The organism is Streptomyces sp. NPDC031479, assembly GCF_055581065.1.
Map to the genome: position 1 here is coordinate 1 of NZ_JBVIKC010000040.1, position 57,671 is coordinate 57,671.

Below are 57,671 nucleotides of genomic sequence, written 5' to 3' on the forward strand. Positions count from 1 at the left end.
CCAACCACCCCATCAACTGGAACAACCTCTACAACCCCAACACCCCCACCACACCCCTCCCCACCTACCCCTTCCAACGCCAACGCCACTGGATCAACACCCCGGTGACGGTGGGGGACGCCACCGATTTCGGTCTCGGTGCCGCCGATCACCCGCTGCTCGGTGCGGATCTCCAGCTCGGGGACGGACAGGGGCACCTCTTCACCGGGCTGCTGTCGTTGCGCAGTCACCCCTGGCTGGCCGACCACGCGGTGCACGGCACGGCCGTACTGCCCGGCACCGCCTACGTCGATCTGGCGCTGTGCGCGGGTGCCCGTACCGGGCACACCCTCGTGGAGGAACTGACCCTGGAAGCACCACTCGTGGTAGCCGAAGACTCCTCCGTCCAGCTGCAGTTGCTGCTCGGCGAGCCCGACGACACCGGGCGGTGCCGGCTGACCGTCCACTCCCGGACCTCCGTGGCGGCCGGACCCGACGGAACCGACGGGTCCCCCTGGACCCGGCACGCGGTCGGTGTCCTGCTCCGGCCGGAGGAGGTGGAGCAGGACGCGTCCACCGCCCCCACCCCCTGGCCCCCGGCCGGGGCGACGCGGGTGCGCGCCGAGGAGGTGTACGAGCTGCTGGACGCCCGCGGCCAGGACTACGGGCCCGGTTTCCGTGGCCTGAAGGACGTGTGGCGGGCCGGAGGGGAGCTGTTCGCCACGGTGGAGCTGCCCGAGGCGCTGCGCGGTGACGACGCCCTGTTCGCCGTGCACCCGGCACTCCTGGACGCCGCCCTGCACCCCCTGGGCCTGCGGGCCGCGGACGGCCGTGCCGGCGACGGCGAGGGCGAAGGCGAGGACGAGGACGGTGGCGTGCTGCGGCTGCCGTTCGCGTGGAACGGGATACGGCTGCACGCCGCGGGCGCCGCGTCCGTCCGGGTGCGGATCTCTCCGTTGCCGGCGGGGTCCGTCGCCCTGGAGCTCACGGACACCTCGGGCGCGCCGGTCGTCACGGTGGGCTCGTTGACCCTGCGCCCTTTCGACGCACGGCAGTTGCGCTCGTCCGCGGACTCACACCGGGATTCCCTGTTCGACGTGGAGTGGGTGTCCGTCGACCCGGACGGGCGGCAGTCGCAGGACGTTCCCGAGGCCGTCGTCGTGTCCTTCGGCTGCTCGGCGGAGCCCGGTGAGGACGCGGTCGCCCTGGCGCACCGCAACGCTCAGGACGCGCTGTCCGCCGTCCAGCGGTGGATCGCGGAGGACCGGACCGATGGCGCGCGGCTCGTGTGCGTGACCCGACGGGCCGTGGCGGCGCGTCCGGGTGACGGTGTCGACGGGCTCGGTGCCTCGACGGTGTGGGGTCTGGTGCGTTCGGCCCAGGCCGAACACCCCGGCCGGTTCGTCCTCCTCGACATCGACGGTGACAGCGACGTCGCCACCGGCACCGACGGGCCGACGCCCGAGGTCCTTCATGCCGCCCTCGCCACCGGGGAGCCGCAACTCGCCCTGCGCGACGGGATGTTCCTCACGCCGCGACTGGTCCGTGCCGCTCCGGCGGACACGGCCTCGGACGCCCCCCGCTTCGATCCCGAGGGGACCGTGCTGGTCACCGGTGGCACCGGCACGCTCGGCGCCCTCCTGGCCCGCCACCTCGTCACCGAACACGGCGTACGCCACCTCCTCCTCACCAGCCGCCGCGGCCCCGCCGCCCAAGGCGCCACCGAACTCACCAACGAACTCACCGCACTCGGCGCCCACGTCGCCCTCACCGCCTGCGACGTCTCCGACCGCCGGGCACTCACCACCCTCCTCGACGCCATTCCCCCCACCCACCCCCTCACCGCCGTCATCCACACCGCGGGCACCACCCACGACACCACCGTCCAATCCCTCACCCCCCACCACCTCCACACCGTCCTCCAGCCCAAAACCGACGCCGCCCACCACCTCCACGAACTCACCCAGGACAAGAACCTCACCGCGTTCGTCCTCTACTCCTCCATCGCCGGCACCCTCGGCACCCCCGGACAGGCCAACTACGCCGCCGCCAACACCTACCTCGACGCCCTCGCCACCCACCGACACACCCAAGGCCTCCCCGCCACCTCCCTCGCCTGGGGACTCTGGGCGGAGGAGAGCGACCTCACCCGCTCGCTCGGAACGAGCGAGCGCGCCCGGCTGGGCCGGATGGCCATCGCGGCGATCCCCTCGGCCGAGGGGCTGACGCTGTTCGATGCCTGTCTCGCACGCGGCGCCGCGCTGTCGGCTCCCGTACGGCTCGACATGAGGGAGCTGCGCGACCGCTCGGCGGCGGGCGAACTCCCCGGCCTGTACCGGGGTCTGGTGCGGGCGTCGGCCGCCGGTACACCCGCGGCCACCCGGACCTCCGGCGCCGCGGCCACCGGGGTGCGGGAGCAGCTCATGGGCATGGACGCGGACGAACGCGCCCGGTTCCTGGCCGAGCTGGTGCACCGTCAGGTCGCGCAGGTCCTGGGGCACGCCTCGCCGGCCGCGGTGGAGGCCGGGCGCGGTCTGCTGGACATGGGAATCGACTCGCTGTCCGCCGTCGAGCTGCGCAACCGCCTGAACGGGGCGACCGGGTTGCGGCTGCCGACGACGCTGGCCTTCGACTACCCGACGCCCGCCGCGATCGCCGAGCACCTGCGGGAGAGGCTCGCCGAGGAGGTGCCGAGCGCGGCCCTGTCATCGCTCGACGCCCTGGAGGCGGGCTTCGAGGAGATCTCCGGCGACGCGGACCAGCGGTCCCGCGTGCGGGCCCGGTTGGAGGCGTTCCTGACCAGGCTCGCCACCGCCTCGGAGGGGCCGGACGGCACGCCCGCCCCGGACGGACGGGCGGCCTTCCCCGACGGGCTGGATGCCGCCGCCGACGAGGACCTCTTCGAATTCATCGACAGCGACCTCGACTGACCGGTCCGGTTCACCATGGGGGCGGATCGGCGGCACCGGCCGCCGGTCCGCCCTCCGGCATTTCCTCCCGCACCTCCATTCGCCACCCGGTCCGCTGCCGCAATCCACGGAAATGGCGTACCGGAAAGGAGCGGGTAAGCCGGTGGTTAGCGCGGGCTGTGACGCTGGAAACACCCACGCGCCTCACCATGGTGATGCGGGTCCCTACCGCAAAGGAAGAATCCCGATGACCGCACGGATTCCCGTCCCGTTCACCTTCACCGAGATCAGAGGCCTCGACCTCGACCACAGTTACCGGGAACTCCTGGAGCACGGGCGTCCCGTATGGGTCACCCCTCCGTACGGGGAGAACGCGTGGCTGGTGAGCCGGTACGAGGACATCAAGTCGGTCCTCGGGGACCAGCGGTTCAGCCGGGCCGCCGCCCAGGGCCGTGACGAGGCGCGCGTGGCGCCCGTGCCCATCGGGGGCAGCATCATGGGGGCGGACGGGGCGGAGCACAGCCGGCTGCGCCGTCTGGTTTCCAAGCCGTTCTCCAACCGCGGAATCGAGCAGCTGCGGCCGCGGATCTCGCAGGTGGCGGAGGAGCTGATCGACGACATGGCCAAGGAGGGTTCGTCGGCCGATCTCGTGACCGCGTTCACGAATCCGTTCGCCGCCCTGAACATCTGTGAGCTCCTGGGCGTGCCGTACGCGGAGCGGGACCGGTTCCAGAGCCGCATGCAGTGCTTCTTCGGCCGGACGGAGCTGTCGAACGACGAGATCGCGGTCGAACTGGGAGAGCTGCGCGCCTACGTCCACGAGCTGATCGAACGCCGTCGTGCCGAGCCCGGCGACGACCTGATCAGCGGCATGCTGGAGGTCGCCGCCGACGGCGCCTACACCGACGAGGAGCTCCTCGACCTGGTGTACATGCTGCTGATCGGCGGCTACGACACTCCGGCGTCCCAGCTGGCGTCCATCATGTACACGCTGCTGTCGCACCCCGGTCAGGCGCGGCTGCTCCGGGAGAACCCGGAGATCGTGGCGCAGGCCGTGGACGAGTTGCTGCGCTTCGTCCCGCTCGTCTCGCACACGGTGTTCGCCCGGTACGCGACGGAGGACGTGGAGATCGGCGGGCAGCTGATCAGGGCCGGTGAGCCGGTGCTGTGCGCCACGCCGGCGGGGAACAAGGACCCGCGGGCGTTCGAGAACCCGGACGAGCTGGATCTGCGGCGGGAGGGGAGGACCCACCTGTCCCTGGGGCACGGGGTGCACCACTGCACGGGTGCGGCCATGGCGCGGCTGGAGCTCCAGGTGGCGGTCCTCGCCCTGCTGAACCGTTTCCCCGACCTGCGGCTCGACGTGGCTCCCGAGGACGTGGCGTGGCTGAAGGGCATGCAGATCAGGACCCTCGGTTCGCTTCCGGTGGCGTGGGGCGCCGGCGGCAGCGGGTCCTGAGTGCCCGTACCGACAGCGAAGCCCCGGAGGCCTGGGCCTCCGGGGCTTCGCTGTCGGTACGGGTGGGGGCGGGGGCGGTACGGGTCGGAGCGGGTCGGGGCGGGGGTCGCTACCGGCCGGGGCCGGCGCCGAACGTGATGGCCCGGGCGGGACAGAGGTCCACGGCTTCGCGGACCGCTTCGTGTTCCCCGGGGGCGGGGCGGGGATCCACCACGACGACGTACCCCTCGTCGTCCTGGTCGAAGACGGCGGGGGCGTTGTAGGCGCACTGGGCCGCCCCGATGCAGGTCTCCCGGTCGGCCGTGACCCGGGGGCCGCCGCGCTCCTCGTCGTTCACCACGTCACCGGCATCTCGTTGACGCCCTGGACCGTGCCGCTGCCGGGCGGCCGGGTGGGCAGCCGGTCGGCGGGGACGGCCAGGCGGAGGGTGGGGATCCTCTCGAAGAGGGTGGCGAAGGCGACTTCCAGCTCCATCCGGGCCAGGCTCTGTCCCAGGCACTGGTGGATGCCGTAGCCGAAGGAGAGGTGCCGGCGGCCGGTGCGGCCGGTGTCGAAGACGGCGGGCTCCTCATGGACGCGGGGGTCCCGGTTGGCCATCGTCGCCGACAGCAGGACCCCTTCGCCCGCGCGGATCACCTCGCCGGCGACGGGGACGTCCTCGGTCGCGACCCGTACGCCGGCCAGGTCGGTCACGGCCACGCAGCGCAGGATCTCCTCCACCGCGGCCGGGACGCCGGCCGGGTCCGTCCGCATCCGGGCGAGCAGTTCGGGGTGATCGAGGAGGGTGATGGTGCCCAGGGCGATGGTGGAGGCCGAGGTCTCGTGGCCCGCGACCAGGATGACGAGGGCCATCTGGACGAGGTCGGCGTGGCTGAGCCGGCCGGCCTCGACCTCTTCGCGGGCGAGCAGGCCGATGAGTCCCGGGCCGGGTTCGGTGCGCCGCAGGGCCGCCAGGCGGTCCAGGTAGCCGACGAGTTCACCGCCCGCCTTCTGGGACTCCTCCCGGGTGGTGGCCTGCAGGAGGCACCGGGAGGCTTCCTGGAAGAACTCCAGGTCCTCGGCGGGCAGGCCCAGGATCTCGGAGATCACCCGTGAGGGCACGGGCAGCGCGAAATCGCGTACGAGGTCGGCGGGCGGACCCGTCTCCAGCATCCGGTCGACGTAGTGGTCCACGATGCCCTGGACGACCGGTCGCAGTTCCTCGACCCGCTTCCGGCTGAAGTACGGGTTCAGCAGCTGCCGGTGTTCGTCGTGGGCGGGCGGGTCCATGCCGATGAGCACCAGCCGCTTGGCCACCTCGGCCTGGAAGCGCGGCGCCACGGCCGGGTAGTCGGGGCGCTGCCGGTCGGCGGAGATCCGCCGGTCCGCGAGCAGTTGCCGGGCTTCGGGGTAGCCCGTGACCAGCCATACGACGCGGCCGTCGAAGAGGGTGACCCGCGACAGCGGCCCCTGCCCGCTAAGGCGCTCGTATTCCGGCGGCGGCTGATAGGGGCAGACCCGCGGCTGCGGAAAGGGCGGTGCGTCGGACGGGCTCCGCGTGGTGGTGAATTCCATCGCGTTCCTCTTTCCTCTCGTGTGCGCGGGATTCCTCCCACGGCCGGAAGAAGTCAAGGAGCACCCGGGAGGGAGCCGCAAGCCCGTCCGACCCGGGCGTTAGCGCCGGGTAATGCGGGAGTTCGCGAAAGCTCCGCGTTAGCTGCACGGAAGCGCCCTTTCGGATGATGGCCGCAGAAAAGCCAGGGAAAGGAGCAGACCGTGGACACTCCACACATCCGGATCCTCTCGGTGGGAACGGCTTTGCCGGGCCCTCCCGTCGACAATGCCGCGCTGGCCCGGCGGTTCGGGATGGACGCCCTGTGGGAGCAGTGGGTGGACGCGTTCATCGGGACGCGCCACCGTCATCTGGCGGTCGACATCGAGACCGGTGAGATCGGGGCTTCGCTCTCGGAGCTCGGTGTGGAGGCGGGACGCAGGGCGCTGGAGTCCGCGGGGGTCCGGCCGGAGGAGATCGACCTCGTCGTGATGGCGACGGCCACGCCGGAGCAGCTCATGCCGGCCACGGTGAACGTCATCTGCGACGTGCTGGGCATCGACGACGTGGCCACCTACCAGCTGCAGTCGGGGTGTTCGGGCGCGGTCCAGGCCCTCGACGTGGCGCACCAGCTGCTCCAGACGGGCCGGCACCGTACCGCTCTGGTCATCGGCGGCGACGTGCTCGCCCGGTTCTACGACTGCGACGCGCGGCTGGACCGGCTGCCGCCCGACCAGCTGGTGAACTACGTGCTGTTCGGGGACGGCGCCGGTGCGGCGGTGCTCACCACCGACACCACGGCGGGCCGCTGCGAGCTGGTGTCCGTGCGGACCCGGCTGACCGGGCTGAACCGGCCGGCGGGGGCGACGATGGAATGGTTCGGGCCCGTGGACCGCGACTCGGACCGGCCGGCCGCCACCGAGGACTACAAGGCGATCGAGACGCGCGTCCCGGAGATGTCCGAGGAGACCCTCCAGGAACTGCTGGACGACCTGGACTGGCGTCGGGAGGACGTCACGTACCTGCTGCCGCCGCAGCTGTCCGGCCGGATGACCCGGCGGATCGTGGAGCGGCTGGGGGCTGCCGGCGCCCAGGAGGTCTCCTGCGTCAACGAGACGGGCAACAACGCCAACGCGCTGGTCTTCTTCCAGTTGGAGCGGGCCCTCGACCGGCTGGCGCCGGGCGAGCGGGCGATCGGCATCGCCATCGAGTCGAGCAAGTGGATCAAGGCCGGTTTCGCGCTGGAAGGGGTCTGACGTCCGTCATGTCCTCCGTTCCCGAGGTCCCCGTCCCAGCCCCCTCCTCCGCTTCCCCCAGCGCCCCCGGCACCCCCGGCACCGCCGCCGACGAGTTGCTCGCCCTGCACCGCGGCGGGCGCCTCGCCGCCGAGTTCCCCCGGCTGAGGGCGCTCCTGGCGCGGCTGCCGGAGGCCGACTCCGCACGGGCCGCCCAGTTGCTCTCCCGCGTCGATCCTGCCGACGTGCTGCGCGAACACCCCGCGCTGCCGTCCCTGACCGTCGCCGTCACCGGCCACGGAACGCTGTCGCCGCTCGTCCCGGCCCTCGCCCTGGAGGGTGCCCGGCACGGCATCGTGATCCGTACGCTGGTCTGCGACTTCGACTCGTACGTCTTCGACCTGACCGACCCCGACAGCCCCCTGCACGCCGCCCGGCCCGATCTGGCCCTGTGCCTGCTCGACCCCATGATCGTCGTGGACGAGCTGCCGACGCCGTGGCGTCCGGCCGACGTCGAGGCCGTCCTCGCGGAGAAGACGGCCCTGCTGGACGGGCTCACGATCCGGTTCGCCGCCGCGGGCACCGGCACGCTCGTGCTGAACACCATGCCGCTGCCCCGCACGCTCGCCGCCCAGCTCGTCGACCACCGCTCCCGCGCCCGGCTGGGCGCCCTGTGGCGCGAGGCCAACACCCGGCTGCTGCGCCTGACCGAGACCCACCCGGAGCTGGTCGTCCTCGATCTGGACCCGATCGCCGCCGAGGGCGTGGCGGTCACGGACCCGAGGCTGAGCGTCTACGCCAAGGCCCACCTCTCCCCCGCGATGCTCTCCCGCTACGCCCGGGAGGCCGGACACCTGGCCCGGCTCGTGGCCGGCCGGACCAGGAAGTGCCTGGCGGTCGACCTGGACCAGACCCTGTGGGGCGGTGTCCTCGGTGACGACGGCGCGGAGGGCATCGAGGTCGCCGACAGCCCGCGCGGCGAGGCGTTCCGGGCCTTCCAGAAGGTGGTCAAGCAGCTCTCCTCGCAGGGGGTCCTGGTGGCCGCGGTGAGCAAGAACGACCTGGAACCGGTCCGCGAGGTCGTCGCGGGGCACCCGGAGATGGTCCTGCGGGAGGAGGACTTCGTCCGCTTCGCCGTGAACTGGAAGCCCAAGCACGAGAACCTGAGGGAGCTCGCCGAGGACCTCAACCTGGGCGTCGAGAGCATGGTGTTCGTCGACGACAGCCCCTACGAGTGCGGTCTCGTGCGGCACGAGCTGCCGGACGTGGCCGTCGTCCCCCTGGACGAGGAGCCGGCCGGGCACGTCGGGAAGCTGCTGCGGGACGGCTGGTTCGACACCCGTGAGCTGACGACGGAGGACCGGGCGCGCCCCGCGCTGTACCGCAGCGAGGCCGAACGCAAGGACTTCCTGCACACCTTCGACTCCCTCCAGGACTACCTGCGCGAGCTCGGCGTACGGGTGCGGATCGGCCCGGTCGAGCAGCGGGACGTACCGCGCGTCGCCCAGTTGACCCTGCGCACCAACCAGTTCAACCTGACCACGCGCCGGCTCCAGCCCGCCGCCGTGCAGGAGCTGGCCGCGGCCCCGGACACCGAGGTGCTGGCCGTGCACGCCGCGGACCGGTTCGGCGGCAACGGTCTGATCGGGGCCGTGTTCACCCGGCGCGAGGGCGCCACCGTGCACATCGACAACTTCCTGCTCAGCTGCCGGGTGTTCGCCCGGGGAGTCGAGCAGACCGCCCTGGCGTCGGTGCTGCGGCGGGCGCGGGCCGCCGGGGCGCGGGAGGTGGTCGCCGCCTTCCGCGAGAGCCCGAAGAACGCCAAGGTCCGCGGGTTCTACCCGCAGAACGGCTTCGGGCCGGCGGGCGAGGACGACGGCGAGCCCGACGGCGACCGCGACCGCGACGGCAGTCGCTTCTACCGGCACGACCTGGTCTCCGTACCGCCGACGCCCGGCCACGTGCTGTTGACCGAGACCTACGAAGAGACGCACACGGCGACGCCCGACGGGTCCCGCGTCGAGAGCTGCGTCGAGACATCCGAAGGGAAGACCCTGTGACATCCATCGACGGGTTCATCACCCTGGTCCGCGACGACCTGGGACTGGCCATCAGCGACGCGGACGTGGACCGGCCGCTCGACGAGATCGCGGGCTGGGACTCGATCCACCTCCTCACCCTGCTCGGCGCCCTGGAGCGCGCCGAGGGCCGCTCCCTGTCCCTGCCGGACGCCCTGGAGGCCACCACCCTGCGCGGGCTGTACGACGTGGCGGTGACCGGGTGAGCGGGGAGCGGTCCCCCGTCGCCCGGGAGCGGCGGCACACGCTGTACTTCCTGGAGGAGGCCAAGGCGTTCGCGCCGGTGTTCCTCGACACCGAGGTGGACATGGGGCGGGTGTGGCGCCACCGGGCGGCCTCCGTCGCGGCCGGCCGCCGGTACTCCGTGGTCAGCTACGTGCTGCACGCGGGTGCCCGGGTCATCGCCGCCCACCCCCAGGCCAACAGCGCCATCGGCGGCCGCCTGCTGCCCCGTACCGTCACCTACGCCGGCGCGAGCGCGAAGCTCGCCCTGGACCGGCGTCTCGACGGCCGGCGCGTCGTGCTCGGCGCGGTCCTGCCCGACCTCGACCGGGCGGACCTGGACGAGGTGCAGCGCCAGGTGGACCACTACCGCGACGGCGATCCGGGGGCCATGCCCGAGTTCGCGGGCCTGCGCGCGCTGCACCGGCTGCCCGTGCCCCTCGGCCGCGCGCTGTTCCGCAGGGCGACCCGGCCGCTCGGGGCGCGGGCGGCCAGGACCGGGACGTTCGCGGTCACCTCGCTCGGCCACCGCGCCGTCGACGGCTTCCACTCCGTGGGCGGCACCACGGTGACCCTCGGGGTCGGCCGGGTCGTGGACCGGCCGGTCGTACGGGACGGGCAGGTCACGGTGGCTCCGGTGATGCGCCTGAACCTGGCCTTCGACCACCGGGTCATCGACGGGGCCGAGGCCGCCGACGTCCTCACCGAGATCAAGGAACGCCTCGAAGGCTTCCCGGACACACCCGAGGGAGGGGAGGGGCTGCCCGCCGGCACCACGGCGGACGCCCTCACCGGCCGATGAACGACATCGAAGAGCTCAAGCAGTACGTGGGCGCGCACGCCCTCGCCCAGTCCCTGCCGCCGGACCACTTCGGGGAACTGCTCGGCCGCGTCCACACCGACGAGGACGGCGGCGAGGGATCCTGGGCCGGCGAGTGGTGCCGGGCCGGCGAACGGTTCGAGAGGGAGGGCCGGTACCTGGAGGCCTGCCGCCACTACAACATGGCCCGCTTCCCCTACGTGGACGGCCCCGCCCGCGGCGAGGCCCTGGAGCGCTGCGTGCGCGCCTTCGACCACTGGCGCAAGGAGGCCGGTGGTATCGAACGCATCGAGGTGGACACTCCGGAGGGCTCCGTCGGCTGCTGGACCAGCGGACTGTCGCGCGGTGACCGGCGTCCGCTGCTGGTCTTCATGGGCGGCATCGTCAGCATCAAGGAGCAGTGGGCGCCCCTGCTCACCCGCCTGTCCAGGCTGGGTTTCGCGGGGCTCGTCACGGAGCTGCCGGGCGTCGGCGAGAACACGCTGCGCTACGACGCCGACAGCTGGCGCCTGCTGCCCCGGCTGCTGGACGCCGTGAAGGACTCGGCGGACGTGTCGCAGACCTACTGCATCACGCTCAGCTTCAGCGGGCACATGGCCCTGCGGGCCTCTCTGGACGACCCCCGGATCAAGGGCATCATGACGGTCGGGGCCCCGGTCCACGACTTCTTCACGGACGCCTCCTGGCAGGCGCGGGTGCCCCGGATCACGGTCGACACCCTGGCCCACCTGACCGGCGTCCCCTCCCCCGCGGTGGGCGGACACATCCGGGACTGGGCCCTGAGTGACCGTCAGCTCGCCTCACTGGACGTGCCGTTGGCGTACGCGGCGAGCCTGCGCGACGAGATCATCCCGGCCGCCGACCCGCAGCGGCTGCGCCGGCACGTACGGGACCTGCGCCTCGTCGAGTACGACGACGTGCACGGAGCCCCGCACCACCTGCCCGAGATGCAGATGTGGGGCTTCCAGTCGGTCCTGCGCATGAAGGGCGGGCACTTCCTGCCGCGCGCCGCCCTCGGGTACGCGCTGTTCGCCCGGCGCACGAGCCGCAGGCTCGCCGCGCTCCGCTCCTGAGGCACCCCGCCCGGCCACCCTTCCCGCGCCCGGCCCGCGCCCCGCCCCCCGATGGACCGTTCCCCGAAAGGCTGACACCGCAATGGCAAGCGAGGAAGAGCTTCGCGAATATCTCAAGCGCGCCACGGGCAATCTCGCCCGGGTCAGGCAGCGCCTGCGCGAAGTCGAGACCGACCGGCACGAGCCGGTCGCCGTTGTGGCGATGAGCTGCCGCTACCCGGGCGGGGTCACCTCGCCCGAGGAGCTGTGGCGCCTGGTCGCGGACGGTACGGACGCCATCGACGGCTTCCCCACCGACCGAGGCTGGGACCTCGACGGGCTCTACGACCCGGACCGCGACCAGGTCGGCACGAGCTACACCCGCCACGGCGGCTTCCTCTACGACGCCCCGCGGTTCGACCCCGAGTTCTTCGGGCTGAGCCCGCGCGAGGCCCTGGCCACCGACCCCCAGCAGAGGCTGCTGCTGGAGACGGCCTGGGAGGCGGTGGAGCGGGCGGGCATCGTCCCGGAGAGCCTGCGCGGCAGCCGGACCGGGGTGTTCGCCGGTGTCATGTACAACGACTACGCCTCGCGGCTGACGCCTGCGCCCAAGACCTTCGAGGGATACATCGGGTACGGCAGCGCGGGCAGTGTGGCCTCGGGCCGGGTGGCGTACACCCTGGGTCTGGAGGGGCCCGCGGTGACCGTCGACACGGCGTGCTCCTCCTCCCTGGTCGCCATCCACCTGGCGATCCAGTCGCTGCGCAACGGCGAGTGCGGCCTCGCCCTGGCCGGCGGGGTGACCGTCATGGCCACGCCCAACACCTTCGTCGAGTTCAGCCGGCAGCGCGGGCTGTCCGAGGACGGCCGGTGCAAGGCCTTCTCCGCCGACGCCGACGGCACCGGCTGGAGCGAGGGCGCGGGCCTGCTCCTGCTGGAGCGGCTCTCCGACGCTCAGCGCAACGGCCACCGTGTCCTTGCGGTCATCCGGGGCAGCGCCGTCAACCAGGACGGTGCCAGCAGCCAGCTGACGGCGCCCAACGGCCCGGCCCAGCAGCGGCTGATCCGCGAGGCCCTGGCGAGCGCCCGCCTGGAACCGGCGGACGTCGACGCCGTGGAGGCGCACGGCACGGGCACCCGTCTCGGCGACCCCATCGAAGCCCAGGCCCTCCTCGCCACCTACGGCCAGAACCGCCCCACCGACCGACCCCTGCACCTCGGCTCCCTCAAATCCAACATCGGCCACACCCAGGCCGCCGCAGGCGTCGGCGGCGTCATCAAAATGGTCATGGCCATGCACCACGGCCTCCTCCCCAAAACCCTCCACGCCGACGAACCCAGCCCCCACATCGACTGGACCGAAGGCGCCGTCTCCCTCCTCACCGATGCGGCCCCCTGGCAGCCGGACGGGGAACGCCCCCGCCGGGCCGCCGTCTCCTCCTTCGGCATCAGCGGCACCAACGCCCACCTCATCCTCGAACAGGCACCCCCCACCGAGTCCGGAGCCGAAGCCGGGGCCGAGCGGCCGGCGGGCGCCCCGGTGGTGCCGTGGGTGGTATCCGGCCGCAGCGAAGCGGCGCTGCGCGCTCAGGCGGCGCGGCTGCACGAGCGGCTGACGGAGCTCCCCGAGGCCTCGGCCCCGGCGGTCGGCCGGGCCCTGGCGGGGACCCGTACGCAGTTCCCGCACCGGGCGGCCGTGGTGGCGGGCGACCGCGAGGCGCTGATGACGGGGCTGGCGGCGCTGGCCTCGGGCGGTGGCGCGCTGGAGGGCGTCGCCTCCGCGCGGGGGCGGCTGGCGTTCCTCTTCACGGGGCAGGGCAGCCAGCGCGCGGGGATGGGGCGCGAACTGTACGCCGCGTTCCCGGTGTTCGCCGCGGCCTTCGACGAGGTCTGCGACGCCCTGGAGGCGCACGGGCAGCCGGTGCGCGAGGCGCTGGCCGACGCGGAGGCGGTCCACCGCACGCAGTACGCGCAGCCTGCACTGTTCGCGATCGAGTCGGCGCTGTTCCGGCTGTGGGAGTCCTGGGGCGTGCGGCCGGACGTGGTGGCCGGGCACTCGGTCGGTGAGCTGACGGCGGCCTACGTGGCCGGCGTGCTCTCCCTCGACGACGCGGCCCGGCTGGTGGTGGAGCGCGGGCGGCTGATGCAGGCGCTGCCGGCGGGCGGCGCGATGCTCGCGGTGCAGGCGTCGGAGGAGCGGGTGCTGCCGCTGCTGGCGGGCCTGGAGGATTCGGCGGTGCTGGCGGCGGTCAACGGCCCCGAGTCGACGGTCGTGTCCGGTGACGAGGACGCGGTCGCCGCGGTCGCCGCGCGCCTGGAGGAGCTGGGCGTCCGGACGCGCCGCCTCACGGTCAGCCACGCCTTCCACTCGCCGCACATGGACGCGATGCTGGAGGAGTTCCGGGCCGTCGCGCGGGGCCTGGACTTCCGGGCCCCGACGATCCCGGTGGTCTCGACCCTGACGGGGCGGCGGGCCACGGCGCGCGAGCTGGGCTCGGCGGACTACTGGGCCGACCACGCGCGCCAGGCCGTACGGTTCCACGCGGCGGTGCGCACGCTGCGGGACGAGGGGGTGACCGCGTTCGTCGAGCTGGGCCCGGACGGACCGCTGACGGCGATGGCCCAGGCGGAAACCGAGGCGGAAGCCGGTGCGGGCGCCGGAGCGGGGACCGAGGCGGGCGCCGGGGTCCCGGCGGTGTGCGTGGCGTCGCTGCGCAAGGACCGCCCGGAGCCGCAGGCCGTGATGACGGCCCTCGCGCGGCTGCACGTGCGGGGCGCGGTGGAGGTGGACTGGCAGGGCGTGTTCGGCGGTGACGGGAACGACTCCGTGGACCTGCCCACGTACGCCTTCCAGCGCGAACGCCACTGGCTGGACGCGGCGGAGGCGCGCGGCGACCTGGGAGCGGCGGGGCTGGCCGCGGCCGAGCACCCGCTGCTGGGCGCTGCGGTGGAACTGGCCGGCGGGCAGGGCCACCTGTTCACGGGCCGGCTGTCGCTGACGGCCCTCCCCTGGCTCGCCGACCACGCGGTGCTGGGTTCGACCCTGCTGCCGGGGACGGCGATGGTGGAGCTCGCGCTGCTGGCCGGGTTCCGGCTGGGTACGCCCGTCGTCGAGGACCTGACGCTGGAGGCGCCGCTGCCGCTGGACGGGGTCGAGGTGGACGTGCAGCTGGTCGGCGGCCCGCAGGACGGTGCGGGGAGGCGGCAGGTCCGCCTGTACTCCCGCACGGCGCAGGGCGTCGAGTGGGTCCGGCACGCGACGGGCACCCTCGCCCCGGCGCCGCACGACACGGTCACGGTCGCCGACGCGCCGTCCGCCGGGGCCTGGCCTCCGGCGGGGGCGGTCGCGATCGACACGGACGGCCTCTACGAGCGGCTGGCCGGGCACGGTTACGCGTACGGGCCGGCGTTCCAGTGCCTGCGCGGTGCCTGGCGCGACGGGGACGACCTGTACGCGGAGGTCGTCCTGCCGCGAGGGGCGGCGGGAGCCGGTTCCGGTGAGGACGACGACGCGCTGTTCACCGTGCATCCGGCTCTGCTGGACGCGGCGTTGCACGTGCTGGCCCTGGAGTCGCTGCCGCGGGAGGGCGAGCCGGCGGTCTTCCGGCTGCCGTTCGCGTGGAGCGACGTGCGGCTGTTCGCCACGGGGGCCTCGGAGTTGCGGGTCCGGCTGTCGCGGAGCGGGCCCGACGAGGTGTCACTGGCGGTGTCGGACGGGGCCGGCAACCCGCTGTTGTCGGTGGGTTCCCTGTCGGTGCGGCCCGTGGCGGCGGCCGGGCTCTCGGCCGCGCGGGGCGTGCGCGACGGGCTCTTCGGGATCGACTGGACGCCGCTGTCCACCCGGGTCGAGGGGCCCGTGGTGGCGCCGGCGGTCCTGGGCGAGGACCCGTACGGGCCGGCCGGGGCGGACTCGTATCCGGACCTGTCCGCTCTTCCCGAGCCCGTTCCGCCGGTCGTGGCGCTCTTCGCCGGGGAGTCCGGCGAGGACGTGCCCGCGGCGGTCCACGCGTCGACCGCCGCCCTGCTGGCGACCGTGCGGGAGTGGCTGGCCGACGAGCGGTTCGCGTCCTCGCGGCTGGCCGTGGTGACCCGTGGTGCGGTGGCGGCCGGGGAGGACGACCACGTACGGGATCCGGCGGCGGCGGCGCTGTGGGGTCTGGTGCGTTCGGCCCAGACCGAGTACCCGGGGCGGCTGCAGGTCGTGGACCTCGACGGCACCGGGGCTTCCCGTGCGGCGCTGGCGACGGCGCTGGCCTGTGGTGAGCCGCAGTTCGCCGTCCGCGAGGGCGCGGTGTCGGTGCCGCGGCTGGTGCGGACGGGCGGCCCGGCGGCGGGGCTCGTGCCGCCCGAGGAGGGTGGCGACTGGCGGCTGGACGTGACCGCCAAGGGGACGTTGGAGAACCTGGCGCTGCTGCCCACCCCCCGCACACCCCTGGAACCCGGACAGATACGCATCGACGTCCGCGCCGCCGGCCTCAACTTCCGCGACGTCCTCATCGCCCTCGGCATGTACCCCGGAAACGAAGCCCTCATCGGCAGCGAAGCCGCGGGCATCATCACCGAAACCGGCCCCGGCGTCACCCGCTTCACCCCCGGCGACCGCGTCTTCGGACTCTTCCCCGCCTCCATCGCCAACACCGCCGTCACCGACCACCGCATGGCCACCCACACCCCCCACCACCTCACCCACACACAAGCAGCCACCCTCCCCGTTGTCTACCTCACCGCCTACTACGCCCTCCACGACCTCGCCCACATCCAACCCGGACAAAAACTCCTCATCCACGCCGCCACCGGAGGCGTCGGCATGGCCGCCCTCCAACTCGCCCGACACTGGAACATCGAAGTCTTCGCCACCGCCAGCCCCCACAAATGGCCCACCCTGCGCGCCATGGGACTCGACGACGACCACATCGCCTCCAGCCGCACCCTCGACTTCGAACAACACTTCCTCAACACCACCCACAACACCGGCGTCGACGTCATCCTCGACTCCCTCGCCGGCGACTTCGTCGACGCCTCACTCCGCCTCCTCCCCCACGGCGGACACTTCCTCGAAATGGGCAAAACCGACATCCGGGATCCCCAAACCATCGCCCGAACCCACCCCGGCACCACCTACCAAGCCTTCGACCTCCAAGCCGACACCACCCCCGACCACATCCAGCACATGCTCACCCACCTCACCCACCTCCTCACCCAACAAGCCATCACCCCCCTCCCCACCACCACCTGGAACACCCACCAAGCACCCCAAGCCCTCCGCCACCTCCGCCAAGCCCGCCACACCGGCAAAATCGCCCTCACCCACCCCACCCCCCTCAACCCCAACGGCACCATCCTCATCACCGGCGGCACCGGCACCCTCGGCGCCCACACCGCCCGACACCTCATCACCCACCACAACGCCAAACACATCCACCTCATCAGCCGCCAAGGCCCCCACACCCCCACCGCCCAACAACTCCACACCGAACTCACCAACCTCGGCGCACACACCACCATCACCGCCTGCGACACCACCGACCGGGACGCACTCGCCCGGCTCCTCGACGGCATCCCGGACGAACACCCGCTGACCGCCGTCGTCCACACCGCCGGCGTCCTCGACGACACGCTCCTCGACGGCCTCACCCCCGAGCGGCTGCACGACGTGCTGCGCCCCAAGGTGGACGCGGCCTGGAACCTGCACGAGCTGACCCGCCACGCGGACCTGAGCGCGTTCGTCCTCTTCTCCTCGATCGCCGGCACCCTCGGCAACGCCGGGCAGGCCAACTACGCGGCGGCCAACACCTTCCTCGACGCCCTCGCGGAGTACCGCCGCTCCCAGGGGCTGCCGGGTTCCTCCCTCGCCTGGGGCCTGTGGGACCAGAGCAGCGGCATGACGGGCGCGCTGGACGAGACGAGCCGCGCCAGGATCGGCCGGAGCGGGGTCGCCCCCATGCCGGTCGAGGAGGCGCTGGCGCTGCTCGACGCGGCGCTGGTCTCGGACCGTGCCGTGACCGTCCCGGCCCACCTGGACCTCGCCGCCCTGCGCCGGCGGGCCGACGAGGGCGACCTGCCCGTGCTGCTCGGCTCCCTGGTCAAGCCGCGGCTGCCCCGCGCCGGGGCGCGCCCCGGCGCGGCGGGCCCGGCGGGTGCCGGGAACCAGGCCCTCGCGAAGCTCGTGGAGCTGCCCGCCGCCGAGCGGACCAAGGCGCTGCTGGAGCTGGTCCGCACCCAGGCCGCCACGGTGCTCGGGCACTCCACGACGGAAGCCGTCGACCCCGAACGACCCTTCGGCGAGATCGGTTTCGACTCGCTGACCTCGGTCGAGCTGCGCAACCGGATGAACGCGGCGACGGGCCTGCGCCTGTCGGCGACCCTGGCGTTCGACCACCCCACCCCGACGGCACTGGCCCGCCACGTCAACGAACTGCTCGAAGGAGCCGCGCCCGTACCGGAGGCGGCGCCCACCGCCGCCGCGGCGGCCGGCGCGGCGGACGAGCCGATCGCCGTCGTGGCGATGAGCTGCCGCTACCCGGGCGGCGTCGCCTCGCCCGAGGACCTGTGGCGGCTGGTGGCCGAAGGCACCGACGCCATCGCGGAGTTCCCCACCGACCGCGGCTGGGACACCGCGGGCCTCTACCTGCCCAAGCCCGGGACGCCCGGCAGGACGTACACCCGGCACGGCGGCTTCCTCTACGACGCCCCGCTCTTCGACGCCGAGTTCTTCGGCATCAACCCGCGCGAGGCCACCGCGGCCGACCCGCAGCAGCGGCTCCTGCTGGAGACGGCCTGGGAGGCCTTCGAACGCGCGGGCATCGACCCGGCGACGCTGCGCGGCAGTGACACGGGGGTCTTCGCGGGCACCAGCTCGCAGGACTACACGGCGCTGCTGGACTCCGCTCCCGACAGTGCGGGCGGCTACCGGCTCACGGGCAGCTCGGCGAGCATCATCTCCGGCCGGGTCGCCTACACCTTCGGCCTGGAGGGTCCGGCGGTCAGCATCGACACGGCGTGCTCCTCGTCGCTGGTGGCCATCCACCTCGCGGCGCAGGCGCTGCGCCGGGGCGAGTGCTCGCTCGCCCTGGCCGGCGGGGCCTCCGTACTGGCCACGCCGACGCTGTTCGTGGAGTTCAGCCGGCAGCGGGGGCTGGCCCCCGACGGCCGCTGCAAGGCCTTCTCGGCCGACGCCGACGGCACGAGCTGGGGCGAGGGCGTGGGTCTGGTGCTGCTGGAGCGGCTCTCCGACGCCGAGCGCAACGGGCGCCGGATCCTCGGGGTGATCCGGGGCAGCGCCGTCAACCAGGACGGTGCCAGCAACGGTCTGACGGCGCCCAACGGTCCGTCCCAGGAGCGGGTGATCCGCCAGGCCCTCGCCAACTCCCGCCTGGAACCCACCGACGTCGACGCCGTGGAGGCGCACGGCACGGGCACCCGCCTCGGCGACCCCATCGAGGCCCAGGCCCTCCTCGCCACCTACGGGCAGAACCGGGCCGAGGGGCTGCCGGTGCACCTGGGCTCGGTGAAGTCGAACATCGGCCACACCCAGGCGGCCGCCGGTGTCGCGGGCGTGATCAAGATGGTCATGGCGATGCGCCACGGCGTCCTCCCGCCGACCCTGCACGCCGAGGAGGCCACCCCGCACGTCGACTGGAGCGCCGGCTCCGCCCGGCTGGCCACCGAGGCCGCGCCCTGGCCCGAGACGGGCCGGCCGCGCCGCGCCGCGGTCTCCTCGTTCGGCATGAGCGGCACCAACGCGCACCTGGTCCTGGAGGGCGCGCCGGCCGTGGAGCCGCACCCCGCGGCGGAGGCCGTGGCCGGTCCGGCCGCGACGGTCGCGGCAGCCGGCACCGCGGCACCCGGTGTGGTGCCGTGGCTGCTGAGCGGGCGTTCCGCCGACGCCCTGCGGGCGCGGGCCGGGCAGCTGCTGGACCACCTCGGCTCCGGCCCCGGGGCCGGAGCCGGTGTCGGTGTCGCGGACGTCGCGCACGCCCTGGCGACGACCCGGGCCGCCTTCGAGCACCGCGCGGTACTCGTGGGGGCGGACCGGGACGAGCTGCGCACGGGGCTCGCCGCACTGGCGCGGGGCGAAGCGGCGCCGGCGCTGACGCGGGGCCTCGCCCGGTCCGGGCACCGGGCGGTGTTCGTCTTCCCCGGCCAGGGCTCCCAGTGGCAGGGCATGGCGCTGGAGCTGCTCCGGGACTCCGAGGTGTTCCGGGAGCGGATGCGCGAGTGCGCCGAGGCGCTGGCCCCGCACACCGAGTGGGACCTCTTCGACCTCCTGCACGACAGGCCGGGGGCACCGGCGATGGACACCGCCGAGACGATCCAGTGCGCGCTGTTCGCGGTCATGGTGTCCCTGGCGGCGCTGTGGCGCTCGTACGGCGTCGAACCGGCCGCGGTCATCGGCCACTCCCAGGGCGAGATGGCGGCGGCGTGCGTCGCGGGCGCGCTCACCCTGGAGGACGCCGCCCGCGTCGTGGCCCTGCGCGCCCGGGCACTCGACACCCTGCACGGCAGCGGCGGCATGCTGTCGGTGCCCCTGCCGCACTCCGAGGTCGTGGAGCTGCTGCGGCGGTGGGACGAGCGGCTTTCGGTCGCGGCCGTCAACGGTCCGCGGTCCACCGTGGTCTCCGGTGACGTCGAGGCGCTGCGCGAGATGCACGAGCACTGCACCGCCGGGGGCGTGCGCAGCAAGGTCCTGCCCGTCGGCTACGCCTCGCACGGCCCGCACGTCGAGGCGGTCCGGGAGCGTCTCGCCGAGGTGCTGGCGCCGGTGGCCCCGCTCCCCTGCGCCATCCCCTTCTACTCGACCGTCACCGCGGGCCCCGTCGACACCACCGGCCTGGACGCCGGCTACTGGTACCGCAACCTGCGCGGCACCGTCCGCTTCGCGGAGACCGTCGCCGCCCTGGCGGCCGCGGGGCACCACACCTTCATCGAGGTCAGTCCCCACCCGGTGCTGACCCTCGGAGTCCAGGAGACGCTGGAGGAGCTGGACCCGCGCGCGGCCACCACCGTGATCGGTACGCTGCGCCGCGACGACGGCGGGCCCTCCCGGATGCTCGCCGCGCTCGCCGCCGCGCACGTCCAGGGCCTCGACGTGGACTGGTCACCGGCCCTGCCCGCGGCCACGGGACCGGCCGTCGACCTGCCGACGTACCCGTTCCAGCGGCGTCGGCACTGGCTGGACGCGGGACCCGCGCGGCCGGGTTCCGGGCGGCTGGGGCTGCGGCCGGCCGGTCACCCGCTGCTCGGCGCGGCCCTGCCGCTCGCGGGCAGCGATGGCCTCATCGTCACGGGCAGCCTGTCGCGCGCGGACCGGCCGTGGCTCGCGGACCACGCGGTGACCGGGACCGTCCTGCTGCCGGGCACCGCCTTCGTGGAACTCGCCCTGCACGCCGCCGGGGAGGTGGGCTGTGCGGGTGTCGAGGAGCTGACGCTGCTGGCGCCGCTGCCGCTGGCGGAGGAGGCCGTACACCTCCAGCTGACCGTCGGCGCGCCGGACGGGGCGGGGCTGCGGCCCCTGCAGATCCACTCCCGGCCCGGCGGCGCCGACGCGGACCTGCCCTGGACCCGGCACGTCACGGGGACGCTGGGCACGGCGGTCCGGCCGGAGGAGGACCACGCGCTCGTGTCCTGGCCGCCGGCCGGAGCGACACCGGTGGACGTGGGCGGGCACTACGCGTTCCTGCGGTCCCTCGGGTACGAGTACGGGCCGGCCTTCCGGGGGCTGACGGCCGCCTGGCGCTCCGGCGAGGACCTGTACGCCGAAGTGGCCCTGGACGCAGCCCTGTCGGAGGAGGCCGACACCTTCGGACTGCACCCGGCGCTGCTGGACGCGGCCCTGCACGCCCTAGGCCTGGACGGGCCCGGCGACGAGGACCGGCCGGTGCGGCTGCCGTTCGCCTGGAGCGGTGTGCGGCTGCACGCACGGGGTGCCCGGGAGCTGCGCGTACGGATCTCTCCGGCGGGCGCGGACGCGGTTCGCGTGCACGTCGCGGACTCCACCGGGCAGCCGGTGGCCTCGGTGGACTCCCTGGTCCTGCGGGCCGGGTCGCCGGGTCGGGCGCCCAGCGATGCGACCGGGGCGGACTGCCTGTTCCGGCCCGAGTGGGCGCCCGTGCCCGCGGCGGACGCGGACGCCGCCGCCTGGGCCGTGCTGGGATCGGCCGGCCTGGCCGAAGCCCTGGACGCCGCCCCGTACGCGGAGCTGCGGGCGCCGGCCGGCGAGGTGCCGGCGGCGGTGGTGGTCGAGTGCCGGGAGCCGTCCGGCGGTGACCTCGCCGGGCTCACGCGGGAGGCGACGTGCCGGGCCCTCGGCCTGGCGCAGGCCTGGCTCGCCGACGAACGGTTCGCCTCCTCACGGCTGGTGTTCCTCACCCGGGGCGCCGTGGCGGCCGGGGCCGCCGATCAGGTGCACGACCTCGCGCACGCCGCGGTGTGGGGTCTGCTGCGCACGGCCCAGTCGGAGAACCCGGGGCGCTTCGTCCTGCTGGACGTGGACGGCCGGGAGGAGTCCCGGGACGCGATCCGTGCCGCGGTGGCCACCGGTGAGCCCCAACTGGCACTCCGTGAGGGGGAGGTGCGTGCCGCGCGGCTCGTCCGTGCGACGCCGGGCGACCACGAGCTGGCGCCGCCGGACGCTGCGGACTGGCGTCTGGAGAGCGTGGCGAAGGGGACGTTGGAGAACCTGGCGCTGCTGCCCACCCCCCGCACACCCCTGGAACCCGGACAGATACGCATCGACGTCCGCGCCGCCGGCCTCAACTTCCGCGACGTCCTCATCGCCCTCGGCATGTACCCCGGAAACGAAGCCCTCATCGGCAGCGAAGCCGCGGGCATCATCACCGAAACCGGCCCCGGCGTCACCCGCTTCACCCCCGGCGACCGCGTCTTCGGACTCTTCCCCGCCTCCATCGCCAACACCGCCGTCACCGACCACCGCATGGCCACCCACACCCCCCACCACCTCACCCACACACAAGCAGCCACCCTCCCCGTCGTCTACCTCACCGCCTACTACGCCCTCCACGACCTCGCCCACATCCAACCCGGACAAAAACTCCTCATCCACGCCGCCACCGGAGGCGTCGGCATGGCCGCCCTCCAACTCGCCCGACACTGGAACATCGAAGTCTTCGCCACCGCCAGCCCCCACAAATGGCCCACCCTGCGCGCCATGGGACTCGACGACGACCACATCGCCTCCAGCCGCACCCTCGACTTCGAACAACACTTCCTCAACACCACCCACAACACCGGCGTCGACGTCATCCTCGACTCCCTCGCCGGCGACTTCGTCGACGCCTCACTCCGCCTCCTCCCCCACGGCGGACACTTCCTCGAAATGGGCAAAACCGACATCCGGGATCCCCAAACCATCGCCCGAACCCACCCCGGCACCACCTACCAAGCCTTCGACCTCCAAGCCGACACCACCCCCGACCACATCCAGCACATGCTCACCCACCTCACCCACCTCCTCACCCAACAAGCCATCACCCCCCTCCCCACCACCACCTGGAACACCCACCAAGCACCCCAAGCCCTCCGCCACCTCCGCCAAGCCCGCCACACCGGCAAAATCGCCCTCACCCACCCCACCCCCCTCAACCCCAACGGCACCATCCTCATCACCGGCGGCACCGGCACCCTCGGCGCCCACACCGCCCGACACCTCATCACCCACCACAACGCCAAACACATCCACCTCATCAGCCGCCAAGGCCCCCACACCCCCACCGCCCAACAACTCCACACCGAACTCACCAACCTCGGCGCACACACCACCATCACCGCCTGCGACACCACCGACCGACAGGCCGTGTCCGAACTGCTGGCATCGCTGCCGGTGCCGCTCACCGCCGTCATCCATGCGGCCGGCACCCTCGACGACGCGGTGCTCACCGAACTGACCCCGGACCGGGTGGAGGAGGTGCTGCGGCCCAAGGTGGACGCCGCCGTGATCCTGGACGAGCTGACCCGCGACATGGACCTCTCGGCATTCGTCCTGTTCTCCTCGGCCGCTGCCACCGTCGGCTCTCCCGGCCAGGCCAACTACGCGGCGGCCAACGCCTTCCTCGACGCCCTCGCGCAGCGGCGCCGCTCACAGGGACTGCCCGCGGTGTCGATGGCCTGGGGACTGTGGGCCGAACGCTCCGGGATGACCGCCCACCTGGGGCGGACGGACCTGGGCCGGATGTCCCGCACGGGCATGGTCCCGCTCACCACCGAGACCGGTCTGGCCCTGTTCGACCGGGCCCTGACGGCCGCCGAAGCGGTGGTCGTGCCCGCCCTGCTCGATCCGGCGGCCCTGCGGGAGCGGGCCGGGAACGGCACCCTGCCCCCCGTACTGGGGAACCTGTTCCGCGCCCCGCTGCGCCGTGCGGCCCGGTCCTCCGACGGCGCGGCGCCGGCCGGGTCCTGGGAGCGCAGGCTGCTCGCGCTGTCCGAGGAGGAACGGGACGAGGCCCTGCTCGGCCTGGTGCGTGGCGAGGCCGGCGCGGTCCTCGGACACTCCGCGGCGGACGGCATGGAGGCCGAACGCCCCTTCACGGCCATGGGGTTCGACTCCCTGACCGCCGTCGAACTGCGCAACCGGCTCGCCGGCGCGACCGGGCTGCGACTGCCCTCGACCCTGGTCTTCGACCACCCCACTCCGGGCGCCCTCGCCCGCCACCTGCGGGACGCCCTGCTCCCCGCGACCCCCGCGGCCCCTGATCCGGCCCTCGCCGAACTGGCGGGCGTGGAAGCCCTGTTGAACGGAACCGACCCGGCCGACGACTCCGTGCGCCAGGAGGTGGTCCAGCGACTGGAAGCGCTGGTGGCCACCTGGGGCCGGACGCGGCGCGGCGCCGCGGCGGGGGCCGCCGCCCGGGAGCTCGCACAGGCGTCGTCGGACGAGATCTTCGCCCTGATCGACCGGGACCTAGGCCGGGCGGCGGGCCGCTGATGCCTTCCCGACCGATCGAAGAGGAGGACTCCACGATGACCAACGAAGAGAAGCTGCTCGACTACCTCAAGTGGGTGACGGCCGACCTGCAGGAAACGCGGGAGCTGTTGCGCGAGGCCCGTGCCGCGGCCGGTGAACCGATCGCGATCGTCGCGATGAGCTGCCGCTTCCCCGGGGACGTCCGCACCCCCGAGGAGCTGTGGCGGCTCGTCGAGGCGGGCACCGACGCCGTCTCCGCCTTCCCCGGCGACCGGGGCTGGGACCTCGCTTCCCTATACGACGCCGACCCCGCGCGCAAGGGGACGACGTACGCCTCCGGCGGCGGTTTCCTGCACGACGCCGGCGAGTTCGGCGCCGAGTTCTTCGGCATCAGCCCGCGGGAGGCCACGGCGATGGATCCGCAGCAGCGACTGCTGCTGGAGACGGCGTGGGAGGCCTTCGAGGGCGCGGGGATCGTCCCGGAGACCCTGCGCGGCAGCAACACCGGCGTCTACGCGGGGGTGGTCGGCCAGCGCTACGCACCGCATCCCCAGGAGGCTCCCGAGGAGTTCGAGGGCCAGCTGATGACCGGGACGGCCACCAGCGTGGCCTCCGGGCGGATCTCCTTCACCTTCGGTCTGGAGGGGCCGGCCCTGACGGTGGACACCGCCTGTTCCTCGTCCCTGGTCGCCGTCCACCTGGCCGTGCAAGCGCTGCGACGGGGCGAGTGCGACCTGGCGCTGGCCGGCGGGGTGACCGTGATGGCCACCCCCGACACCTTCGTGGAGTTCAGCCGGCAGCGCGGGCTGTCCGAGGACGGCCGCTGCAGGGCCTTCTCCGCCGACGCCGACGGCACCGGGCTCGCCGAGGGCGCGGGCCTGCTCCTGCTGGAGAGGCTCTCCGACGCCGAGCGCAACGGGCGCCGGATCCTGGCGGTCATCCGAGGCAGCGCCGTCAACCAGGACGGGGTCAGCAACGGCCTCACCGCCCCGAACGGGCCCGCCCAGGAGCGGGTGATCCGCCGGGCCCTCGCGGACGCGGGCGTGGAGTCCGCCGGTATCGACGCCGTGGAGGCGCACGGTACGGGCACCCGTCTCGGCGACCCCATCGAAGCCCAGGCCCTCCTCGCCACCTACGGCCGGAACCGGCCCGCCGACCGGCCCCTGCGCCTGGGCTCCCTCAAGTCCAACATCGGCCACACCCAGGCGGCGGCCGGCGTCGGCGGGATCATCAAGATGGTCATGGCCCTGCGCCACGGCGTCCTCCCCAGGACCCTCCACGCCGACGAGCCCACCCCGCACGTCGACTGGACCGCCGGAGCCGTCTCCCTCCTCACCGAGGCCACCCCCTGGCAGCCGGACGGCGAACGCCCCCGCCGGGCCGCCGTCTCCTCCTTCGGCATCAGCGGCACCAACGCCCACCTCGTCCTGGAGGAGGCGCCTTCGGCCGCGGAGCCGACGGCCGGCGAGCCCGTGCAGGAGGTTCCCCTGCCGTGGGTGGTGTCGGGCCGCACCGCCACGGACGTACGGGCCCAGGCCCGGCGGCTGCACCGCCATCTGGTCGACCACCCGGACGCCGGGGCCGCGGACGTCGGCTGGTCCCTGGCCACCACGCGGACCCACTTCCCGCACCGGGCCGCCGTCATCGGACGCGACCGCGAGGAGCTGATGGGCTCGCTGCGGGAACTGGCGCGGGGCCGGGGCACCGCCGGAGCCGTCCGCGGCTCCGCGGCCCCGGGCGGCGGGACCGCGTTCCTCTTCACCGGGCAGGGAAGTCAGCGCCCGGGTATGGGCGCCGAGCTGGCCGAGGCCTTCCCGGTCTTCGCCAAGGCCCTCGGCGAGGTGTGCGACCACCTGGACGTGCACCTGGACCGGCCGCTGCGGGACGTCCTGTTCGCCGCGCCGGACAGCGCGGAGGCGGCCCTCCTGCAGCGCACCGCCTACACCCAGCCGGCGTTGTTCGCCCTGGAGACGGCCCTGTACCGGCTGTTGCGCCACTGGGGCCTCACCCCTTCCCACCTCATCGGGCACTCCATCGGCGAGCTGAGCGCCGCGCACGCCGCCGGGGTCCTGGACCTGCCCGACGCCGCGGCCCTGGTGGCCGCGCGGGCGCGGCTGATGGACGCGCTGCCCGCCGAGGGCGTGATGATCGCCGTGGAGGCCGAGGAGGCGGAGGTCCTTGCGCTCCTGGCCGGGCACGAGGACCGCGTCGGCCTGGCCGCCGTCAACGGCCCCCGCTCGGTGGTGCTGTCCGGGGAGCGTGAAACGGCCGAACGCATCGCCGGCCGTCTCGCCGAACGGGGTCGCCGGACCACCCGGCTCCAGGTCAGCCACGCGTTCCACTCGCCGCTCATGGAGCCCGCGCTGGAGGAGTTCCGGGCGTTCGCCGCGACGCTGGCCTTCCGCCCGCCGCGGATCCCGGTCGTCTCCAACGTCACCGGCCGCCCGGCCACCGACGCGGAGCTGTGCTCGCCCGCGTACTGGGCCCGGCAGATCCGCTCGGCCGTGCGCTTCCACGACGGCGTGCGCCACCTGTCGGACGCGGGCGTGTCCACGTACGTCGAGGTGGGGCCGGACGCGGTGCTGAGTTCCCTGGCGCAGCGGGGCCTGCCGCCCGGGGAGCACGTGTTCGCGCCGGTGCTGCTGAAGGGCCGGCCGGAGGCACCGCGTGCGGTGGACGCCCTCGCCCGGGCGTGGGCCAACGGGGCGGGGGTGGACTGGGACACCGTCTTCGCGGGCGCCGGCCCGGTGGAACTGCCGCCCTACGCCTTCCAGCGCCGGACCTACTGGCTGGAGTCGGCGGCGGCCCGCGGCGGCCGGCGCGCCGGCGGGGCGGACGCCGGGTTCTGGGACGAGGTCTCCCGCGCGGACCTGGACGGCCTGGCCGGCCGGCTCGGTCTGGACGACGGGCACCGGGCCGCGCTGGGCGAGCTGCTGCCGGCCCTGTCGGCCTGGTGGAGCCGTTCGGATCCGCACGGAGCCGGGGCCGGAGCCGGAGCCGGAGCCGCGTCGCCACCGCTGGTGGAGGACACCGAGCGGCAGGGCTTGCTGACCGAGAGCCTCGCGGGCGCCACCGTCGAGGAACAGGAGCGCGTGCTGCTGGACCTCGTACGCGTCCACGCCGCCGCCGTCCTCGGGCACGACGCCCCGGACGCCATCGACGCTGAGGTGCCGTTCCTGCGCCTGGGCTTCTCTTCCTTCACCGCGCTCGACCTGCGCAACCGGCTGTGCCTGGACACCGGTCTGCTGCTGGAACCGGTCGTCGTCTTCGACCACCCCTCGCCCCTCTCCCTCGCCCGATACCTGCGCACCGTGCTCGGTGCGCCGCACACCAAGGAGTCCGCATGACGACGAACCCGACGGGGCTGCCGGTGGTGGTCTGCGGCGCCGGCCCGACCGGGCTGATGCTGGCCGCCGAGCTGCGGCTCGCGGGCGTGGACGTGGTGGTCCTGGAGCAGCGTCCGGAACCCACCGACGAACGCGAGTCGAGGGCGCCGGGGGTGTACGCGCGGACCATCGAGATCTGGGACCAGCGCGGGATCCTCGACCGGTTCACCGGCAGCCGCACGGGCCGCTACAGCCACTTCGCGCTGCTGCCCGTGGGGATCGACCTCGGCAGGCTCGACAGCCCGCACGCGGTCCTGCTGCTGCCGCAGGCCCGCATCGAGCGGGTGCTCGCCGACTGGGCGCTGGAGCTGGGCGCCACCGTCCGGCGCGGCCACCGGGTGACGGGGCTGCGCCAGGACGCGGACGGGGTGGAGCTGGAGGTGACGGGCCCGGACGGCCCGTACCCGCTGCGGGCCTCGTACGCCGTCGGCTGCGACGGCGGGCGCAGCACCGTCCGGGCGCTCACCGGTGTGGACTTCCCCGGCACGGACGCCACGGCGGACGTGCTGCTGGCCGACGTCTCGGGCGTGAGCCGGGACCTTCCGCAGCTGCAGAGCCGTCCGTTCCCCTTCGTCCGCGGTGAGCGCGGCTGGCTGGCGGCGTCGGCGGTGACGGTGTCGGCGGCGGACGAGGGCGTGATGCGGTTCATCGTCAGCGACTTCTCCCGGCCCCCGGTCAGGCGCGCGGGGCCGCCGGAGTTCGAGGAGGTCTGCGAGGCGGCGGCAGCGGTGGCCGGCATCGACCTGTCGAAGGCGCGGCCGCAGTGGCTGAGCCGGTTCGGGAACACCACCCGGCAGGCTGCGCGCTACCGCATCGGCCGGGTGCTGCTGGCCGGCGACGCGGCGCACGTCCACCCGCCGTTCGGCGGCCAGGGGCTCAACCTGGGGCTCCAGGACGCGGTGAACCTCGGCTGGAAGCTGGCGGCCGAGGTGAACGGGCGGGCCCCCGCGGACCTGCTGGACAGCTACGAGCGCGAGCGCCATCCGGTGGCCGCGCGGGTCCTGCTCAACACCCGTGCGCAGAACGTGCTGATGACGCGGGGGGCGGACATCGACGCGCTGCGCACGGTCGTCACCGAGGCCCTGGAGGCGACGGAGGTGAACGACCGGATGGCCGGGGAGCTCAGCGCCGTCGACGTCCGCTACGACCTCGGCGACGAGCACCCGCTCGTGGGCATGCGCATGCCGCACCGGGAGCTGACCGCCCCCGACGGCTCCCGGATCGGCAGCCTGCGGCTGCTGGAGGGCGGCCGGGGGGTACTGCTGGACCTGGCCGGCGACCCGGAGCTGAAGGCGGTCGCCGACGGGTGGGCGGGCCGGGTGGACACGGTCACCGCGTCCGCCCCCGCCACCCCGGCGGACGGCACGGCGGACGGCCCGGCGGAGGGCCTGGCGGCGGTACTGCTCCGGCCCGACGGTCACGTCGCCTGGGTCGCGCCGCGGGGACGTCCCCTCGACCGGCCGGCGCTGGAGGCCTCCCTGGGCCGCTGGTTCGGGGCGGCCGACGCTTCCGGGCGCCGCTGACTCCCTCACCGAAGACTTCGGGACGGCGCGTCCCGGACACCCCGCTCCCCCTTCCTTCCCCTCACACGACGACGAACGACTTGACGACGAACGACATCCCGAACGAAAGGCATTGACATGCAGCTGATCGACCCCTTCCGTGCGGCCGTGGCGATGTGCTCCGCGTGCGCGGCGGCGATGACCACCGAGCCGACGGCCGTGTCGCAGGAGTCCCCGGGCGACTGCTTCGCGCTGACCGGCCTGACCGAGACCGTCAAGCTGGACTACGAGGCCGTCGTCCCGGGCTCCTTCAGCATCGGCGACCGCAGCACGCACACCGACGAGTTCTTCGACGCGGACGGCGCGTCCGTGGGCCACCTGGTGGGCCACAGCTGGAAGGTCCTGAAGCGGCCCGAGGGCGACCGGCTGATGGCGTTCTACCGCGAGGAGGTCGACCTGCCCGACGGGCAGATCCAGACGGCCGGCTGGATCGACGTCAACGCCATCCTCGCCGGCGAGTGGCAGGCGCTGCACGCGGTCGGCACCGCCGGCCGGTACCTCGGCAAGGTGGGCGTGCGGGAACTGCGCAGTGTGGAGCTGCGCCGCAACTTCCAGGCGAACTTCGTGCTCTGCGGGCTCGCCGGAAAGTGACCGCCGCGGGTGCGGGGGGCGACGGTGCGCCGTCGGCCCCCGCCTCCGTACCACCACTCGTGGTTCGGTCCGTACCGCACCGCAGGCTTTTCCCGATTCGTTGACCCCTTCGACGGCCGCTGGCTAGGTTGGAAATGTGCCCGGACGGCACGAATGGGCGGTTCGACTCGCCGAAGAGATCGGAGCAGCGGTGCGATACAGGATTCTCGGGAAACTTCATGTCGTGAACGAGGGCAAGCGGTTCTACCTCTCGGCCCGCAAGAAGGAAATCGTACTCGCCGCCCTTTTGACCCGGGCGAACCACGTGGTATCGCTCGACGAGTTGATTTCCGAGATCTGGGGGCAGGAATCACCTCTGCGGGCGACCACCGCGATCCATGTCCGCATCTGCGAGCTGCGGAAGTTCCTGAGGTCCTGCGGAATCGCGGAGAGCCCGATCGTCACCCGCTCGCCCGGCTATTTCATCCGCGTCGAGCCGGGGGAGCTCGATGTGGAGAGGTTCGGTCAACTGGCTGCTCAGGGCCGTGCGGCGGCACGGTCGGGGCAGCACAACGAGGCGGTCGAGCAGTTGCGCGCCGCACTGGAACTGACGCAGGACACGCCCTTGGGAGGCCTGCGGAGCGGCCCGATCATCAATGGCTTCGTGACCTGGCTCGACGAAACCATCCTGGATTGCACGGAATTACTGATGGAATCGGAACTCGCCCTGGGCGGACACCGGGAAACGGTCAGCCGGCTCTACGCGCTCTTCGGCCGGCACCCTTTGCACGAGGCGTTCCACCGGCAGCTCATGCTGGCGCTCTACCGCTGCGACCGACGGGCGGACGCCCTGCACGTCTACCGGACCGCCCGCGATGTCCTGAAGGAAGAACTCGGACTCGATCCCTGCCTCGCGACCCGCCGGATTCACCACGCCATTCTCGCCGCGGACAATCCCCGCCTCGCCCGCATGTCGGCGTAGGCCGGCCCGGTCCGCCCGGTCCGCCCGGTTCGTCAGCGCGTTTCGAGGGCCGCCAGCGCCTCCGGCAGTTCGGACCGGCCGGAAACCGTCAGCTTGCGGTAGACGACCGTGAGGTGCTTCTCCACCGCGCGGCGGGTCACGCCCAGTTCGTCGGCGATGTCACGGTTCGACAGTCCCCGCGCGGCCAGCCCGGCGACCTTCAGCTGGATCCGGGTCGGGGCCGCCGCCCGGTCGGCCGCAGGGCCGCCCGGCAGGTTCCGGGCGCGGGCCGCGAGGTCCGGCAGGCCGCACGCCGAAGCGAGGGCGCCGCCCTCCCGCAGCAGGCTCCTCGCCCGGGGGTCGCCCTCGCCGGCCGCCCGTAGGCCGAGCTGTACGAGGGCCCTGGCCAGCTCCAGACGGTGGTGCGAGCCGCGCAGCACGGCCACGGCCTCCCGCAGCAGCTCCGTCCCCCGTTCCCCGTCGGTCAGCACGCCCCGCACGCGCAGCGCCCTGCCGAGGACGGCCGGGGCACCCCAGGCCCGCGCCCGCTCGTACTCCTCGCGCATCAGCTCCCCGGCCGCCTCCACCTCGCCGAGGCGGCGGTGGGCCAGGGCCGCCCAGGGGCGCCAGGGGCCGAGGGCGGGGTTGTGCCAGCCGGCCCGTTCCAGCCGTCTGCCGCAGGCCAGGAAGTGGTCCAGCGCGGTGGCCTCGTCGCGCCGGTGGTAGGCGCGGACTCCCTGGAGCAGCTGGTGGGTGACGTTGCGGTACACCCCTGCGGTGTCCGCGGAGCCGGGGGCCGCCTCCCGGGCCAGGAGCCGGTCGGCCGCGTGCGGGTCCCCGGTCTCGATGGCGACGAGCGCCAGCGCGACGTCCGCCGCAGCGTCGGCCCCCCACCGCTGCCCGGCGGTCTCGTGGGCCCGTAGCGCCAGGGCTCCGGCCCGTACCGCGTCCCCGGACCACAGCAGGGTCACGGCGAGTTCGCTGCCGGCCAGCACCTCTGCCACCGGGGCCCGCTGGCGTACCGCGCGGGCCAGCAGGGTCTCCAGCCATCCGGGCAGGTCGGCCGGTTCGTCCGCCGCGAGCAGTGCGACCGCCAGCAGCGGCAGGGCCGTGTAGGGCAGCTCGGGCACGGCCGGGGTGCGTTCCAGGATCCGCCGGGCGAGCCGCACGGCGTCGCCGCGCTCGATCCGCCCGGCCGCCACCGCGTCGTGCAGCAGTACGGTGGCGAGTTCGCGGGCGGCTCCGGTGTCGAGGGCGGGCTCCGGGCCCAGCCCGCGGAGCCGTTCCACCGACCGGGCGAGCCGTTCGGGCGTGGTGGGTTGCGTGCAGCGGACCCTGGCCTCCAGGCGCAGCGCCACCTCGGGGCAGGCTCCGTCCGGCTCGCCGCCGGGGGCGTGGGCGGCCGACTCCCGCCGGATCAGGTCGGCGGTGTGCGGCGGCGCGGTGTCGAAGAGGGGCGGCGGGATGCGCAGGAGGGCCGCGGCCCGGCGCGCGGGCGAGGGCAGCAGGGGCACCGCCTGGGAGATGTGCCGGGTGGCCATCCAGGGGTCGAGGTTGCGCTCGACGCCCGCCAGGTCGACCAGGACCGCGGCGCGGTCCTCGCCGTCGGTGGACGCGTCCCGCAGGGCCCGGCGCAGGTATCCGACGGCCTCCTCGGGCGCGCCGCGGTCGAGCGCGGCGTCGGCGGCGGCGCGCAGCACGGTCACCGCCCAGGCGCCGTCGGGCGGGGTGGCCGGGGGTGTGACCATGAGGCGGGCCGCGACCTGTTCGGCCGGGTGCCCGCTCCGCTGGAGCAGTGCCGCCGCGCGGCCGGTGAGCCGTTGGAGCTCCTCGGCGGGGATGGTCTCCTCGGCGGCGTCCCGGACCACCGGGTGGACGAAGGCCGACGCCGTCCGGCCGGGGCGGGGGGTGAGCAGGCCCAGGCGTCGCAGCGCCCGTTCGGCGGTACGGCAGTCCACGGCGTCCAGCTCCGCCAGTGAGCCGGTCAGCCCCGGTTCGGCCCGGTCCCCGAGGACGGCCATGGCCCGCGCGAACCCGATGACCGGGGAGGGCAGTTGTTCCAGGCGCAGGGCGAGGCGTTCGCGCAGGACGGAAGGCCGCAGGCGCAGGGCCGCGGAGGCGTCCGTGCCGAACGGCCGCAGACCCGCGTGCCGCATGCTGTCGCCGACGGACACCGCGAGCATCGGGTTGCCCGCGAAGGCCTCGTGGCAGGCCTGGCCGAACGCGTCGTGGACCGGGACGCCGAGGCGGCTCTCCACGAGGGCGCGGATGGCGGCCGGTGACAGCGGTCGCAGGCGCAGCGTGCGCCCGCCGCCCGTGAGGAGCTCGCGCACCGCGGGCCGTTCGGCGCCGGGATCGCCGTCGGCGACGGTCACGACGAGGGTCACCGGTCGGGCGGTGGGCCGTTTGGCGAGGTAGGCCAGCCAGCGCAGGGAGTCCTCGTCCGCCCACTGCAGGTCGTCCACCATGAGCGCCAACGGCTGCTCGGCGGCGATGCGTTCGGCCAGCGCGCGCAGGTCCCGCAGGAGGTGGGGGGACGCCTCCGGGGCCGGCGCGGACACCCCGCCCGCGACGACGGCCCAGGCGGCGGCCCCGCCGCCGTCGAGCCACCGGGCGCGGACGGGGGGCCGGGCACCGGCGAGCACGGGCTCCAGGATCTGGCGCACCACTCCGAAGGCGAAATCCCGTTCGGAGGGGGCCGCGTCGGCCCGCAGGACCCTGGTCCGCTCCCGCCCCGCCAGGGGTGCGAGGTGGTCGAGCAGCTCCGTCTTGCCCGAGCCGAGGGCGCCGGTGACGACGACGGGTGCGCCGGCGCCGGCCGCGGGGTCCTTGGCGGCGCGCAGGGCCTCGGCCACCGCGCGCAGCTCGGCGTCGCGTTCGAGGAGCATCCGGCTCAGTCCTTGTCGGGGAGGGGACGGGAGAGGTCCGCGCGGCCGGAGAGGCCGAGCTTGCGGTAGACACGGCTGAGGTGCATCTCCACCATGCGCCGGGACACCCCGAGGCGGAGCGCGATCGCCCCGTTGGTCATGCCCTCGCGGACCAGCCCGGCGGCGCGCGTCTCGGCGGCGGTCAGTTCCTCGCGGACCGGCTCGCCGCCGTGCGCCGCCGGGAACCGTCCCGGGAAGGCCCCCGGGGTCCGGCCCTCGGTTCCGGGCGCCGCGGTGGGGGTGCCGTGCACGCCGGTCAGTGCCCGGACCCGTCGCGCCCGGCGGGGTGCGGCCCACTCGGCGGGGGCGTCCCCGCGGAGCAGCAGCCGCGCCGCCTCGCCCCGGGCCGCACGGGCCCATTCCCCCTCGGTCACCCGGCCCACGGCGAGCAGGGCCGTACCGATGGCGCCCGCGCTCCCCCACGCCCGCGCCGCCGCGAGTTCCCCGGCGGCGAGGCGGGTGGCCCCGGCCCGGTCGCCGCGGCCCAGCCGGGCCAGGGCCGCGGCCGAACGCCACGGCACGAAGGAGGGGTTGGTCCAGCCCCGGGCCAGCAGCCCGCGTCCGCATTCCAGCAGGTCCGCCAGAGCGGCCTCGTGGTCGCCGGTGCGCAGGCCCAGGCGGCCCCTGGCGTAGAGGAACGTCGGCCACCACATGCCGCTCACCGCCCGTACGGGCACCTCCGCCGTCGCGGCCCGGCCCGCCTCGTCCACCTCGTCGCGCTCCAGGTGCAGCAGGATCCGCAGGGCGGCGGTCAGCGGCACGGACTTCACGGATCCGGAGCCGTGGGACGCCGCCCATTCGACCTCCGCCAGGTCCTGTTCCGCCTCCTGGAGCCAGCCCCGCCGCAGTGACACCGTCGCGCGTACGGCCAGGGCCGCCGCGACGGCGGTCCGCGTCCCCCGCGCGCGGGCCTGCGCGACGATCGTGTCGAGGCCGGCGGCGGCGTCCTCGTGGGAGTCCGCCAGGGCCAGCGCGTAGCAGGCCGCCAGCCGTGTGGTGAACAGCCGCGGGTGCCCCGGCGCGGGGCGCAGCGCGGCCTCGGCCAGGCTGCGCACGCGGGCGGGCGGCAGCGACCCGGCGAGGGCGCCGCGCAGCGCCGCCACGCCCTCCTGCGCGGGCCCACGCGGCGGTACGGGCAGCGGCGGTACGCGGGCCGCGATGTCCGCGCTCTCCTCCGTGGGCGCGGCGTCCTCGATCAGCCAGTGCAGGGCGAGGAGCGCGTCGTGCTCCGCCCCGCGGGTGTCCGGGTGCGCCAGGGTCCGGGGAAGGGCCGCGCCGCGGCGCACCGTCGTCTCGTGTCCGCAGGTGGTGAGGAGGTCCGCGGCGTGCAGCCGGTCCACGGCCGGGACGTGGTCGTCGGGGCTGTTGAGCAGCCGCCACCCCGCGCGCTCGTCGCAGTCGGGGTCGTCGTCGAACGGATCCGGGCCGACGGGGGCGCAGGGGTCGGCGGGCGGGGCGGTGCGGGGGGCCGGTACGGCGGCGCGCGGGGCGAGTACGGCGGCCCGCGCGTGCAGGGCCGCGCGGTCCGGCCCGGTCATGCCGGCGAGGGCCGCTTCGGCCACCCCCGGTGGGGTGCGCGGGGTGTCCGCGCCCTCGACCAGGCCGGTGTCGGCCAGCAGGCACAGCGCGCGGGACACCGGTACGGCACGCAGTCCGGCCAGTTCGGCCAGCGCGGCGGGGCCGAGGTGCGGCCCTGCGGCGGCGATGGCGCGCAGGAGGCGGACGTGCTCGGCGGGCAGGCCGTCGATCAGCCGTGCGGTGCGGTCGCCCACGGACTCGGCCGCGCGCCACGGCAGTTCGGCAGCCGTGTGCGCGCTCGGCTCCAGCCCGTCCGCGCCGATCCCGTCCACCACCGAGCGCAGCACGGCGGGGTTGCCCGCACAGGCTTCGGCCGCGGCTCCGGCGAAGGCCGGATCCACGGGCCCGTCGAAGGCGGCGGCCAGCATCGCGCCCACGCCGAGCGGGGTCAGCGGCCGCAGCGCGACGCGGGCGGCGGCGGGTGCGCCGTCGGGGCGGCCGTCCGTGCCCGGCCGGGTGGCGGGGACGGCGCCACGGGTTCCGGCGACGAGGACCGCCAGGGGCGCGCCGCGGGCCCGCCGGAGCAGGGCTTCCAGCCAGCGCCGCGAGTCCGCGTCCGCCCACTGCGCGTCGTCGACGGCGAGCAGCAGCGGCCGTTCGCGGGCCGCGGCGAGGAAGAGCTCGCACAGCGCGGGCAGGGGCAGGTCGGCGGGGTCCGGGGCGGCGGGCATGTCCCGCCCGGCGAGGAGCTGGGTGACGATGCCGAAGGGCAGGGCCGACTCCGTCGGGGAGCCGACGGCGTACACGGCGGCGCATCCGGCGGCCCGCGCCCGCGCGGCGGCGTACCGCAGCAGCGCGCTGCGGCCGGTGCCGGGTGCTCCCTCGACGGTGATGACGCGGGAGCGTCCGGCGAGCAGGTCCGCCACGGCCGCGCGCAGGAGCTCCAGTTCGCCGTCCCGCTCGACGAGTGCGTCGGGGGCCCGGTCCTCGCCCGCGATCACCGGGTGCCCGTCCGCGGGCGGGGCGCGGACGGGGCGGGAGCGTGGGCGGGGGCGTGGGCGGGGGCGTGGGCGGGAGCGTGGGCGAGGGCGAGGGTGCGGAGCGCGTCGGGGAGGTCGGCCCGGCCGGCCAGCCCGAGCTTGCGGTAGACCGAGGTGAGGTGCATCTCCACGGTGCGCCGGGCGATGAACAGGGTCTCGGCGATCTCCTGGTTGGTGGCGCCCCGCGCCGCCGCGTGCGCGACCTGCCGCTCGGTGCCGCTCAGCGGGCAGGGGCGGACCGGCGTCGCCGTGCCGGAACGGGGACCGGGGCCGGGCCCGGTGAGGCCCGCCGCGGCCAGCGCAGCCCGGACCTCGGCCGTCAGGGCGGGCGAGCCGCAGCGCCGCGCCGTCTCGTGGGCGCGGCCCAGGTGGCGGCGGGCGCCCGCCGTGTCGCCGCACCGTGCCAGGTGGCCTCCCAGCAGCAGTTCGGCCCGTGCCCGGTCCAGCCGGGCCTGGGAACGGGAGAGCGCCTCGACCGCGCCGGTCAGGAATTCGGTGCGCCGGTCCCCGTCGGCCGCGGTGCCCGAAGCCAGGAGGGCGTGGCCGATCGCGTACGGAGTGCCCCAGCGGTCGGCCAGTTCCCTCGCCTCGGCGGCGAGTTCGGCAGCTTCCGAGGTGCGGCCGAGCCGGACGAGGGCCGTGGCGGCCAGGGGCCGCCAGGGGGCCCACGGCCGCCGGTCGAGGCCGGCCTCCGCGAGCCCCTGCTCACACCGCCGCGCGCATGCCAGCGCGCCTTCCGCGTCCCCGCGTCCGAGCCGGATCCGGACCCGGGCCATCAGGTACGGGATCCTGCCCAGGAGGGTGTGGTCCAGGTGGCTGGAGGCCACCCGGTCGAGCATCGTCTCCGCGGCCTCGGTGTCGGCCTGCTCCAGCCGGACGCAGCCCCAGGCGACGAACGGCAGCGCGGAACCACCCTGCCCGGGGTGTTCCACGGCTTCCAGGGCGGCGTGTGCGTCGAGGGCGGCGCCGGGGACGTCGCCCAGGCGGTGGCGCACCATGGAGCGTTCCGCCAGCAGCGACCAGCGGGGCAGGCAGCCGCTGTCGTCGGCCATCGCCAGGTCCAGCATCTCCAGTGCCATGCCGGGCTCGTCGGCCAGGTGGAGCACCTGGGCCGCGCGGGCGCGCATCCAGTCCCGCGGCCCGGCGCCCTCGGCCCGTACGGCCCGGCCCACGAGGTCCACGGCCTCGCGGGCGGACTCCCCCTCCACGGCGGCGAGCAGGGCACGGGCGAGCAGGCCTCCGCTCCCGGCCGGCGCCGCGTCCTCCCGCAGCGCCGCCGCGCGGACCCGTTCGCGTACGGCGGGGAACCCCGACGGCCGGTGCAGTCCGGCGGCGAGGACGGCCAGGTCGATCGTCCCCCGCAGGGCGCGGTCCTCGGCGTGCCCGCCGAGCTCCGCGGCCGGCCGGTCGAGCGTCCGGGAGAGCACGGCGAGTGCCGCCGCCGCGTCGCCCGCGGCGAGGGCGGTCATCGCGAACTGCACCGCCACCGAGGCGCGCAGGCGGACGTCACGGGTCTGGTCGAGCAGGCTCCGCAGTGCGTCCAGCGCGTCGGCGGGGTGGGTGGTGGCCAGCGCCCCGGCCAGGTCGAGGGCGGTGCGCACCCGGCCGTGTTCCTCGGGCTCGGCCTCCATCAGCCGCCGCAGGTACGGGGCCGCCGCCGACCGGGGTCCGGTGCGGCCCGCCTGTTCGGCCGCGTCGCGCAGGGCGCCGAGCATCCAGCCCTCGTCGAGCCGGGGCAGGGGGAGCAGGTGCTTCGCCACCTCGGCGGACGCGAAGCCCTCGTCGTTGAGGAGCCGGGCGGCACGGGTGCGCAGGCGCACCAGTTCCCCGGCCGGGGTGGCGGCGAGCACGGCCGCGTTGAAGGCCTCCTCCCCGTCGACGGAGACGAGTTCGTCGTCCCGGTGGCCGTCCAGGAGCGTGGAGACCAGGCGGGGGCGCACGCCTGCCAGGGCGCCGACGCGTTCGGGAGAGGCGACCTGGCCGGTGCCCTCCGCCGTCGCGGACGGCGGGCGGTCGCTCCAGTCCAGGACGGCGGCGGCCCGTACGACGCGACGCTCCGTCTCGGTCAGACCGCGCAGGCGGGCCCGTACCGACGCGGTGTGGACCTCCCGCCACGCCGCGTCGACCTGCGCCACGGACCGGGCCCGCGGCGTGACCCCCGCGCGGCGCAGCCGTAACAGGATGCGCTTCAGGAGGAGGGGGTTGCCGTCGGAGAGTGCGGCGCAGCGCCAGGTGAAGGGGGGTTCCGGCGGCTGCCCCAGGACGCGTTCGACGGTCTCGGCCACCTGTTCCTCGGCCACCGGTCCGAGGCCGACGAGGCGGGTTCCCGGATGCTGGGCGATCCTGCCGAGCGCCGACCGTGCCGGAGCGGTACCGGAGGCACCCCAGGCGAGCACGGTCAGCAGCCGCGCGCTCTCGGTCCTGCGGATCAGGGACTCCAGCCATCGCAGGGACGGCCCGTCGCACCATTGGGCGTCGTCCACGACGATCACCAGCGGGCCCCGCGCCATGAGGGTGGAGGCCAGCCATTCGGTGCGGGGCGGTACGCGCTCGGCTTCCGCCCCGGGCCCGAACAGCTCGCGGACCGCGCCGTATCCGGTGGTCGCGCGCTCCGCGCGGCCCGCGGTGTGCAGCACGGTGGCCCCGCGCAGCCGGCCGTCGCGGCGGAAGCTGTCGATCAGGGCCGTCTTCCCGATGCCCGTGTTCCCGCGCACGACGACGCACCCGGCCCGGCCGGCGTTGGCCGCTTCGGCGCACGCGAAGAGGGTGGCCAGTTCGCCGGAGCGACCGGCCGGTTCGTGGGTGCGGCCGGCCCGTAGGGGGGTCCGGCCGGCCGCACCCGGCATGGTGGGCGCCGCGCCCACCGCGGCGCGGGCCGGTCCGCGCTCCCCGCGCGCGGACGGGGGAAACGCTGTCTGCATGGTGACGGTCCTCGGGGTGGATTCCTGTTCGTGCGGCGCGGTCCGGCGTTCGACGGGGCGGGCGTGACGGCGGGCCGGACCGTCGACCGGCGTACGGCGGCCGGACGCTCCCCGTCGTTCGGCGCCTGCCGGTACCGGGCCATCCTGCACCGCTCCCCTTGCGAACACCTTGCCAAGGACTTGCCGTGGCCGAACGGCCACCTTGGAATACGCCGTTCATCATGTGATGATCCATTTTGTCTGGCGGCGGTCACGCGGTGCGGACCGATTGCCAGCGCAGCCACGTGTGCAAGATGGGGAGCTCCATGCCCGCAATTCCGACGGCGGACCGTCCGGCCGAGCCCCTGCTCAGGGTGCTGGGACCCATGGCGGCCCGCCACGACGGACGCGACCTCCCGCTCGGCCCGCCGCGCCGACGAGCCCTGTTCGCCCTGCTCCTCGTACGTCTCGGACGCGTGGTGCCCACGGAGGTCCTCGTCGAGGAACTGTGGGCCGGGGAGCCGCCGCGCCAGGCCGTCGCGACCCTGCAGAGCCACGTCTCCCATCTGCGCCGGGCCCTGCGGCCGGCGGCCGGGGCGGCCCGGCTGTCGGTGCGCCACCGGGCGCAGGGGTACGTCCTCGACGTCGATCCGGAGCACGTCGACGTGTGCCGCTTCGAGCGGCTGGTCGCCGAGGGGAGGCGGTTGCTGGAGGGCCACGATCCGGCGGGCGCGCGCGACCGGCTCGGGCAGGCGCTGCGCCTGTGGCGGGGTTCTCCGTACGCGGAGTTCGACGCCCATCCGTCCCTGTACGACGAGACGGCCCGGCTGGAACAGGTCCGGCTGACCGCCCTGGAGGTCCACGCTGAGGCCCGGCTGCTCCTCGGCGCGGACGAGGAGGTGGCCGGCGACCTCGACGGGGAGGCCCGCCGTCACCCCACCCGGGAACGCCTCGTAGGCCACCTCATGACCGCCCTGTCCCGGCTGGGACGGCAGGCGGAGGCGCTGGAGGCGTACGAACGCACCCGCGTCCACCTCGCCGAGGAGTTCGGCGTGGAGACCGACGCCGAGCTGCGCCGGATCCGGACCGCGCTCCTGACCCCGGAACCGGAGGCGCAGCCGCAGGCGGGCCCGCTCCCGGCGGACCGGCCCGGCACCGCGGCGCGCGCGTTCGCGCCCCCGCCCGCGCCGGCGGGAGCCGGAGCGGCCGGGCGCCTCGGCCCCGAGGAGCGGGAGCGTACCGGCGGGACCGGGCGGGAGGACCGGAGCGGCGGCACGCCCGTCACGGCGCCGGACGGACCCGGCCACCCGGACGCCGACACGGCCCCGGACACCGACACCACAGCGTCACCCCTGCGGGTGGCGGCCGAGCGGCCCGAGCCCGACCGCCCGGCCGGCCCCTCGCCGTTCACCGGCCGCTCCCGCGAACTGGACGGCCTGACGACCGCCGTGGCCGACGTGCGCGTGGGCCACGGGCACGTGGCCGGGGTGCTCGGCCCCGCCGGCATGGGCAAGACCCGCCTGCTCCTCGAACTCGCCCCCCGGCTGGAGGCCGTCGGTACGGAAACGGACGGGGAGGGCGGGCTGGAGGTGGTCTGGAGCCACTGCTTCCCCGGCGAGGGCGTCCCGCCCTACTGGCTGTGGACGCAGGTCCTGCGCCGGCTGTCCGCCACCCGCCCCGACGCCTTCCGGGACGCGACACGACCGTTCGGCGCCCTGCTCGCCCCCGTGATGCCCGAACGGACGGCCGGGTCCGGCGCCTCCGCCGGCCCCGGATCCGATGCCGGTGCCGGTGCCGGTGCCGGTGCCGGTGCCGACTGGGCCCAGGCCCGGTTCCTGACCAACGACGCGGTCTGCGAGGTGCTGCTCGCCCTGGCCGCCCGGCGCCCGCTGGTGCTGTTCCTGGAAGACCTGCACTGGGCCGACACCGCCTCCCTGGACCTGCTCCGCCTGCTGAGCACCCGCCGCCACGGCCACCCGCTCGCGATCGTGCTGACCGCCCGCGACTTCGAGGTCGAATCCGACGCCACCCTGCGCCGGACCCTCTCCGAGGTCCTGCGCGGCCCCCGTACCGGGACCCTGCGGCTGGACGGGCTGTCCCGCCGGGCCGTCGCCGCGCTCGTACGGGCGCAGGCCGGGCCGGGCGTGGACGCGGAGGTCGTCGAGGTGCTGCACCGGCGCAGCGAGGGCAACCCGTACTTCGTCATGCAGCTCCTGTCCCTCCTCGGCGATGCCCGCAGCCTGCACCGGTCCGACGCGGTGGACACGCTCCTGTCCCGCGTGCCCACCGGCGTGCGCGAGGCCCTGAACCAGCGGTTCGCCACGCTGCCCGGACCGGTCCTGCGCGTGCTGCGGCTGTGCGCGGTCCTCGGCACCGAGGTCGACACGGACCTGCTGCACCGCACGGTCTCCGGGGAGGAGCCGGTGGCCGAGGCGCTGGAGGCGGCCATCCGCGCCGGTCTGCTCGAAGAGGACCCGCACCATCCCGGGCGGCTCCATTTCGCCCACGCCCTGGTGCAGGAGACGCTCGTCGGCGAGCTCGCCCGCAGGGACCTGCACCGGCTGCACGCCAAGATCGCCGAGGCCCTGTGCGCGCGCAGGCGGGGGCGGGTGGGCGACGAGGAGATCGAGCGGGTGGCCCACCACACCTGGCACGCCCAGCGCGCCCTGCCCGCCGGGGAGGCGCTCCCGCGGATGCTCCAGGCAGCGGAGCAGGCCGAGCAGCAACTGGCGTACGAGCGGGTGGAGACCTGGCTGCGCCGGGCGGTGCACCTGATCGGCTTCCTGCCCCCGGACGAGACCGCGACCGTACGCCTCGAACAGCAACTGCACATCCAGCTCGGCCAGGTCCTGGCCACCACGCGCGGCTACGGCCATCCGGAGGCCGAGGCGGCGCTCGCGCACGGCCGGGCGCTCAATCCGGTGACGCGGGCCCCGGAGAGCCCGTCGGTGCTCTGGGCGCTGTGCGCGGCCTACCTGGTCACCGGCCGCTACGACGCCTCACGGCAGTTCTCCGGCCTGTTGCGGGACATCTCGCGCCGCGGCTCCGAGCCGGTGGCGGTGCTCGGAGCGGCGTACGGGGAGGGCATCGTGCTGCACGTGCGGGGCATGCTGCCGCAGGCCCTGGCCGAGCTGGAGCACGGCGTCGAGATGGCGGACCGGTACGCCCGCGACGGCCATTCCCTGGCCCGGACCTTCCAGCACGACCCGCGCGTCTCCTGCCGGTCCTACAACGCCTTCACCCACTGGCTCCTGGGCGACCGCCCGACCGCCACGGCACGCCGCCGCGAACTGCTGCGCCTGACCACGTTCGACAGCAGACCCTCGGACCGCTGCTTCGCCCTCTACGTGGACGCGGTCGTGGCGGCCTGGGAGGGCGACGCCGGCACGGCGCTGGCCTCGGGTGCCGAGGGGGTCCGGCTCGCGGGCGAGCACGGGCTGCTCTACTGGAAGGCCATGCTCGGCCTGCTCGAAGGCTGGGGCCTGACGCATTCCGCCCGGGAGGCGGAGGGCCTGGCCCTGATGCACGCCTCGATGGACCGGCTGCGCGGCTCCAGGACCCTGCTGCGCCACCCCCTCCACCTGGGCCTGCTGGGCCAGGCACAGCACCACGCGGGACGCCGGGAGGAGGCGCGGGACACCTTCCACGCCCTCCTGGCGGCGGTCGAGCAGCGCCGTGAGGACGTCTACCTCCACCCGGCGCTGCCCGCCACGGGGCTCATCCGTACCCTGCTCGGCCCGGACGGGGCGGTCAGCTCGCCTCGGCGAGGCTCCAGTGGAACTTCCCGCCTCCGACCCACCTGACCTCCCCGGGATCGTCCAGGTCGTGGATCGTGAAACCGGCGGAGGCCGCCGAGAGGAGGACGTCCATCATGGATCTTGCGGTACTGAAGACCTCGCCGTCGATCTCCACGATGCGGAACGGCGGGTCCCCGGGCTGCACACCCAGCACGGTGACGCGCGCCGAGGAGATGTAGGGAATCGTGCCTTCGGTCATCCGAAGCTCGCCTCCACTTCACGGCCAGGGCCGACGCGGGGCAGGGGCCCGTAGCTACCTGTACCCCCCTTCGGCACGACTCATGCGCCCCAACCGTTTCTTGACCGGGTTTTCGGTCAGGTGATCGTCCAGTGCTGGAGGGGCGATCCGGTGTCCGGTTGCTGGGTGACCGGGGAGCCGGCGGCCGTGGAGGCGGTGGTGAGGAGCAGCCCGCTCTTCAGCGATGCGACCGTGTGGGTGCCGTCCCGGCCGCGGACGACGGTCCAGCGCTGGTTGGTGCCGCCGTGGCAGGTCCACTGGATCACCTTGGCACCCGCCTCGGTGGAACCGCCGCTGATGTCGGCGCAGAGGCCGGACTCGGCGTTGACGATCTCGTACGAGCCGTCCGGCTGCCGCGTGAGGTTCCACCTCTGGTTGGCGCCGGTGTGGGGCGTGTAGGTGATCAGCTGGGTGCCCGCGGTGGTGCTGTGGTCGGGGTCGTCGAGGGCCTGGCCACCGGAAACGAGCGTGCGGGTGCCGTCGAGGGAGCCGGGTGCGGGTCCCACTGCCGTGAGGGTCAGGGTCTGTTCGGCCGCCGTGCGCCCGCCGCCCGCCGCGCCACCGGTGTCGGTCCAGGAGCGGACCGGTGTGGTCTCGGCCTGCCGGGAGGCCGTGGCCGACATGGCGATGACCAGTCCGCTGTACCGGTTGACGAGGCGGTAGGTACCGGTGCGCGCGCCGCCGTCGGCGGAGGTGCCGGGAACGACCCACCACTGCCGGCCGACGTCGGGGCCGCCGGATCCGGGTGCGGTGACGGTGGGCTTCGTACCCCAGGCGCGCTGCGCCGTGGAGGTGGAGTCGACGCCCAGCAGTCCCCCGGTGGCCGCGTTGGTGATGCGGTAGCTGCCGTCACCGCCGCTGCTGAAGATCCAGGATTCCAGGGCCGAACCGGTGGCGGTGGCCCGGGACGTGGTGGCGGTGCCGCCCGGGGCGGCCTGGGCGAGGACGCGGCCGGCCGCGCCGATCCGGTAGGCCTTGCCGGTGTCGAGCGGCGCGGCGGGGGTGGGGGTGGTGATCGAGACGTTGACGTACTCGGACGAGGCGCCGTTCGAGCATCCGAACGAGCAGTAGGTGCGGAAGTCCTTGCCGACGATGCCCGAGGCCGTCCTGTTCGCGCTGTCGAGGAACCACCGGTACCAGGACGCGTTGGTGTGGCTCCCGGTGTCGCCGATCAGGCGCCACTTCTGCGTGGCGAGGTTGTCGGTGACGTAGAACTGCTGGGGTGCCGTTCCGTCCTGTTTCACCGCCTGCGGCTCGGCCACGTAGAGGCCGAGGTGGGCGTTGTAGGTGATGTCCATGACGAACAGCGGCGAGGTCGGGGGCATGGCGCCGGCCGCGACCTGCTGGCCCGCCGTCCCGGTGGTGGCCGGATCGTACTCCCGGTCGGCGGGGGTGTATCCGGTGGCGCTCGCGGAGTCGACCGGCACCATGTTGCTCTCGCGGCCTCCGACACCGGGCTGGGACCAGGCCCCGTCGTACCACTTCTGCCAGGATCCGGGCGCCATCCTGTCCGCGATCGGGGCCCGGGCCACGTGCGCGTGGAACGTCTCCCAGCCGCTGCCCTTGTCCACGATCCTCGAACCGTAGAAGACGTAGAAGTAGCCCGAGGCGGTGTCGGTGAACAGGCGCGGGTCACCGTCGCCGTAGTGGTAGGTCTGTTGGGGGAACGCCGTGGTGTCGCCGCGGGCGGTGCTGTACGGGGAGGTGATGACGTGGTCCTTGACGGCCCAGGTACGGCCCTGGTCGGTGGAGACCGCGTAGTCGATCCCGTCGAAGCGGGAGCTGTCGCCGAAGGGCTGCGGGGTGAACTCGTTGTGGACCAGGCCGTACCAGTCGCCGGTGTCCGGGTCGACCCACACGCCCGTCAGGTCGCAGAAGTTGCGCTGTGAGTAGCCCGATCCGGCCGGTGCGGCGGTGGACTCGACTCCGGTGGGGCTGCTGTTGCAGCGCCAGGTGGTGTCGTTGTTCCTGTCCCTGCTGTCGGCGGGGTTCACCGCGTCGCTGATCCGGCCCGACCGGGTGGCCGTGTCGAGGTCCGTGCCGGTGTAGAAGGTCCACTTGCGCGGGTCGGAGGCGCCGTAGAGCGCGTGGGACTGCTGGTAGTCGAAGGTGCCGTCCTTGTCGAGGTAGGGGACGGCGGGGGTGTCGTCCGGCTGGGTCCAGGGCCCCTTCGGACCGACCGTGACGGTGAAGGCGGCGGCCGGCGGGGCCGCCTGCGCGGGTGGGGCGGCCACGGCCGGTGCGCCGAGGCCGGCGCCGGCCAGGGCCAGCGCCGCCGCGACGCACGCGCCCGCGAGTCTGTTCCGAGAGGCTGACACAGCTCCTCCTTCTTCGTGTCGCCGGCCCGCGTCCGTTGCGGGGCTGCCGTGTGTGGGGAATACCGGCCCCCGTGCGGACGGGGCGGACGGCCGGCCCGTCAGTCGAACGTCTCGACGAACTCCTCCGTCGGGCCGAGATCGGACCGGTCGCACAACTCGACGCGTTCACCGAGGTGTTGGAGTTCGAGCACGGTGAGCGTGTTCCGTCCCGCCCGCAGCAGGGGGCGGGGCAGGTAGAGCGTGCGCTGCGGCCCCGCTTCCCAGTAGCGGCCGAGCAGGAAGCCGTTGGCCCAGAGGAATCCCTTGCCGAATCCGGGCAGGGCGACGAAGGTGTCGGCCGGCTCGTCCACGGTCAGCCGGGCGGTGGCGAACCCCGCCGCCGCGCCGGACGCGGACGCCGCGGCGAGCGAAGGGGCCGCGGCGACGTCCGCCGGCGTCCACTCGTCGAGGGGGAGCCGGTGCATGGTCCAGCCGTGGACCAGGCGGCGGTCCACGCGCACCCCGCCGAGGATGCCCTTGCCCTGGCCGAGCAGCGGCCCGTAGTCCTGGGCCGCGTCCCGGACGTCACCGCCGTCTTCGTGGCGAGCGACGAGATGGCCTTCGGGGTGATCAGGGCCCTGCACGAGCTCGGCAGGCGGGTCCCCGAGGACATCTCCGTCGTCGGCGTCGACGACATCGAGCTGGCCGAGTACTGCACCCCGCCCCTGACCACCGTCGCGCAGCCGTTCGCCCAGATGGGAGCCCTGGCCGTGGCGCGGCTGCTGCGTCACATCGCGGACCCCGCCGCCATGCCCGCGCCGGCGTCGGTCGAACCGGAACTCGTCGTACGGGCGAGCACCGCCCCCGCACGAGAATTCAACCAAGAATAAACACAAACCCTCACAAATCAACAGATCCGCGTGTTATGTTGGCGCCATGCAACTGGCCCAGCAAAGACGCGCGTTCATCCTGGAGGCGGTGCGCCGCGACGGTGCGGTACGGGTCGCCGAGCTCGTCGAACGCCTCGCCGTGTCCGACATGACGGTCCGCCGGGATCTGGACGCGCTCGCGGCGCGCGGCCTGGTCGAGAAGGTGTACGGGGGCGCCGTCGCGGCTCCCGGAACCCGCGTCGAGGAACCGGGGTTCGACGCCAAGGCCGCGCTGGCCGGGCCCGCCAAAGCGGCCATCGCGGAGACGGCCGCCTCCCTGGTCGAGCCGGGCAGCGTGGTCGCGGTCTCGGCCGGCACCACCGCGTGCGCGGTGGCCGCCCGGCTGCTGGACGTCCCGCGGCTGACCGTGCTCACCAATTCCCTGCCGGTCGCCGAACTGGTCCGGTCCGCGTCCCGCGACCGCGGGGAGGCCGCGGTCCCCACCCTGCTGCTGACCGGCGGCGCCCCCACCCCGTCCGCCGCACTCGTCGGCCCGCTGGCCGAGCTGGTGATCTCCTCCCTCCATGTCGACCTGCTGATCCTGGGCGCGCACGGCGTCAGCGAGGAGGCCGGGCTGACCACCCCGAACCTGGCGGAGGCACAGACCAACCGGACCCTGATCGGGGCGGCCCGCCGGGTGGCGGTCGTCGCCGACCACACCAAGTGGGGGACGGTGGCGCTGAGCGGATTCGCCCCGCTCGACCGCATCGACTGCTTCGTCACGGACGCCGGGATGCCCGCTTCGGGCCGCGAGGTCCTGGCGGACACCGTCGGCGAGCTGCTGGTCGCCGGGGCGGCGTAGGCGGGCGGGCGCCGGGCCTCCGGATCCCTCCCGTGCGGGACCGCGCCGCCCCGCACCGCCACACGGACCGGCGGCTTGTGCACCATTGCGCCGAAATACTCCTTTACCTGGGTGATCGCGGCAGGTTCGGGGTAGGCACCCGGCATGATCACTGTTGGGGTCGAGGAGGAGTACCTGCTGGTCGACCCGGATACGCTCCTGCCCACTCCGCTCGTGCAGGAGGTGCGCGCCTCGGCCCGGCTGGCACCGATCGCGGACGAGCAGGAGGTCCAGGACGAACTGCTCCAGGCGCAGATCGAAGTCGCCACCCCCGTGTGCACGGCCCTGGAGGAGGTGGGCGGTCACCTCCTGCGGCTGCGGCACGCGGTCGCCTCCGCCGCGCAGACGAACGGCTGCCGCGTCGCGATCTCGGCCACCGCGCCGGTCAGGGGCGCCCTCCCCGTGCCGATCACGGGCACGGCGAGGTATCTGAAGATGCGGGGAGAGGCCCGGCTGCTGGTCGACGAGCAGCTGATCTGCGGCATGCACGTCCACGTGGGGATGCCCGACCGGGAGACCGGAGTGGCCGTCCTGAACCGCTTGCGCGTCTGGCTCCCGACGCTGCTGGCGCTCTCCGCGAACGGGCCCCTCTGGGACGGCCGGGACACCGGCTTCGCCAGCTGGCGCACGATCATCTTCGGCCGATGGCCGGTCAGTGGCCCCGCACCGTACTTCGCGGGACTCACGGACTACGAGGCACGGGCCGACGCGCTGCTGGAATCTGGACTGGTCCCCGACCGGGGGCAGCTGTACTGGCACGCCCGTCTCTCGGAGCGGTATCCGACCGTCGAGGTGCGCTGCTGTGACGTGCAGCTGGAGGCGGACGACGCGGTGATGCTGGCCGGGGTGGTCCGCGCGCTCGCCGCCACCGCGATCGCCGAGGAGAAGGCGGGAGCCGCTCCGGCGCTGTGCCGGTCCGAGCTGCTGCAGGCCGCGACGTGGCACGCTGCCCGGCACGGGATGGCGGGCACGCTGATGGACCCGCAGGGCCGGCTGCGGAGCAGCGGCGACGTGCTGTGCATGCTGCTGGGCCACATCGCCCCCGCTCTGGAGGAGAGCGGTGACTACCGCGAGGTGAGCTCGCTCCTCCACCGGCTGCTCCAGCGGGGCACGGCGGCCGACCGCCAGCGCCGGGCGCTGGCCGAGGCCGGCCTGCCGGCACTGGCGGCCCTGATCACCGCCGACGAGAGCACCGAGTGAGTCGTCGGCCGGGGCACGGACCGAGCGGCCTTCAGGTGCGCAGGCGGCTGTTGGTCCCGTCGTGGTCGTCGGCGCTCTCGTCGTTGAACCAGTAGTCGCCCGCGGCCAGGTAGCGGAAGGAGTGCACGCTCTTCTCCGGCAGGGCGACGGTGACGGCGCGCATGCCGTCGCGCCGCGGGGCCAGGGTGTGGGTGCCGGGCTGCCAGTCGTTGAAGTCACCGACCACGCTGACGGGGCCGGGCGGGGTGTTGGCGGGCAGGACGAAGGTGACCTCGGTGCGGTCCTTGCACTGCTTGCGTTCGAGCACGGGGAGGGGCTCCTGACGGCCGGGCTGCTGTGTCTGCCCATGCTCGGACCGCCGACGGTGCCCGGCGCGCGGACGCGGCCGTGGCGCCGCGCCGCCTTCACCCGCCCGGCGCTCCACCGCGGAACGGCGTCGGGGCCCCGCCGCCCGGCGCGCGCGGCGGATCGGGGGCCGGGCGGGCGGTCCGGGCGTCCGTGGCGCGGCGTGCCCCGGACGCAGGTGCCATGCTGGAGGGAAATGGAGGGCCGACGCCCGGACCGCCGGGCCGGCCCCGTCAGCAAGGGAGAACGACGTGCCTGGTCTTCTTCGAGGAATCGCGCGGACCGCGGTGGTCGCCGGTACGGCGACGGCGGTCTCCAACCGCGTTTCGCGTCGGCAGGGCGGCCGGTGGGCCGAGCAGGAAGCCCAACAGCAGCAGCAGGCCGCCGCGGCTGCCCCTCCCCCTCCGCCCGCTCCCGCTCCCGCTCCCGCTCCGACGATGGCGGACGACATGAGCAGCAGGATCGACCAGCTCAAGGAACTCGGAGCGCTGAAGGAGCAGGGACTCCTGACCGAGGAGGAGTTCGCGCAGCAGAAGAGCAAGCTCCTCGGCGGCTGAACGGACGGCCGAAACGGGTGCCCACCGGTGGAGGGACGCTCCCTCCACCGGTGGGCACCCGCGATGACGGCCCGCCGCGCGGCTACCCGCCCTCTCCCGCTTCGTCCGCGTCGAGGGAAGCGAGGATGGCCTGCACGGGGATGCGGCCGCTCGCCACCATCTGCGCGCCGGCGCGCCGCAGGGCCCGGGCGAAGGGTGCGGCCCACCGGTTCTCGTAGACGAGGACCGCGGCCGCGTTGCCCGGCTGGAGTGCTTGGCCGGCTTCGTCGAGGTCGTCCTGGCCGAGCAGGTCGGACGAGACGCCGTCGAAGACGGACAGGCTCACGGAATCCGCGTCGTCCTGGTCGAGGCCCTCGATTTCGAGGGCGGTGACGGTTCCGTCGGCGTCCTTCCGCACGAAACGGAGGTCGAGGATTCGGATGAGGCCCTTGTCCACCAGATCGATCAGCAAGGGGAACGCCTCGCCCGTCATCCGGTTTCCGGGGAACTCGACGACCACGTAGTCGACGGGGCCCATGTCTTCGATGTCGTCGTTCATGAATGCTCCTGGCTTCGTCAGGCTGGGGAAACGCATCGATGGCCGGACGTGATCCTGTTCTCATTGCAGCACCCGCCCAGCGGGGCCGCACCTCCGCTCCGTGGCCGCGGCGCGGGGCGTGCAGGGCTCGGATCAGCCCGTTCCGGTGAGCTGGTAGAGGCTCCTGGCGACGAGCCACAGCCCCAGGAGCAGGCAGGTGACGACGATCGCCGGGTCCTTGTGGCGCTCCAGCCAGCCGCGCAGGCCCAGCAGGACGCTCTGGGCCTTCCGGGGTGAGAACACCATGTACAGCTCCATGGCCAGCAGGGTCGAGGTGGCCAGGACGCAGAAGGCCATGAGGGCCAGGAAGGACCGGGCGTGGGAGAGGTCGGCCTGCACGACGGTGGCGGCGGCGGCGCTGACCATCCCCCAGGGCTGGAGGAGCACGGCGAGGCCCGCGGCGGACCATCCGGTGGCCTCGTCCACCCGGGAGGTCACGGACGAATCGGTGGCGGAAACCGTGGCTCCCTCCTGCGCGGCCCCTTGTTCGGCCCCCTGTGCGGCCTGCTCCGGGCCGGTCGCCTTACGGCGGCGGCTCAGGCGCCTCCGGTGTTGGCTGTACACGACCAGGCCCAGCCCGATGACCAGCGTGGCCACGAGCGCTGCGATCGAGGGGGGCGAGCGCGGCGGCGGTGGCTGGCCGCCGGTGAGGAGCAGGACGAGCGCGATCACGGACACCAGGCACGCCAGCCAGGCGAAGATGAACGCAAGGCCGTTGCGCACGCCGCGGGACCCGGACACCACCAGCACGAAGGCCATGATGGGCAGCGGGAACAGCGTCACGGCCAAACCGATGAGGAGCAGGTCGAGCACCATGGCAGCGGCTCTCGGGAATCGAGGACCCCGGCCTCGGCCTGGTCAGACGGCCGCCGGGGTGAAGGGGAACAGCCCGTCCGCTCCGGCCCGCACGATGCCGTAACTGCTCTCCGGTACCTCGTGCCAGGCACCGGGCAGGTCCCCGAGGGGTTCGGAAACGACGAGACGGGTCTCGTCGGAGACCTCCTGGAGGAAGGCGACATCGGGGTGCAGCCGGCGCAGCGCGTCCACCCGGCTGCTGTAGAAGAGGGACCGGGACGCGCGCTGGCTGGAGTAGCGGAAGGCCCACACGGTTTCGCCGTCGGTGACCGCGACCGTCATCTGGAGGGGGAACTCCACCCCGTGGTCGTGTCCGGCGCGTTCCACGACCCCCGCCATCCGGGCGACGGCGGTGGGCGGGTCCTGGTCGAGGCCGAAGGTGAGGGCGAGGTAGAACATCACCTCGGAGTCCGTGGTCCCCCCGATGTCGGCGTACAGCGCGGGGTCGACGAGCATCGTGAGGTCACGGCGCATGAGGTGGAAACCGTTGATGGCGCCGTTGTGCATGAACATCCAGCGGCCGTTGCGGAACGGGTGGCAGTTCGACTGCTGCACCGCCGTCCCGGTCGACGCCCGGATGTGGGCGAAGAACAGGTGGGAACGGACGTGGTCCGCCATCTCCCGCAGGTTGCGGTTGTTCCAGGCGGGACCGACGTCCCTGAGGAGCGCCGGACTGGGGTTGCCCTCGGCGTACCAGCCGACTCCGAACCCGTCACCGTTCGTGGTCTCCACACCGAGCTTGGAGTGCAGGCTCTGGTCGATCAGCGAGTGGGCCGGTTTGTACAGGATGGTGTCGAGCAGCATGGTCGTCCCCGAGTACGCGAGCCATCGGCACATGTGTCATCACCTGCGTCCCTACGGCATCGCGGGAAGCGGATACGTCTTCCCGCTCGCCCCCCGGATGTGCGGCCATCCCATTCTGGGGTGCCTCCCCGGGGAGCGCCATGCGGAACCGGGCGTGCCGGGTTCCGCAGCCCTTCCGCCGTGGTCGGACGGGATGCCGTGCGGGGTGCGCCGGGCGGACCTACGGTTGAGGGAGGCCCGGCGCCCGCGGGATGCCCGATGCTTCCCGCAACCAGCCCTCCCGGGCTCGGCGTCGGGGCACACGGGAAGGCACCCGGAATGGCCACTGCATCCGAAACCCCGGTCCTGGACACCCTCGCCGCCATGACGGTCGACTCGCTCGAACGGTGCGGGCTGGCTCCGGACATGCTCATCCTCACGCGTATCGCGGCCCTCGCCGCCTCGGACGCTCCCCCGATCTCCTACCTGGCCCACATAGACCCCGCCGTGAGGTCGGGCGTGACCGCGGAACAGCTGCAGGACGTCCTGGTCGCCATCGCCCCGATCGTGGGAACCGCGCGCGTCATGACGGCGGCCGGCAACCTCACCTCTGCCTTCGGCGTCGCCATCGCGGTCGCCGACGCCGAGGCCGAGGCCGAGGCCCGGCGCTGAGAGCGGCCCCGCCCCCGCATCGGTGACGGAGCGGGGGCGTCGGCGCAGAGACAGGCCACGGCGCCGCTCCGGCCCGTGACCCGAGCGACTCGACGGCCACAGGGCCGGGCAGGAGGGCCTGGATGTCCCAGCAGGCGACCACGGCGATGCGCGCGTCACTTCACGCCACTCCCGAGGAACGTGCGGCACTCGGCAAGGAGGCCCGGCGGCGCTCACCGCGCTCGGGGCACGCCGCGTACGAGCCCGCTCCGAACAGACCGGACCCGCTCAAGATCCTTGAGGCCCAGTCCGCGACGCGGGTCCGGGAACTGGTGCCGATCCGCTACGGCCGGATGACCGAGTCCCCGTTCCGGTTCTACCGGGGCGCCGCCGCGATCATGGCCTCCGACCTGGCCGGCACTCCCGACTCGGGAATCACCGCCCAGCTGTGCGGAGACGCGCACCTGCTGAACTTCCGGCTGCTGGCCTCGCCGGAGCGGGGGCTGATGTTCGACATCAACGACTTCGACGAGACCCTGCCCGGCCCCTGGGAATGGGACGTCAAACGCCTGTCGGCGAGCTTCGTGATCGCCGCGCGGGCCAACGGCTTCGACGACGCCGAGCGCGCCCGCATCGTGGCCGGCACCGTGCGTTCGTACCGCGAGGCGATGATCCGGTTCGCCGGCATGCGCAACCTCGACGTCTGGTACACGAAGATCGACGACGCCCGCCTCAAGGACCTCGTCTCCGGCCGGCTCCGCAAGGAAGGCCGGCAGAAACTGGACCGCGCCCTGGCGAAGGCGAGGTCCCGGGACACCCTCCAGGTCTTCGACAAGCTCACGCGGATGGTGGACGCCCGGCCCAGGATCGCCGCGGACCCCCCACTGCTGGTACCGATCTCCGACCTGCTGCCGGACGCCGAACGCACCGCGCTGGAGCGCCGGTTCAGGGGGCTCATCGAGCGGTACGCGATCACGCTGCCGAGCGACCGGCGGCATCTGCTGGCCGACTACCAGCTGGTGGACGTCGCCCGCAAGGTGGTCGGGGTCGGCAGCGTCGGCACCCGGTGCTGGATCATCCTGCTCCTCGGCCGGGACGGCGGCGACCCGCTGTTCCTCCAGGCCAAGGAGGCCGACAGCTCCGTGCTCGCCGAACACCTCGGGGCGAGCCTCTACCGCAACCAGGGTGAACGCGTGGTCGCGGGACAGCGGCTGATGCAGGCCACGAGCGACATGTTCCTCGGCTGGGAGCGGGTCGACGGGTTCGACGGCAGGCGCCGCGACTTCTACGTGCGCCAGCTGCGCGACTGGAAGGGCATCGCGATGCCGGAGACGATGACGCCCCTGCAGCTGCAGACGTTCGGCGGCGTCTGCGGCCTCACCCTGGCACGCGCGCACGCCCGGTCCGGCGACCGGATCGCGATCGCCGCCTACCTGGGCGGCGGCGACGCCTTCGACCGGGCCCTCGTGACGTTCGCGGAGGCCTACGCCGACCAGAACGAGCGCGACCACCGGGCACTGCTCGACGCGGTGCGCACGGGGCGGCTGCCGGCGGAGGAGGTCCCGGCCGCCTGAGGGGACGCCCGGGGACGCCTCCACCACCTGCTCGGGGGTGGGGAAGGCAGTCAACCAACGGTGCGGGTGTGGACACGACTGGTTGCGCGTACGAAAACCCGGGGCCGGAAGTGGTCTTCCTTCATGGAATCGACCCACGTCAGGCTTGACCGATGAACCTACGGCGTCGTAAATTCGAGCGCAGCGACTCGTGAGCAACCGGAAGGAGGCGAAGTCGGATGTCCACCATCTCCGCAGCGCCTCGCCCCGCTCACCAGGTCGCCTGGGCTCCCGGTCGTGTAGCACACGGCTGCTGAACAGCCCCCCTCCCGGCGTGCCCGATCGCGGCCCCGGATCTCTCCACCTCTTTTCACCCTTTACGGCACGTCGTGCGTGCTGCTCTGCTGCGCTCCGGGTTTTTCGAGCTGCGCCACTGAAATAGAAAGCTCATGAAATGGCGACTAGGATAGTCAGGTCAATCGCGCGCCGAAATGGGGACGTGCCATGGTAGCGGCGCGCATTACGGTCAACGGAAAAGAAACCCCCATCGCACCGGCCGCACCCCACACCACGGTGCTGGATTTCCTGCGCGATCGCGGCCTGACCGGAACCAAGGAAGGCTGCGCCGAGGGTGAATGCGGCGCCTGTTCGGTCCTGGTGGCCCGTCCCGGGGTGAACAAGCCCACCGACTGGGTGGCGGTCAACGCCTGCCTGGTCCCGGTCGCGTCGCTCGACGGCCAGGAGGTCATCACCTCCGAGGGCCTCGCCACCGTCGACGAATCGGGCACGCCGACCGCCCTGCACCCCGTGCAGGAGGAGATGGCCGTCCGCGGCGGCTCCCAGTGCGGTTACTGCACGCCGGGATTCATCTGCAGCATGGCCTCCGAGTACTACCGGCCGGACCGCTGCGCGCACGCGGAATCCTCTGACGCGGCCGAGGCCGAGGCCGACGCCGAGCACGGTCCGAACGGTTTCGATCTGCACTCCCTGAGCGGGAACCTGTGCCGCTGCACCGGTTACCGTCCGATCCGCGACGCCGCCTTCGCCGTCGGCTCGCCCGCCGAGGACGACGTCCTGGCGCAGCGCCGCGACCAGGCCCCGCCGGAGCCCGCGGCCACCGAGTACGAGCAGGACGACAGCGTGTTCCTGCGGCCGGGCACCCTGGCCGAAGCCGCGCGACTGCTGCGCGACCGGCCCGAGGCGGTCGTGGTCTCCGGAAGCACCGACTGGGGCGTGGAGGTGAACATCCGCTCCCGACGGGCGGACTGCGTGGTCGCGGTCGACCGGCTCCCCGAGCTCCGTGAGCTGCGGGTCGAATCCGACCACATCGAGATCGGAGCGGCACTGACGCTCACCGAGATCGAGCGCCGCCTCGACGGCAGCGTCCCGCTGCTGGCGGAACTGTTCCCGCAGTTCGCGTCGCGGCTCATCCGCAACAGCGCGACCTTCGGCGGCAACCTGGGTACCGGTTCCCCCATCGGCGACAGCCCGCCGGTGCTGCTCGCGCTGGAGGCGTCACTGGTACTCGCCGACGCCGACGGCGAGCGCGAGGTCCCGCTGGCGGACTACTTCACCGGCTACCGGCAGAGCGTGCGCCGTCCCGGCGAGCTGATCCGCGCGGTGCGCGTCCCGCTGCCGCTGTCGCCGGTCACGGCGTTCCACAAGATCGCCAAGCGGCGCTTCGACGACATCTCCAGCGTGGCGGTCGCCTTCTCCCTCGACATCGAGGACGGAATCGTCCGCAAGGCGCGCATCGGCCTGGGCGGCGTCGCCGCCACCCCGATCCGCGCCCTCGCCACCGAGGCCCTCCTGGAGGGCGAGCCGTGGACGGCGGAGACCGTCGAGGCCGCGGCCGAGGTGCTGAAGGCCCAGGGCACCCCGATGAGCGATCACCGCGCAAGCGCGGGCTACCGCTCCGCGATGCTCGGCCAGAGCCTGCTGAAGCTGTACGCAGAAACCACCGAGGCGGTGTCGTCGTGAGCCATTTGTCCGAGATCCCCGAAAAGCCTGTCGTCGGCGTTTCCATGCCGCACGAGAGCGCCACCCTGCACGTCACCGGCACCGCTCTCTACACGGACGACCTGGTGCACCGCACCAAGGACGTGCTGCACGCCTACCCGGTCCAGGTCATGAAGACCCACGGCCGGATCACCGCGCTGCGCACCGAGCCCGCGCTGGCCGTACCCGGTGTGGTCCGCGTGCTGACCGAGGCGGACGTGCCCGGTGTCAACGACGCCGGCATCAAGCACGACGAGCCGCTGTTCCCCGACACGGTCATGTTCCACGGCCACGCGGTCGCCTGGGTGCTCGGCGAGACCCTGGAGGCGGCCCGGCTCGGTGCGGCGGCCGTCGAGGTCGAACTCGACGAACAGCCGTCCCTGATCACGCTGCAGGACGCGATCGCGGCCGAGAGCTTCCACGGCGCCCGGCCGCTGATGGTGGCCGGAGACATCGACGCCGGCTTCGCCGATTCCGCGCACGTGTTCACGGGTGAGTTCCAGTTCTCCGACCAGGAACACTTCTACCTGGAGACGCACGCGGCGCTGGCCCACGTCGACGAGGCCGGGCAGTTGTTCATCCAGAGCAGCACCCAGCACCCCTCGGAGACGCAGGAGATCGTCGCGCACGTCCTCGGCCTGCACAGTCACGAAGTGACCGTGCAGTGCCTGCGGATGGGCGGCGGCTTCGGCGGCAAGGAGATGCAGCCGCACGGGTTCGCGGCCATCGCCGCCCTCGGCGCGAAGCTGACCGGGCGTCCGGTGCGGGTGCGGCTCAACCGGACCCAGGACCTGACGATGTCCGGCAAGCGCCACGGCTTCCACGCCACCTGGAAGATCGGCTTCGACGCCGACGGCCACATCCAGGCCCTGGACGCCACCCTGACCGCCGACGGCGGCTGGAGCCTGGACCTGTCCGAGCCGGTGGTGGCCCGCGCGCTGTGCCACATCGACAACACGTACTGGATCCCCAACGCCCGCGTCGCCGGTCGCATCGCCAAGACCAACAAGACGTCCAACACCGCCTTCCGCGGCTTCGGCGGACCCCAGGGCATGCTGGTGATCGAGGACATCCTCGGCCGGTGCGCGCCGCTGCTCGGCCTGGACCCGATGGAGCTGCGCGAGCGCAACTTCTACCGGCAGGGCCACTCGACGCCGTACGGTCAGCCGGTCCCCCAGCCGGAACGGATCTCCACCATCTGGCGGCAGGTCCAGGACGACGCGGCCGTCGCCGACCGCAAGCGTGAGATCGCGGCCTTCAACGCCGCGCACCCGCACACCAAGCGGGCGCTCGCGCTCACCGGGATCAAGTTCGGCATCTCGTTCAACCTCACCGCCTTCAACCAGGCCGGCGCACTGGTGCTGGTCTACAAGGACGGCTCCGTCCTGATCAACCACGGCGGCACCGAGATGGGACAGGGCCTGCACACCAAGATGCTGCAGGTGGCCGCGACCACGCTGGGCATCCCGCTGCACAAGGTGCGGCTGGCTCCGACGCGCACGGACAAGGTGCCCAACACCTCGGCCACCGCGGCCAGTTCCGGGGCGGACCTCAACGGCGCCGCGGTGAAGAACGCCTGCGAGCAGATCCGCGGGCGGCTGCTGCAGGTCGCCGGCACCCAGCTGGGCGGGAACGCCTCGGACGTGCGCATCGTCGAGGGCGTGGCACGGATCCTCGGCAGCGACAAGGAGCTGGCCTGGGACGACCTGGTGCGCACCGCCTACTTCCAGCGGGTCCAGCTGTCGGCGTCCGGCTTCTACCGGACCGAGGGTCTGCACTGGGACGCGAAGGCCTTCCAGGGCTCCCCGTTCAAGTACTTCTCCTACGGCGTCGCCGCGTGCGAGGTCGAGGTGGACGGCTTCACCGGCAAGTACAAGATGCGGCGCGTGGACATCGTGCACGACGTCGGCGACAGCCTCTCCCCGCTGATCGACATCGGTCAGGTCGAGGGCGGCTTCGTGCAGGGCGCGGGCTGGCTCACG

Annotated in this window: 30 protein-coding genes and 3 pseudogenes (1 of these 33 running past the window's edge); 21 read left to right on the plus strand and 12 right to left on the minus strand. The window is 73.9% G+C overall.

The genetic code is table 11. The features are described from left to right. Positions 1-2,909, plus strand: a 2,909-nt coding sequence (locus ACZ5D2_RS31525) for a type I polyketide synthase (RefSeq protein WP_468934108.1), incomplete at its 5' end; no start/stop codon positions are given. 226 nt (positions 2,910-3,135) lie between these two features. Continuing rightward, a complete protein-coding gene (locus ACZ5D2_RS31530) occupies positions 3,136-4,347 on the plus strand; it encodes a cytochrome P450 (RefSeq protein ID WP_371675368.1) in 1,212 nt (403 codons plus the stop codon). A 109-nt stretch (positions 4,348-4,456) separates the two neighbouring features. On the opposite strand, the gene ACZ5D2_RS31535 is transcribed toward ACZ5D2_RS31530, so the two are convergent. Next, positions 4,457-4,687 (minus strand): ferredoxin, encoded by a 231-nt coding sequence (locus ACZ5D2_RS31535; protein WP_371675369.1) that lies wholly within the window; start codon positions 4,685-4,687, stop codon positions 4,457-4,459. Beyond that, a complete protein-coding gene (locus ACZ5D2_RS31540) occupies positions 4,681-5,901 on the minus strand; it encodes a cytochrome P450 (RefSeq protein WP_371675370.1) in 1,221 nt (406 codons plus the stop codon). The genes ACZ5D2_RS31535 and ACZ5D2_RS31540 overlap by 7 nt, the downstream gene beginning before the upstream one ends. Positions 5,902-6,102: 201 nt before the next feature. On the opposite strand from ACZ5D2_RS31540, the gene ACZ5D2_RS31545 reads away from it, so the two are divergent. The 10 genes and pseudogenes from ACZ5D2_RS31545 to ACZ5D2_RS31590 all read left to right on the plus strand — a co-directional run bounded on the left by ACZ5D2_RS31545 (position 6,103) and on the right by ACZ5D2_RS31590 (position 30,704). Further along, positions 6,103-7,134, plus strand: coding sequence for a 3-oxoacyl-ACP synthase III family protein (locus tag ACZ5D2_RS31545; protein WP_371675371.1), 1,032 nt, complete (start codon positions 6,103-6,105; stop codon positions 7,132-7,134). An 8-nt stretch (positions 7,135-7,142) separates the two neighbouring features. After that, the gene (locus tag ACZ5D2_RS31550; protein ID WP_371675372.1) at positions 7,143-9,173 is read left to right on the plus strand and encodes an HAD-IIIC family phosphatase; all 2,031 of its coding nucleotides are present in this window, start codon (positions 7,143-7,145) and stop codon (positions 9,171-9,173) included. Beyond that, the gene (locus tag ACZ5D2_RS31555; RefSeq protein ID WP_371675373.1) at positions 9,170-9,397 is read left to right on the plus strand and encodes an acyl carrier protein; all 228 of its coding nucleotides are present in this window, start codon (positions 9,170-9,172) and stop codon (positions 9,395-9,397) included. Before ACZ5D2_RS31550 ends, ACZ5D2_RS31555 begins: the two co-directional genes overlap by 4 nt. Next, the gene (locus tag ACZ5D2_RS31560; RefSeq protein WP_371675374.1) at positions 9,394-10,215 is read left to right on the plus strand and encodes a 2-oxo acid dehydrogenase subunit E2; all 822 of its coding nucleotides are present in this window, start codon (positions 9,394-9,396) and stop codon (positions 10,213-10,215) included. The genes ACZ5D2_RS31555 and ACZ5D2_RS31560 overlap by 4 nt, the downstream gene beginning before the upstream one ends. Continuing rightward, positions 10,212-11,306: an alpha/beta hydrolase gene (locus ACZ5D2_RS31565; protein ID WP_371675375.1), complete on the plus strand. Its 1,095-nt coding sequence runs from the start codon at positions 10,212-10,214 to the stop codon at positions 11,304-11,306. The genes ACZ5D2_RS31560 and ACZ5D2_RS31565 overlap by 4 nt, the downstream gene beginning before the upstream one ends. An 82-nt stretch (positions 11,307-11,388) precedes the next feature. Continuing rightward, positions 11,389-24,225, plus strand: a complete 12,837-nt coding sequence (locus ACZ5D2_RS31570; protein WP_371675376.1) for an SDR family NAD(P)-dependent oxidoreductase — start codon at positions 11,389-11,391, stop codon at positions 24,223-24,225. Between the two features lie 35 nt (positions 24,226-24,260). Then, positions 24,261-27,551 (plus strand): annotated as a pseudogene (locus ACZ5D2_RS31575) (type I polyketide synthase); the annotation flags it as partial. Then, the gene (locus ACZ5D2_RS31580) at positions 27,548-29,113 is read left to right on the plus strand and encodes an FAD-dependent monooxygenase (protein ID WP_371675377.1); all 1,566 of its coding nucleotides are present in this window, start codon (positions 27,548-27,550) and stop codon (positions 29,111-29,113) included. The pseudogene ACZ5D2_RS31575 and the gene ACZ5D2_RS31580, both read left to right, overlap by 4 nt. A gap of 117 nt (positions 29,114-29,230) precedes the next feature. Next, positions 29,231-29,743: an allene oxide cyclase barrel-like domain-containing protein gene (locus ACZ5D2_RS31585; RefSeq protein ID WP_371675378.1), complete on the plus strand. Its 513-nt coding sequence runs from the start codon at positions 29,231-29,233 to the stop codon at positions 29,741-29,743. A gap of 223 nt (positions 29,744-29,966) precedes the next feature. Further along, positions 29,967-30,704, plus strand: a complete 738-nt coding sequence (locus ACZ5D2_RS31590) for an AfsR/SARP family transcriptional regulator (protein WP_371675379.1) — start codon at positions 29,967-29,969, stop codon at positions 30,702-30,704. A gap of 32 nt (positions 30,705-30,736) precedes the next feature. Here the strand turns inward: ACZ5D2_RS31590 and ACZ5D2_RS31595 are convergent, their stop codons facing one another. The 3 genes from ACZ5D2_RS31595 to ACZ5D2_RS31605 are packed head-to-tail and all read right to left on the minus strand — an operon-like array spanning position 30,737 to position 39,089. Next, a complete protein-coding gene (locus ACZ5D2_RS31595) occupies positions 30,737-33,571 on the minus strand; it encodes an ATP-binding protein (protein WP_468934116.1) in 2,835 nt (944 codons plus the stop codon). A 5-nt stretch (positions 33,572-33,576) separates the two neighbouring features. After that, a complete protein-coding gene (locus ACZ5D2_RS31600; protein ID WP_468934117.1) occupies positions 33,577-36,129 on the minus strand; it encodes an AAA family ATPase in 2,553 nt (850 codons plus the stop codon). After that, positions 36,126-39,089 (minus strand): helix-turn-helix transcriptional regulator, encoded by a 2,964-nt coding sequence (locus ACZ5D2_RS31605; RefSeq protein ID WP_468934120.1) that lies wholly within the window; start codon positions 39,087-39,089, stop codon positions 36,126-36,128. The genes ACZ5D2_RS31600 and ACZ5D2_RS31605 overlap by 4 nt, the downstream gene beginning before the upstream one ends. 305 nt (positions 39,090-39,394) lie before the next feature. Here ACZ5D2_RS31605 and ACZ5D2_RS31610 point away from each other — a divergent pair, with 305 nt between their 5' ends. Then, entirely contained in the window at positions 39,395-42,871 is a 3,477-nt protein-coding gene (locus tag ACZ5D2_RS31610) for a BTAD domain-containing putative transcriptional regulator (RefSeq protein ID WP_468934122.1), read from the plus strand. On the opposite strand, the gene ACZ5D2_RS31615 is transcribed toward ACZ5D2_RS31610, so the two are convergent. The 3 genes and pseudogenes from ACZ5D2_RS31615 to ACZ5D2_RS31625 form a co-directional block, all read right to left on the minus strand. Continuing rightward, positions 42,819-43,064 (minus strand): hypothetical protein, encoded by a 246-nt coding sequence (locus ACZ5D2_RS31615; RefSeq protein ID WP_371675384.1) that lies wholly within the window; start codon positions 43,062-43,064, stop codon positions 42,819-42,821. The two genes, ACZ5D2_RS31610 and ACZ5D2_RS31615, sit on opposite strands and share 53 nt — an antisense overlap. 116 nt (positions 43,065-43,180) lie before the next feature. Next, complete coding sequence (locus ACZ5D2_RS31620) at positions 43,181-45,421, minus strand: RICIN domain-containing protein (RefSeq protein WP_468934125.1); 2,241 nt, start codon at positions 45,419-45,421, stop codon at positions 43,181-43,183. 98 nt (positions 45,422-45,519) lie between these two features. Beyond that, positions 45,520-45,966 (minus strand): annotated as a pseudogene (locus ACZ5D2_RS31625) (beta-galactosidase); the annotation flags it as partial. On the opposite strand from ACZ5D2_RS31625, the pseudogene ACZ5D2_RS31630 reads away from it, so the two are divergent. The 3 genes and pseudogenes from ACZ5D2_RS31630 to ACZ5D2_RS31640 form a co-directional block, all read left to right on the plus strand. Further along, positions 45,961-46,290, plus strand: a pseudogene (locus ACZ5D2_RS31630) (LacI family DNA-binding transcriptional regulator); the annotation flags it as partial. The pseudogenes ACZ5D2_RS31625 and ACZ5D2_RS31630 overlap by 6 nt on opposite strands. A 46-nt stretch (positions 46,291-46,336) precedes the next feature. Beyond that, positions 46,337-47,131 carry a DeoR/GlpR family DNA-binding transcription regulator gene (locus tag ACZ5D2_RS31635; RefSeq protein WP_371675387.1) on the plus strand — a complete coding sequence of 265 codons (795 nt, stop codon included), beginning with the start codon at positions 46,337-46,339 and terminating at the stop codon, positions 47,129-47,131. Between the two features lie 144 nt (positions 47,132-47,275). Continuing rightward, positions 47,276-48,370, plus strand: coding sequence for a carboxylate-amine ligase (locus ACZ5D2_RS31640; RefSeq protein WP_371675388.1), 1,095 nt, complete (start codon positions 47,276-47,278; stop codon positions 48,368-48,370). A 31-nt stretch (positions 48,371-48,401) separates the two neighbouring features. Here the strand turns inward: ACZ5D2_RS31640 and ACZ5D2_RS31645 are convergent, their stop codons facing one another. After that, positions 48,402-48,677 carry an isoamylase early set domain-containing protein gene (locus ACZ5D2_RS31645; RefSeq protein WP_359946442.1) on the minus strand — a complete coding sequence of 92 codons (276 nt, stop codon included), beginning with the start codon at positions 48,675-48,677 and terminating at the stop codon, positions 48,402-48,404. Positions 48,678-48,966: 289 nt separating this feature from the next. Here ACZ5D2_RS31645 and ACZ5D2_RS31650 point away from each other — a divergent pair, with 289 nt between their 5' ends. Further along, on the plus strand, positions 48,967-49,272 hold the full coding sequence (locus ACZ5D2_RS31650) for an SHOCT domain-containing protein (protein ID WP_468934130.1): 306 nt from the start codon (positions 48,967-48,969) through the stop codon (positions 49,270-49,272). 82 nt (positions 49,273-49,354) lie between these two features. Here ACZ5D2_RS31650 and ACZ5D2_RS31655 read toward each other — a convergent pair whose 3' ends face one another. The 3 genes from ACZ5D2_RS31655 to ACZ5D2_RS31665 all read right to left on the minus strand — a co-directional run bounded on the left by ACZ5D2_RS31655 (position 49,355) and on the right by ACZ5D2_RS31665 (position 51,541). Continuing rightward, complete coding sequence (locus tag ACZ5D2_RS31655) at positions 49,355-49,810, minus strand: DUF6325 family protein (RefSeq protein ID WP_371675390.1); 456 nt, start codon at positions 49,808-49,810, stop codon at positions 49,355-49,357. A 132-nt stretch (positions 49,811-49,942) separates the two neighbouring features. Further along, positions 49,943-50,665: a GAP family protein gene (locus ACZ5D2_RS31660; RefSeq protein WP_371675391.1), complete on the minus strand. Its 723-nt coding sequence runs from the start codon at positions 50,663-50,665 to the stop codon at positions 49,943-49,945. 42 nt (positions 50,666-50,707) lie between these two features. Beyond that, positions 50,708-51,541, minus strand: a complete 834-nt coding sequence (locus tag ACZ5D2_RS31665; RefSeq protein ID WP_371675392.1) for a class II glutamine amidotransferase — start codon at positions 51,539-51,541, stop codon at positions 50,708-50,710. 285 nt (positions 51,542-51,826) lie between these two features. Between ACZ5D2_RS31665 and ACZ5D2_RS31670 the strand changes: the two genes are divergently transcribed. The 4 genes from ACZ5D2_RS31670 to xdhB all read left to right on the plus strand — a co-directional run. Further along, positions 51,827-52,159, plus strand: coding sequence for a carboxymuconolactone decarboxylase family protein (locus ACZ5D2_RS31670; protein ID WP_371675394.1), 333 nt, complete (start codon positions 51,827-51,829; stop codon positions 52,157-52,159). A gap of 122 nt (positions 52,160-52,281) precedes the next feature. Then, complete coding sequence (locus tag ACZ5D2_RS31675; RefSeq protein ID WP_371675395.1) at positions 52,282-53,712, plus strand: DUF2252 domain-containing protein; 1,431 nt, start codon at positions 52,282-52,284, stop codon at positions 53,710-53,712. 483 nt (positions 53,713-54,195) lie between these two features. Next, positions 54,196-55,671, plus strand: coding sequence for a xanthine dehydrogenase small subunit (locus ACZ5D2_RS31680; RefSeq protein WP_371675396.1), 1,476 nt, complete (start codon positions 54,196-54,198; stop codon positions 55,669-55,671). After that, positions 55,668-57,671, plus strand: partial view of a xanthine dehydrogenase molybdopterin binding subunit gene (gene xdhB, locus ACZ5D2_RS31685; RefSeq protein WP_371675397.1) — the 5' portion only. It continues 396 nt past the right edge of the window; 2,004 of the gene's 2,400 nt are visible here — the first part of the coding sequence; its start codon is at positions 55,668-55,670; its stop codon lies beyond the right edge, outside the window. Before ACZ5D2_RS31680 ends, xdhB begins: the two co-directional genes overlap by 4 nt.

Coding starts and splice junctions, on each gene's coding strand:
- ACZ5D2_RS31550 (WP_371675372.1), top strand. CDS start 7,143: ATGTCCTCCGTTCCCGAGGTCCCCGTCCCAGCCCCCTCCTCCGCTTCC.
- ACZ5D2_RS31615 (WP_371675384.1), bottom strand. CDS start 43,064: ATGACCGAAGGCACGATTCCCTACATCTCCTCGGCGCGCGTCACCGTG.
- ACZ5D2_RS31585 (WP_371675378.1), top strand. CDS start 29,231: ATGCAGCTGATCGACCCCTTCCGTGCGGCCGTGGCGATGTGCTCCGCG.
- ACZ5D2_RS31570 (WP_371675376.1), top strand. CDS start 11,389: ATGGCAAGCGAGGAAGAGCTTCGCGAATATCTCAAGCGCGCCACGGGC.
- ACZ5D2_RS31610 (WP_468934122.1), top strand. CDS start 39,395: ATGCCCGCAATTCCGACGGCGGACCGTCCGGCCGAGCCCCTGCTCAGG.
- ACZ5D2_RS31655 (WP_371675390.1), bottom strand. CDS start 49,810: ATGAACGACGACATCGAAGACATGGGCCCCGTCGACTACGTGGTCGTC.
- ACZ5D2_RS31605 (WP_468934120.1), bottom strand. CDS start 39,089: ATGCAGACAGCGTTTCCCCCGTCCGCGCGCGGGGAGCGCGGACCGGCC.
- ACZ5D2_RS31530 (WP_371675368.1), top strand. CDS start 3,136: ATGACCGCACGGATTCCCGTCCCGTTCACCTTCACCGAGATCAGAGGC.
- ACZ5D2_RS31680 (WP_371675396.1), top strand. CDS start 54,196: ATGGTAGCGGCGCGCATTACGGTCAACGGAAAAGAAACCCCCATCGCA.
- ACZ5D2_RS31670 (WP_371675394.1), top strand. CDS start 51,827: ATGGCCACTGCATCCGAAACCCCGGTCCTGGACACCCTCGCCGCCATG.
- ACZ5D2_RS31595 (WP_468934116.1), bottom strand. CDS start 33,571: ATGCTCCTCGAACGCGACGCCGAGCTGCGCGCGGTGGCCGAGGCCCTG.
- ACZ5D2_RS31635 (WP_371675387.1), top strand. CDS start 46,337: ATGCAACTGGCCCAGCAAAGACGCGCGTTCATCCTGGAGGCGGTGCGC.
- ACZ5D2_RS31580 (WP_371675377.1), top strand. CDS start 27,548: ATGACGACGAACCCGACGGGGCTGCCGGTGGTGGTCTGCGGCGCCGGC.
- ACZ5D2_RS31665 (WP_371675392.1), bottom strand. CDS start 51,541: ATGTGCCGATGGCTCGCGTACTCGGGGACGACCATGCTGCTCGACACC.
- ACZ5D2_RS31660 (WP_371675391.1), bottom strand. CDS start 50,665: ATGGTGCTCGACCTGCTCCTCATCGGTTTGGCCGTGACGCTGTTCCCG.
- ACZ5D2_RS31565 (WP_371675375.1), top strand. CDS start 10,212: ATGAACGACATCGAAGAGCTCAAGCAGTACGTGGGCGCGCACGCCCTC.
- ACZ5D2_RS31640 (WP_371675388.1), top strand. CDS start 47,276: ATGATCACTGTTGGGGTCGAGGAGGAGTACCTGCTGGTCGACCCGGAT.
- ACZ5D2_RS31540 (WP_371675370.1), bottom strand. CDS start 5,901: ATGGAATTCACCACCACGCGGAGCCCGTCCGACGCACCGCCCTTTCCG.
- ACZ5D2_RS31675 (WP_371675395.1), top strand. CDS start 52,282: ATGTCCCAGCAGGCGACCACGGCGATGCGCGCGTCACTTCACGCCACT.